This window comes from Flavobacterium helocola (genome assembly GCF_038289885.1).
Classification (GTDB): domain Bacteria; phylum Bacteroidota; class Bacteroidia; order Flavobacteriales; family Flavobacteriaceae; genus Flavobacterium; species Flavobacterium cheniae.
Window position 1 is genome coordinate 230,686 of sequence record NZ_JBBYHT010000002.1, and the last position, 55,280, is coordinate 285,965.

A 55,280-nucleotide genomic window follows, 5' to 3' on the forward strand; every position below is an offset into this window, starting at 1 on the left:
TGGGAAATGAGAGCTGATGTACAAGAAAGAATAGCTAAATTGTGGTTAGAATCTACAACAGAATCTTTAGTTGAATTAGGTGATTTAGCTGGATACAAACAAGATTTTTTAAATTTATTCGGATTTGGTTTTGATGGTGTAGATTATGAGGCAGATACTAACGAAATGGTAATGGTGTCAAGTATTAAATAATAACACATTCTACATAAAAAATGTTATAAAACCCTGACTTAGTTAGGGTTTTGTGTTTTTAATCGATTTTTTCTTGCTTTTCAACGATGTTTTTCATTAATTTTTTTTTAGGTATTTATTTTAACTTTTCGAGTATTATTAAATCATTAAATTTGTTAAAACATAACTTAAATAAACATACATGAAAAAAATTACTTTATGGTTATTTGTTCTTTTAACTTGTTGGCAAGTAAATGCACAAACGTGTAACCAAACTTTTACGGCAACAGGACAAGATGATGGCCCAACAGTTTTAACAATTAATGCAGCAGACATAACTTGTTATGGAGCTAATCCATTAACTAGTTTAAGATTAATAAATCCAGCAGGAAGTTTGTCTTCAGTTTTTTGTACTGCTAATGGTACAAGTTGGTTTGGCTTTGATTTATCTGTTGATGGAGGTCCTGTCATTACAGGTTGTGCAGCGGCTTTTAACAATTTAAATATCACAGGATTTACAACGCTAACCATTACTTCTCATGATGATGATGATTTCTCAGATGGAGTAACCATAACGATTGGTGTAGAAGCAACTTTTGTTCCTTTAACACCTCCATCTTGTGTGGCAGTTTCATCTCCTTTGAATGGAGCTTTTAATGTAAGTTCAAGTGTTGTTTCATGGCCTGCAGCAGCAGGTGGTGCAACAGGTTATAGACTAAGTGTTGGATCATCATCAGGTGCAACGGATGTTTTAAATAATTTTGATGTTGGTAATGTACTTTCTTATTCATTAACTGGCCTTGTAGGTGGTTCAACTTATTACGTTAGTGTTTTTCCTTATAATGTTAACGGAGCAGCAACAGGATGTGTTGAAAGCAACTTTACAACATGCGATGTTTTTACAGTTCCTTTCCTAGAAACTTTCGATTCGACTTCATCTTCAGAATCTTGTTGGTCTATTTTAAATGTCAATGGAGATGGTGATGCTTGGAATACAAGTTATGCAACGGCACCTATAACAGGTGATCAATCTGCAAATATTTATACAGACGGGAATAATGGCGCTAATAATGATTGGTTGATTTCTCCAAGAATTACTTTAACAGGTAATCAAAGATTAGTTTTCAAATATAAAGTTCAAAGTTCTTTTGAGCCTAATGATTTTAGAGTAATGTTGTCAACAACAGGAAATGCTCCAGCTAATTTCACTACCGAATTGGCATCTTTAGCAAGTTATTCTAACACTGCACCTGCAACTATGGCTTTAGATTTGACAGGAGTTTCTGGTGATGTTTATTTTGCTTGGCATGTTCCTTCTGGAGGTCTTGATGGATGGAGAATTTATATTGATGATGTTGTAGTTGAAGATACTCCTGCAGTTGCACCGAGTTGTGTTGCAATTACGTCACCTGCAAATAATGCTGTTAATGTAATGAATTCAAATGTAACATGGGCTAGTGATTTAAATGCCACAGGTTACAGAATAAGTGTAGGTATTTCATCTGGAACTACAGAGGTTTTAAACAATTTTGATGTGGGTAATGTTTTATCATATTCGTTCCCAACAGATGCTGGATCAACCTATTTTGTAACGGTTTTCCCATATAATGCATTTGGACAAGCTACAGGTTGTACGGAAATTAATTTTACTACTTGTGACGCTTTAACAGTTCCTCATTTGGAGCAATTTGATACTTTTTTACCAAGTTGTTGGCAAGCTGCTGATGGAGGTGGCTTAATTGCAGGACCAGCTACATTTGGAACTTCAAGTTGGGCAGCTGATGGTTTTGCAAATGCAGGTGGAACTGGAGCTGTTAAAATTAATATTGACTTTACAGGAGATAATGATTGGGTTATTTCTCCAGTTGTAAATATACCCGCTACTGGTTACGAATTAAAATTTGATGCTGCTGTTACTCAATGGAATGGTACTGTAGCTCCAACAACTCCATGGGAAGCTGATGATTTTGTTGAAGTATTAGTATCAACATCTAGTTTAAATAACTGGACAGTTTTATATAGATACAATAATACAAATGTACCTGCGCCTACTGGAGCGACTAATGTAATTAATCTTAATTCTTATGCTGGTGAAGATGTTCGTTTTGCTTTTAGAGGAGTAGAAGGCGCTGCTGATGGTGGAGCAGATGTAGATTTCTTTATTGATAATTTTGAAGTTAGGTTAACTCCAGCATTAGCACCAGTTTGTGCAACCAATGTTGTTGCAACACCAAATGCTACTTGTGGTAACTTTGCAAATGCTATTACTTGGGATGCCGTTGCAGGAGCAGATGGTTACAATATAACTATTGGTACAACTACAGGTGGAAATAACGTTGCAAATAATGTTAATTTAGGAAACGTATTGTCTTACTCTTTTACTGGTAATGCTAATACAACATATTATTTTACAATTTCTCCATATAATGGTGTTGGTCCAGCAATAGGCTGTTCTGAAGTATCATTTACAACAAGTTTAAATGGATGTTTTTGTATTCCTACCTATACAAATGGTGGAGGTGGAGATAATATTACTAATGTAGTTATTGGTACTTGGTCAAACGCTTCAACAGGAAATGTTTTACCTTATTATGAAGATTTTACTTCTCAACAACCTGCTTCAATAGCTATTCCAATAATGACAGCTGGATTAAATTCAACAGTTGCTGTAACTATGGGAACTGATGGAACTCAATTTAGTAGAGTTTGGATTGATTTTAATCAAAACTTAACTTTTGAGACTTCAGAGTCATTTTCTTTAGGAACAAGTGCAGGTGGCAGTGGGACTGCTAATATTATAGTTAATGTTCCTTCGGGAGCAACTTTAGGAGTTACAAGAATGAGAATTAGAGGAGGTGATGATGCTGCAATTCTTAACACGCAAGCATGTGGTGCTTCTTCAAGTACTTATGGTCAGACAGAAGATTATTTAGTTAATATTTTAGCTGCCCCAGCATGTTTGCCTCCAACAGGACTTACCGCTACAGTGGTTACTGCATCTTCAGCTAATTTAGGATGGACAGAAGCAGGTACAGCAACTTCTTGGGATGTAGAATGGGGAACTTTTGGATTCACTCCAACTGGTACACCAACGATTTCTAATGCAACTAATACTCAAGGAATTTCATCATTAAGTCCAAATACTACTTATAGTTTTTATGTAAGAGCTAATTGTGGTGCGGGTGGTTATAGTACTTGGTCTGGGCCATTTAGTTTTACAACTTCATGTGTTGCTGATAATGTGCCTTATAATCAAAACTTTGAATCAGCTACTGTACCAAATTTACCTTCTTGTACAACTCAACAAAATGTTGGTTCAGGTAATCTTTGGACAGTTCAAAACAATCCAGGTTACGGATTTACAACTAAAGCTTTACGTTATGCTTGGAATGGTTCAAACGCAGCTAATGTTTGGTTCTATACAAATGGAATTAATTTAGTAGGAGGAACTACTTATAGAATTACTTATGATTACGGAGGAACAGGAACATTTTTTCCTGAAAAACTAAAAGTCGCTTATGGTACTTCAGCTAATGCTGCAGCAATGACAAATTTATTAGCGGATCATCCAAATGTTATAAGTGATATTCCTGTTAATAACATTGTTGATTTTACACCAGCAACATCTGGAGTATACTATTTTGGATTTAATGCTTATTCAATAGCTAATCAATTCTATTTATTTGTTGATAACATTGTAGTTGATGTAGCTTTATCTAATAGTGATTTTGATAATTCAAATTTCTTAGCTTATCCAAACCCAGTTAGAGATATTTTAAATATTTCTTATACATCTGAAATCTCTTCTGTAAGAGTTATTAATATGTTAGGTCAGGAAGTAATTTCAAGAAATATTAATGCAACTTCAACTCAGGTTGATATGTCTGAATTAAGTGCTGGTACTTACATTGTAAATGTAACAATAGGTGACTCAGTTAAAACTTTAAAAGTAGTTAAGCAATAAATATTAAATTGAGTTAATGATTAAAGTCCCGATTTATTCGGGACTTTTCTTTTACTATCTTTTTTCATAAGTGTTATTTTGCCCAAGGAAGAAAGAGCCTACATAAATTTGACAACTACTATATAAAATCTTTAAAATTTATGTAGGTTTGTAAAAAAAATCAGATGTATTTTTCGTTTATAGTTCCGGTGTATAACCGACCAGATGAGATTGATGAATTGCTTGAAAGCTTAACTAAGTTTACATCTACTATTCCTTTTGAAGTAGTAATTGTAGAAGATGGTTCAACAATTCCTTGTCAGAATGTAATTGAAAAGTATACTGATAAATTAACTATTTCCTATTACTTCAAACCAAATTCAGGTCCTGGTGATTCTAGAAATTACGGAATGAAAGTTGCCAAAGGTGATTATTTTATCATTTTAGATTCAGACTGTATTATTCCTCAAGATTATTTAACGCAAGTTCAGCAAAGTTTAGAGTCAGAATATGTAGATTGTTTTGGTGGTCCTGATGCTGCTTTGGACTCGTTTTCAGACATACAAAAAGCAATTAATTTCACCATGACCTCTTTCTTAACTACCGGAGGAATTAGAGGCGGAAGCGAAAAAGTTGATAAATTTCAACCTCGAAGTTTTAATATGGGATTATCTAAAAAGGCATTTGAAGCTTCTAATGGTTTTGGAAATATCCACCCAGGTGAAGACCCTGATTTGTCTATCCGATTGTGGAATTTAGGTTTCAAAACCAAGTTAATCAAAAACGCATTTGTATATCATAAAAGAAGAATCAGTTGGGAAAAATTCCAAATTCAAGTCAATAAATTTGGAAAAGCACGACCTATTCTAAATTCATGGTATCCAGAACATACCAAAATCACATTTTGGTTTCCAAGTCTATTTTTATTAGGATTTCTATTTTCTATTTTATTCGCTATTTTTAATATTTACTTTTTTATTGGTGTTTATGGATTTTACTTTTTTCTATTATTTTTAACTTCATTATTCTCCAATAAAAGTATCAAAATAGCGTTATATTCAGTATGGGCTGCGGTAATTCAGTTTTATGGTTACGGAAAAGGATTTTTACTTTCGTTCTATAAAATTCAGATGTTAAAACAGGAGCCTCAAAAAGTATTTCCAGAGTTGTTTTTTAAGAAATAAGTTATGACAAAAATTATTGGTTTAACTGGTGGTATAGGAAGTGGAAAGTCTACTGTAGCAAATTACATTGCTTCAAAAGGAATTCCAGTTTACATTGCCGATGATGAAGCCAAGAAAATAATGGAAAGTGCAGATGTGAAACAAAGAATTCAAAATTTGTTTGATGAATCTGTTATTAATGCTGATAAAACGTTAAATCGAAAAAAAATAGGCGAACTCGTTTTTAATAATCCAAGTAAATTAAAAGAATTAAATGCCATTGTACATCCTGAAGTGCATGATCATTTCAAAAATTGGGTCAAAAAACATAAAAAATTTCCTTTTGTAATTAAAGAAGTTGCTATTTTATTTGAAACAGGAGGAAATAAAGAATGTGATAAAGTTATTTTAATCACTGCACCCGAAGAACTTAGGATTCAAAGAGCCATGAAACGCGATAATTTAACAAAAAAAGATATTTTAGTTAGAATTAACAATCAACTTCCCGAATCAAAAAAGAAAGAAATGAGCGATTTTGTTGTAGAAAATATTGATTTAAGTAATACTTTCTTAAAAATCGAAGAAATTCTTAAAATATTAGCAAAAATATAAAAAATTGTTCATATGTTAATCTTTGGTTAATGTATTTTAACAATAAATGTTAAAATGTTAAATTTGTTTCGATGAATAAATCAAGGTTTAGATTATTGGTCTTTTTAATGAGTTTGTCATTAATAGGAATCATTTTAGTTCAATTATATTGGATTTCTACTTCATTGGATAAAAATGAAGAGGAATTCAAGTATCACGTTCAGCAAGTTTTAGGAAATGTTTCCAATACGATTAAAGAAAAGGAGTTAGTTGCTTTCTATAATCACTACAATAAAATTATTGATAGTACAGGAAAAGTTCCACAAGAAGACGAATTAAAAGAAATTTATTTCTACGAACGCGATAAAAAAACAAATGAAACTATAATTTATACCAATACTTTAGTGGCAGAAAACTACGGTATAAACGGTTCGTTCTTTGATAAAAATGCTAATTCAGTCAATTTTGGAAACGTAGTTTCTAAGAGAAAAACAGAAATTTATAACGGGAACACATTAAATGATGGAAGTTTACAAATGCGTTCTTTTCCAGATGTTACTGTAAAAAAATCAGGTAGTGTTTCTAGTTTAGATAAAGCAAATTTTGAAGTAGCTTTTAAAGATGTCGTGTCTTTAAAACCCTTGCAAGAAAGAGTTTCAACTGAACAATTAGGAAAATATTTAAAAGCTGAACTCAATAAATATGGAGTAGAAACACCATTTGAGTTTGGAATTTATAGTAACGGTTTAGCAACAAAAGTACGTTCAGAAGATTTTAAATACGACATCAATACCACGTACGGAATTCCGGTTTTTCAAGACAATGAAGGACTTTCAAAGTATCAATTGTTAGTGAGTTTTCCTCATAAAAATAAATTCGTTTTTTCATCGTTGATTGGAATATCAAGTTTGTCTTTGTTGTTTACTTTGGTTATCGTTTTAACGTATTCAAGTGCTTTAAATCAGTTAATTAAACAAAAGCAAATTTCTGAAATCAAAACCGATTTCATTAATAACATGACACACGAGTTCAAAACGCCAATTGCTACAATTAATTTAGCTTTAGACGCGATAAAGAACCCAAAAATTATAGACGATAAGGAAAAGGTACAACGTTACCTTCAAATGATAAAAGAAGAAAATAAACGTATGCACGCTCAGGTGGAAAATGTGTTGCGAATTTCTAAATTAGAGAAAAATGAGTTAGACATTTCTAAAGAACCAAGAGATGTTACTGAAATAATAGAAGATGCAATTGAACACGTTAGTTTAATTGTAGAAGATAGAGAAGGTATAGTTCACCAGCATTTTAATGCACAACGAAATACGATCCTTTTAAACGAAGTTCATTTTACCAATGTTTTGGTAAATATATTAGATAATGCGATTAAATATTCGCCAGCAGCTCCAATCATTGATGTGTTTACAGAAAATATTAAAGATTTTATTGTAATAAAAATTCAAGATCAAGGAGCAGGAATGAGTAAAGTAGCTCAAAAAAGAGTTTTTGAGAAATTTTACAGAGAACATACTGGTGATTTGCATAACGTAAAAGGACATGGTTTAGGCTTGTCTTATGTAAAACAAATTGTAGAAGATCACAACGGACAAATTTTTGTTGAAAGTGAAAAAGGAAAGGGTAGTACCTTTATTATAAAATTGCCATTAATAAATTAAAAAAAACTTACACAAATACTATGGAAGCAAAGAAAATATTATTAGTTGAAGACGATCCCAATTTCGGCGCCGTACTTAAAGATTATTTAATGATAAATGATTTTGATGTTACGTTGGCTAAAAACGGAATGGAAGGATTTGAAAAATTTAAAAAAGATACTTTTGATTTATGCATCTTAGATGTTATGATGCCTTATAAAGATGGTTATACTTTAGCGAGAGAAATCCGTGAGAAAAACCAAGAAGTGCCAATCATCTTTTTAACTGCTAAAACGTTAAAAGAAGACGTTTTAAAAGGATATAAAGTAGGAGCAGACGATTATTTAAACAAACCGTTTGATTCGGAAGTACTTTTAATGAAAATTAAAGCTATTATCCAAAGAAAAGCATCAGAAGTAAAACCAGATACAACTAAATTTGAGTTCGAAATTGGTAAATTCCACTTAAATTCAAAATTACGTTTCTTAACTTTTCCAGGACAAGAACCAATTAAATTATCTCCAAAAGAGTGCGAATTATTAAAAATGTTAGCACTTCACGAAAATGATTTAATGCCAAGAGAATTAGCGTTAACCAAAATTTGGAGAGACGATAATTACTTCACTTCAAGAAGTATGGACGTTTACATCGCTAAATTGAGAAAATTCTTGAAACAAGATGAAAACGTAGAAATCTTAAACATTCACGGAGAAGGTTTTAGATTAGTAATCAAAAAATAACAAAAAAGTCCTGAGCAATCAGGACTTTTTTTATTCGTTTATTTCTAATGCGAAACAAATCTTATCTTCTTTAGAAATCGTATAGGTATTTTCGTTTTTTGAAATTATAACTTCGTCATTTAAATTCAATTCCTTTAGGAAATTCATTTCAAAACCTTTTATGTGCTGTTTTAAGACAAATTTTCTATCCATCGTATTCAGACACCATTCTAAGTATTTTACGTTGTTTGCATGATTTACAATATCTAAATCCGATAACTGAACTTTATAATCCAAAACTTTTTCAAAAGGAACATCTAAATTAATTCGTTGCACCGATTTTTCTGTTGCGCTGTGTTCTGGATATTTAATGAAATGTTCGTGTGGTAAAGCTAAATTTTCAGGTCTTCTGATTTGTGTATTTAAAACTGCCCAATACGTTTCACATCCTGCTAATTTTTCATCACCTCGATACAATTCCAAACAACGAGTTGAACGCGAATTTTCTAACGATTTTATCCAAGTTTTTACGGTTACTTTCTCTTTCCATTTCGGTAAACTGATAATTTCCAAACGCATTTTACTCATCACCCAAGCTTGGTGATGTTCTTGCATATCGCTAAAGCTTATTCCACCTAAATCGGCATGAATTCCGGCTGTGATTTGAAAAATATTGCATAAATCGGTATATTTCAACAAACCATTTGGATAGCATTGCAGAAAGTTGATTTCGTATTCTTGTTCTAAGATGGAAGTAAAGTTGGGTGAGATGGGCATTTTAATGTATTAAGATTCCTAATGAGATAATAAATTTATTTCCTTTGCCAAAGTAATCTTTATTTTCTGGACTTGCATTCAAATTTGAATTATAAAAATGAGAAAAATGTAATCCAGCATAACCGGCAAAAGTTTTATTTAAATTATAGTTTATATAACTACCCAATCTAATTTCTTCTAAATTTTGTTTTGCTAATATACTCCCTCCAGTATTTTCTTTATAATTGAATCGACACTGTCCATAACTTATTGTTGGATTAAGGTCAAATTTTGAATTTAATGGTATTTCATATTCTAAAATAAACTGGTAAGTATTTGAATTTATAAAATCAAAATTTCCAATTTTATCTGAATTTTCTACTCTTAATTTTTGAAATTCATAACCTAAACTTAGTCTGAAATTATAAATTTTGACTAATGATAACGATGAATGAAATCCAAATCCAGATCTTAAATCTTTTGAAAAATAGTTATTTCCAAATTGAATCGGTAATTGAAAACCAAATCTAAATGTGGGATTAAAATCTACAATTTTATTCTTTGCTTCCTTTTGACTAAAAGCCAAAGTACTCGATAACACAAATATGATAATGAATATTTTTCTCATAACTTAGTATGTTAATGTGTAATTTAATTCATCATTATTTATAGTTAATGGAATAGAAAAATATTCTATTTCTTCAGTTATTGTATTTTTAATTTGATAATTAAGTTCAAATGTTTGATTCTTTTTTACTTGATAAAATAATTGAGGTTCATCATAAATAAAATCTTCATTATACAAATTGATTTGTTCTTCATATTTTACAGCATCAACATCAATTTTATAAATAATTTTATTTGAGCTAATTTGATTAGAAATAATTGTAAATCCAATAATTTCTTCTAATTTGAATAAGTTTAATGTTCCTAAATCCCAATTTAAGCCTTCAAAATAATCATCGCTTAATCCGTTTATATAAACAGGTAAATATTCTATAGAATTTTCTAAGATTAGACTTGAGCTATTAGTTGGTTTAAACATATCAAATTCTATAAAACCTTGTTGATTAGAAGTTTTTTTATAAGTTGAAAAATCGTAACTATCATCATCATAACTTGTTCCAATAAATGCCTTTTCATTTGCCAATGGTTCGTTTTCTGAGTTAACTACTTTTAGTTTTATACTTACAATAGTTTCACCATCATATGGTATTCCGCAAGAGATATATGTAAATACCAGGAGTAATAGTAACTTTTTCATTTTTAAATTTTTTATAAAGATGATTTAATTTAGAATAAGTTGCGTTATTTTATTGTTAATTCAATCATTTTTATAATCTCTTTTCTATCGGTCAAATAATCAAACCAACTTACATTTTCGGTTCGTTTAAACCAGGTAATTTGGCGTTTAGCAAAACGTCTCGTATTCATTTTAATTTGTTCGATGGCGAAATCTAAGGTAGTTTTTTCATCAAAATAATCGAATAATTCTCTGTAACCAACGGTTTGTAAGGCATTCAATTGTTTATTTGGATAAAGTGATTGCGCTTCGGCTAAAAGTCCTTCATTTAGCATAATATCAACGCGTTGGTTAATTCTGTTGTACATCATTTCTCTGTCCGCTTCTAAACCAATAATGATTGGAGTGAAGTTTCTCACATTTTTTCGTTTTCCAATAAAACTTGAATACGGTTTTCTACTTCCAATACAAACTTCTACAAAGCGTTTCATACGTTGCGGATTTTGTAAGGTTTGAGGATTTTCTGTTGAAAGTTTTGTATAATATTCCGAGTCTAATTCTTGTAATTGTTGTTGTAGATATTCGATTCCTAAACTATCAAATTTTGCATTTATTTCATCTCTAACTGAGTTATCAATATCAGGAAAATCATCAAATCCTTTTAAAACCGCATCTACATATAATCCAGAACCACCCACCATAATTTGAATGTTGTTTTTCTGAAATAACTTTTCTAATTTAGTCAAAGCTTCTTGTTCAAAATCACCAACAGAATAGGATTCAAAAATCGATTTATTTTGGATAAAATGATGTGGTGCAGCAGCTAATTCTTCATCACTCGGAACAGCAGTACCAATTTTCATTTCCTTAAAAAACTGACGACTATCGCACGAAATAATATCGCAACCAAAATGTTGTGCCAAAGCAATACTTAGCGCCGTTTTTCCAATGGCTGTTGGCCCGATGATAGTGATTAGGTAATTCATTTTATAATTCGTGTCCGCAATCTTGACAAAACTTCGCGTTTACATAATGTTCGTGACTTCCACAATTTTGACACACTTTGGTTTCACTTTCTTTTACAGTTGGTTTGTTTTTAGCAAATTCTGCAGAGACAATTCCGGTAGGAACTGCGATAATTCCGTAACCCATTATCATTACAAACGATGCTAAAAATTGACCAAGTGGCGTAACGGGTGAAATATCTCCATAACCAACGGTTGTTAAAGTTACAATTGCCCAATAAATCCCCATTGGAATACTTGTAAATCCGCTTGCTTCTCCTTCAACAACATACATTACAGAACCAATAATTATGGTGCTAATTAACATAAAATACATGAAAATCAATATTTTGCCTCGACTAGCAATTAATGATTCTTTTAAATGTGTAGATTGATTATTGAATTGGGGATGATTTAAAATCTTGAATAATCGTAACAATCGTAATGCTCTAATTACTGCAAATACACTGGTTCCAGTAATGAAAAAGGATAAATACATAGGTAAAATAGCAATCAAATCGATGATTCCGTAGAAACTTAAAACGTAATTGATTGGTTTTTTGATGGTAATAATTCGTAAAATGTATTCTAAAGTAAAAAATACAGTAATTACCCATTCAAAAAATACTAAATAAGCGTGATATTTTGCATCAAATCCTTTTACGGTTTCTAGCATTACTAATACAACACTTAGTAAAATTAAGCCTAACAAAATTAAATCAAAAAGTCGACCAGCTACTGTATTAGTGCCGTAGATGATAATGTGTGCTTTTTGTTTGAAAATTTCGTATTTTGACTTAATTTCACTCATAGTAACAAAATTAAACAATTAAAACTTAATTACTTTGTAAACCTTGTTTTTGCGTAAATAGCTTTGAATAATCGTTTTAATATCGCGATTATGTTGCATTGGAATAATGATATTTTTCAAAATATCGATGTTGGTAATCTGATAATTTAATTCGTAAAAGCAATAGCCTTTGTAAACACCATTTTCAATTAATACGGCACTTCTTTCATCAAAAGTTCTACCGCGATCAATGATAATCATATTGTTGTTTTCAAAAGCGTTTTCCTCTATAAATTCGGTTACTCTTTCGTTATAACTTTCTGGTGTTTCTTCGCCAATACAAGCACCATTACATTCTTTTATCTTATGTTGAAAACAATCGTTTTTTGTGATGTACAAACCATTGATTTTCTGACACAAATTGTGTTTTTCTGTAATTTTAAATAAAGCATTTCTTCCTTCTTGTAAGGTTGTGAAAGATGTAATTTCTTTTTTACGACCATCTGCTTTTTCAACACTTAACGCTAAATAGCCTGCTTCATTTTTATGCATGTATAAGGCATATTGAAAAATGCTTTTACGTTGTGCTCTGTTGTAAATTGGCTTATTGATTTTAATTTCTTCACTTTCTTTCAAAAGAGCAATTAACTCGCTTCCGGTTTCTTCAACTGTGACAGCAAATACATCGCGTTGTATTTTTTTACTTTTACTTGAAGTTCCAGTGAAATGTTGGTTGACGCGTTTTTTGATGTTTTTACTTTTACCAATGTAAATCAAATCGCCTTTCTCATTGTGTATGTAGTAAATTCCTGTTTTTGAAGGTAAATTTTCGACAATATCCAATAGTTTTGGTGAAATTCCCGATTTGATTTCCGTCTTAATGAAACTTTTTACGATTTCTTTTTCAACGTCTTTTGCCATCAACATTTTGAACAACTTTACAGTTGCCATTGCATCACCACTAGCTCTGTGACGATCTGCCATAGGAATTCCTAACGCACGAACTAATTTTCCTAAACTATACGATTCTTGTTCCGGAATTAATTTTTTAGCTAATTCAACAGTACAAAGCGTTTGCTTTTTAAAATCGTAACCCAAACGTCTGAACTCGGTTTTTAAAATACGATAATCGAATGATGCATTGTGTGCTACGATTACACAACCTTCAGTAATTTCGATAATTCTTTTAGCAACTTCATAGAATTTTGGAGCACTTCGAAGCATGGCATTGTTAATCCCAGTCAATTTCACCACAAAAGGTTGAATTGGCTTTTCAGGATTGACCAAACTAATGAATTGGTCCACAACCTCATGACCATCAAATTTATAAATGGCGATTTCGGTAATTCCTTCTTCATTGAATTGGCCTCCAGTGGTTTCTATGTCGAGTATACAGTACATTTTAATGGCAATATCAAAAATCAATATCAAAAATCAAATTAAATATCAAAAAACAATATCTATTAATAAACTATTGAAATTTGAATTTTGCTATTGATATTGTTATTGAAAGATTATTTTTTGTTAATTATCATTTTTGATGCGATTGCTATTAATTCTTCAACTTCTTTTAAAAGCAAAAGTCTTATAGTTTCATCTCCTTCTTTTATATAGTTTAATATTTTCAACGAATTTCGTGATTCTTTTAATTCTTTTACTGATAAATCTACTTTAAAAACAAAATCTTTGTCAGAAATTGTTCCTTGCGCTTCACCAAAATTTAATGAAGAACTTCCCGAAGATCTTATTAATTGATTTTTGTAATACTCATTTTCGTAAGACTTACTCAAATTTCTAGTAAATAAAATACATTCTCCTGCAAATCGAACTAATCTGTCTTCAAAATTGAAAATTTTTTCACTAAAAATATCGTATTTATTTTCCATTTTTTATTGAATTTTGCAATTGACTTTTGATATTGCATTTTTTATCTGGATCCAAATATACTACTTCCTATTCGAACCATCGTACTTCCGCATGAAATTGCGAGTTGATAATCGCCCGACATGCCCATTGAAAGGGTTTCAAGTTTCAAGTTTGAAGTTTCAAGTTGGTTGTGTTTATCAAAAATCGTTTTCAGATGTTTGAATTCTTTTTCGATTTGGTTTTTATTTTCTGTGAAGGTTGCCATTCCCATTAAACCTTCGATTCTGATGTTTTTATAGTTTTCTTTGTCATTCTGAACTAGTTTCAGTAGCTCTTCCAATTCTTGTTCATCTAAACCAAATTTGCTTTCTTCTTCGGCAATGTAGACTTGTAACAAACAATCAATCACACGATTATTTTTTGCGGCTTGTTTGTTGATTTCTTGCAGTAATTTCAAACTATCAACACCATGAATCAAACTCACATAAGGCGCCATGTATTTGACTTTGTTGGTTTGCACGTGACCAATCATATGCCATTCGATGTCTTTTGGCATGACTTCCCATTTATCGGTCATTTCTTGGATTTTGTTTTCTCCAAAAATACGTTGGCCAGCATCATACGCTTCCATTAATTCTGCTACAGGTTTGGTTTTTGAAACCGCAACTAATGTAACGTGAGTTGGAAGTTGGGATTTTATGTTATTGAGGTTTTTTGAGATTGACATTGTATTCTATTTTATTACTGAGTAATCAAAATTAAAATTGTTTGACTTTAAAAAAATAGCTATTTCATTCAAAAAATCTTTAGCTTCTTTATTTGGTTTGTATTTTAATGCAACATTAATAACTATTTGTTTTCCTGTTGCCTCTGGATAAATTTCATAAATCTGATTACTCTCAACAACTTCTAAATAGGAATTAATTTTATTTTGAAGATGTAAAAAGTGATTCTCATCATCCCAATTTAAATGATCCGAAATTGTTAATTGAACTTCATTTTCGGGAGTTATGCTTATAAAATCTATTATTGATGGATTATCTACAGCCATTTTATTTTTTTTAATGCGATTTCTCCTTTGTCGAAATGACAAAATTGTTTTTAAACATGAAACATGAAACCAAACCTACAACTCATAAATCACCAAACCACTTCTAAACTTCGGTTCAATGTACGTTGATTTTGGAGGCATGATTAGATTGTTATCTGCTAACGCTTTAATTTCATTGATATCGGAAGGGTAAAGCATGAAGCCTACTTCAAATTCGCCTTCGTCTATTAAATCTTTTATTACCGAAATCGATTGTTTTCCTGGAATATAATCAATGCGTTCGTCGTTTCTTAAATCTTCGATGCCTAATATTGGGAACAATACTTTATCGTATAAAATTTGGGCATCTAAATCATCTAAAACAGTGGTTGCTATGTGGTTTTCGTGTTTGTAAAATAAAGCATAAAAACTACCATCTAAATACATTCCAAATTCAAACTTGTTTTGGGGTTTCCAAATTTCTTGGTCTTTTGCTTTGATGATAAAGTTTTCGGATAATTTTTTGATGAATTCTTCTTTATTTAAACCATTCAAATCGCGAATCAATCGGTTGAATTCGTAAATTTTGACATTACTTTCAGCAATTAAAAAACTCATGAAATAATTCAGATTTTCATTACCTAAATGCTTGTCTTGCTCGTACAACAATTCAGCTGAAGCCGAACGATGATGTCCATCGGCAATATATAAATTCGGAATTTTTTCGAAATGTTCTTGTAGCCAATCGATTTCTGATTGCGTATCAATTTTCCAAAGCGTGTGTTTTTCTTTATTGGTAGTCGAATATTCGTAAACAGGCTTACTCTTTTTTCGCAACGCAATAAACGTATTAATCTCCACACTATCTGGATAAGTGATCAAAACGGGTTCGGTGTTAAAATTCGTTTGATGTAAATAATCTTTGAACAATTCCACGCGATATTGCAAGGTGTCTTCGTGTTTTTTGATGACGTTATCTTGGTAATCTTTAACCGAAGTTCCGGCAATAATTCCAGTAAAAGTTTGTCCTTTTGACTGGATTTCGTACAGATAAAAAACAGGATGTTCTTCTTCAATCAGAATTTGGTCGTGTTTAAAATCTTGATATTTGTTAGCAACGGCTTTAAAACGCTTTTCCAATGACACTTTTTGTGCATTAGCATAAGCAGGATGAATCACATGCAAAAACGAATACGGATTAAAATCCAACCAAGCAGCAAGCTCAGCCGAACTATAATCGTCGTACGTTCTGCAAGTAACTAAGGCAACTTTATCTGCTACCGGACGAACTGCTTTAAAAGGTTTTATTTTGGCCATTTTTGAGTGATTAGTAATTAGTGATTAGTAACTAGCTATTCACTAATTACTAATCACTTTTCACTTTATTTAGAAAATTGTTTCGAAACTTTCTCTGCTTTTTTGCTTTCTGAGTAATCGTAGAAACCTTCTCCAGATTTAACTCCTAATTTTCCAGCCATTACCATATTTACTAATAACGGACATGGTGCATATTTTGGATTTTTGAATCCGTCGTACATTACGTTTAGGATAGATAAACAAACGTCTAATCCAATAAAGTCTGCTAATTGTAATGGTCCCATTGGGTGTGCCATTCCTAATTTCATTACCGTGTCAATTTCTTGTACTCCAGCAACTCCGTTGTATAACGTTTCAATCGATTCGTTAATCATTGGCATTAAGATTCTGTTGGCTACGAAACCTGGATAATCGTTTACTTCTGTTGGAGTTTTTCCTAATTTTACTGATAAATCCATGATGATTTTAGTCACTTCATCCGATGTAGAATATCCACGGATAATTTCAACTAATTTCATGATTGGCACCGGATTCATAAAGTGCATTCCGATAACTCGTTCAGGATGTACTACTTGTGCTGCAATTTGCGTGATAGAAATTGAAGAAGTGTTTGAAGCTAAAATTACGTTATGCTCACAAACTTCGCTCAATTGTTTGAAGATGTTCATTTTTAAAGTTACGTTTTCTGTAGCGGCTTCTACTACTAAATCACAACCTACAACACCATCTTTGATGTCTGTATACGTAATAATATTTCCTATGGTTTTGATTTTATCATCTTCCGTAATAGTTCCTTTAGTTACCATTCTGTCAAGGTTTGCAGCAATAGTTGCCATTCCTTTTTCTAATGATTTGTCTGAAATATCGATTAATTTTACGGTAAATCCGCTTTGCGCGAAAGTATGAGCAATTCCGTTACCCATAGTTCCTGCTCCAATTACAGCTATTGTGTTCATTTTTTGTATTTTATTTTTTTAATAATTTTTCCATTTTTGAAATAAAGGTCTATTTTTTTGGAACCATCAGAATTAAAGCTATTCCAAATTCCTTCCGGAATTCCATTTTTAATAGTATAATTACCTTTTAATTTTCCATTATCGTGATAATAATTTCCTGAACCATCAAATTTGTCTCCAATGTGACTTTCACAGCATCCTTTATAATATACTCCATTTTTTTCAATTATAAATTCTGCTAAAACTAACTCATCTTTGTCTTTAACTCTTTTTTCTGAACAGGAAAATAAAGTGAATATGATTGAGATTAATAATATTATTTGCTTCATTAACTATCTTTTCATACAATCAATAATCTGATACGCCACACGTAATGCTTCGGTTCCGTCTTCTAATGTTACGATGGGTGTGGTGTTGTTATTGATAGCATCTGCAAATGTTTCTAATTCGTCCAAAATGGCATTATTAGCTTGTACATTTGGATTGTCAAAATAGATTTGTTTTTTTACACCTTCTGCATTTTGTAAAATCATATCAAAATCACCTGGAACTTCTGGCGCATCTTGCATGCGAACTATTTCACAAACTTTGTCTAAATAGTCAACAGAAATATAAGCGTCTTTTTGGAAGAAACGCGATTTGCGCATGTTTTTCATGGAGATACGGCTCGAAGTAATATTTGCTACACAACCGTTTTCAAATTCAATTCGTGCATTGGTAATGTCTGGAGAATCTGAAATCACCGCAACACTACTCGCGTTAATAGATTTTACTTTTGATTTTACAACGCTTAAAATAGCATCAATATCGTGAATCATTAAATCCAAAACCACAGGAACATCTGTTCCACGAGGATTAAATTCTGCCAAACGATGCGTTTCAATAAACATCGGATTGTTGATTTTATCTTTTACTGCAGTAAACGCAGGGTTGAAACGTTCTACATGTCCAACCTGACCTTTTACATTGAATTTGTTAGCTAAAGCGATAATTTCTTCTGCTTCTGCTACAGTATTTGAAATTGGTTTTTCGATAAAAATATGCTTTCCGGCTTCGATAACTTGTTTTGCACAATCAAAATGTTGCATGGTTGGCGTTACAATATCTACCACATCTACTGCAGCGATTAATTCGGCAATAGAATCGAATTTTTTATAACCAAATTCGGCTGCTACTTTGTTGGCGTTTTCTTCAAAAGCATCGTAAAAGCCTACTAATTCATATTTCTCAGATTGATTTAATAATCTCAAATGTATTTTTCCAAGGTGACCAGCACCTAAAACTCCAACTTTAAGCATAAAAAAGTATTTTCAACAAAAATAGAAATTAATTGATAAATCTTAATTGATAATTGACAATTTGTTTTCTATTTTTACAAAATAAATTCGTACCCAAATTGAAAGATACTAATAAGCATCAAGGACTTAGAAATCAGCTCGTAAAACAGTTGGAAGACAAAGGAATTACCGATAAAAATGTATTGGCAGCCATTAGTAAAATTCCGCGCCATTTGTTTTTAAATTCTAGTTTTGAAGATTTTGCCTATCAAGACAAGGCATTTCCTATTGGAGCTGGTCAAACCATTTCCCAACCCTACACTGTGGCTTTTCAATCGCAATTATTGGAAGTAGAAAAAGATCATAAAATATTAGAAATTGGAACTGGAAGTGGTTACCAAACGGCTGTTTTATGTTTGATGGGTGCCAAAGTATATTCAGTTGAACGCCAAAATGAATTATTTAAAACCACTTCAATTCTGTTACCAAAGTTAAGCATTCGCCCAAAACACTTGTCTTTTGGTGATGGTTACAAAGGATTACCAAACTATGCTCCTTTTGATAGTATTATTGTAACGGCTGGAGCGCCATTTATTCCGCAACCTTTGATGGCACAATTGAAAATAGGAGGTAGGTTAGTAATTCCAGTAGGTGAAAAAGAACAAATCATGACGTTGTTGATTCGTAAAAACGAAACGCAATTCGAGAAGCATGAATTTGGTGATTTCCGATTTGTACCGCTTTTGGAAAACAAAAACTAACTAGCGAAGATTCGTTAATTTTTGTTTCAAAACTTCCAATTCGTCTAAGATGGAAGTAATTTCTTTTTCTTTAGATGAATTCCCAACTTCAATGCCTTTTTCTTGAAGAATTTCAGTAATAGCTTGAATGGCAAATGGATTTAAATCGAAATTATGGTCTAGCTTCACTTTGTACCAAGCTACTAATAAAGGCTTTATGTCGATTTCTAAAATTTGAGCTAGCGTTTGAATTTGTTTTTTTGTTGGAATGCGAAATCCGTTTTCAAACTTACTAATCAAAGCTTGGTCGATTTTTGCTTGTTCCGCTAACTTTCTAGTGGAAAGACCTTTTTCTATTCGGGCTTGTTTTAAAATTTCTTTCATAAAAGTATGATTAGAAACTTTTCTTAATTCGTGCTATATCACGTTTGGTGTCTTGTTCTTTCAACGATTCGCGTTTATCGTAATTCTTTTTACCACGACATAAGGCAATATCTAATTTAGCCAATCCTTTTTCATTGGTAAACAAACGAAGTGGCACGATCGTCAACCCTTTGTTATCAGAATCTTTGAATAATTTCTTTAATTCTTTCTTGTTTAAAAGCAGTTTACGCTCACTTTTCGTTTTATGATTGTAGTGTGTGCCGTATAAATATTCTTCGATGTGCGAGTTAATTACAAATAACTCACCATCATTAAATTCGCAAAAACTTTCAGTAATAGCAGCTTTCCCCAAACGAATCGATTTGATTTCGGTTCCGGTTAAAACGATTCCAGCGGTGTATTTGTCTAAAATTTCGTAATCGAATTTAGCACGTTTATTAAGTATGTTAACTGTCTTTTGCATAAGGACCACAAATGTAAATCAAAATTGTAGCATTTTAAAAAGATAATTACATATAAATATTTTTTAATCTATGATTTATATCAGTTTTTAGGTTTTTACATCTAAATATCTTTGACTCATAATTTTTAAACTAAATAAAAATGAGAAAAATAGTTTTTGCTTTAATGGCAATGTCTTTAATGACAGTAAATTTTGTAAATGCACAAGATAACGAAACAAAAGAAGAATCAAAATCAAATGAATTTAAAAGATGGCAAGTTCGTTTAAGAGCTGTTGGAGTTGCTCCAGACGAAAGTGCTAAAATTGGTATTATCGATGGTGATGTTGCTATTTCAAATGCTTTAATTCCTGAATTAGATTTCACATATTTCTTTACAGAACATTTTGCTGCCGAATTAATTTTAGGAACTGCAAAACATGATGTACAAGCAATTAATACACTTGCGGGTGATGTAAATTTAGGAAGCGTTTGGTTATTGCCTCCAACATTAACGGCTCAATACCATTTTTATACTTCAGACCAAAAAGTTTTCAAACCATATATTGGAGCTGGTGTAAATTATACATTGTTCTACAACGTAAAATCAGGTGATGTTGCAGGTGTAGACTATGATAATGCTTTAGGTTATGCTGCACAAGTAGGTTTTGACTTAATGTTAGATGATACTTTTTTCATAAATTTTGATGCTAAACGTTTGTTTTTAAGTACTGACGTAACTGTTGATGCTTCAAATTTAGCTCCAGGATTAAGTATTCCAGCAGAAGTTGATATCAATCCATGGTTAATTGGGGTAGGTGTTGGTATGAAGTTCTAAACTGTTAATTACATAGTTTTATTTGAAAAAGAGACTGCTGAAAAGTAGTCTCTTTTTTTTGCATGTATTTTGTTAATTGTTTGAAGTTATTTTTAGGTTTGAAATAAAAGAGAAAAAAAGTGACTTTATTTAGTTTTTTTTTTAATTTTATGAAACTAACCTAACTAATTAAACTATGAATACAGCATTTGAATTAATAGACAAAGAATTAATAGCATCTTTAAATTTTCCAAAATCGGAAGTATTAGAAGATAAAGAGGATATATCTGGACGTAAAAACGATTTAGACAGAGCGCTTTCCTTAGGTAATTTGGAGCATGTTAAAATTAAAATTTACTTTGAGGATGATATGTCAAAAAAAATGGTAGAAACTACTATTTGGGGTGTTACGGATAGTAGAGTAATACTTAAACAGGGAGTGGTGATACCTGTAAATAGAATTCACAAAATTGTATAACTATAAACAAAAACGAATGAAAAAAATCGCTCTTTTGGGTTTATCCCTATTATTTACATTAGGTTCTTTAGCACAAGAAACCAAAACAACTAAAGAAGTTAAAAAAGCTACAACAGAAAAAGCTGAGAAAGATAAAAAAGCAGCTGAAAAGAAAAAGAAAGCAGTTGATAAAAAAGTTGCTGATGCTAAAAAAGATCAAGATAAGAAAGTAAAAGAAGCAAAAGAAGAAATTTCGAAAGCAAAAAAAGAAACTGATGAAAAAGTTTCAAAAGCTAAGAAAGAAGTAAAATCAAATAGTGCTTCAGAAAAAGGTCAAGCTAAATCTACAACTGGAAAAGCGAAAGCAGAAGCTAACAAAGCAGAAGCAAAAGCTAAAAGTGAAACAAAAACTAAGGCTACAGAGACAAAAACAAAAGTTAAGAAAACTGAAGTTGAAGAAAAAGAAGACTTAAAAGAAACGGCAACATCTAAAGCAGCTGAGAAAAAAGTAAAAGACAAAGTTACTGGAGAGTACAAAGGTAAAAAAGTATTTACTGGACCAAGAGGCGGTAAATATTATATCAACAAAAACGGTAATAAAACGTATATTGACTAATCCAAAGATTTTATTGTAACGTAATAACGATAAGCAATAATTGCTTTTTGCCATTTTTTAGCTTTGATAGGATCTAAACCTTGTTTGGTAAAACTTGGTAAAAGTGCTTTATTAAGTTTGGCAAGTAATTTATACATCGTTTAATTTTTGGCAAATATAGTAAAATAAAAAATCCCGAGTGAATCGGGATTTTTTATTATTATTTGGTTTTTTTTATTTCTTTTTTCTTAATCTCAATTCTGTTTGGAGAACTATTTTTTCTAATATTAACAGATTCAATTTCATTAGTTTGTATTTTTTCAACTTCTTCTTTTGAAACTTTTTCTCCGTTGATGTAATATTCGGCTGATGATTTTTCAATTTCTTTCTCATAAACCTCCATTTCTTTTTCAAAGACCTTCATTTTTTGTTCAAAAATTTTCATTTCTTCTTCAAATTTTTTCATGTCAGGTTCTTTTCGTTTTATTTCCTTTTCATAAACTTCCATTTTTTTCTCAAATTCTTTCATTTTAGGCTCTATTGATTTCATCTTTTTCTCAAAAGAAACCATTGCTTTCTCATACTTTTCCATAGCCTTTTTATCATCCATATTTGAAGGAAAATCTGGAACTTCTGGAAAATCTGGCGGAGTTGGTGCGTCCATCAAATCTTCAAAAGGATGGGTTGGAGGTGTTGGTGGTGTAGGAAGTTCTGGAAAATCTACTTCATCAGTAACTTTAACCATTTTAACTTTTATTTCAGTTCCAAATTGTTTTGAAAGTTTTTCATCTACAACATAGTCCGAATAATCAGGTTCAGCGGTAAATCCGATTTTTCCTTCTTCAGAACTAAAATAAATTGGTTCAATTGGTTCTTCGCCTTTAATTTCTTTTACGCCTTTATTGCCTTTACCATCGTTAAATTCGATTTTTATGGCAATAATTTCACCTTTTTTGTTGCGTTTTATTTTTGAAAATTTATAATCAATTCCTTGACTTTTCAGTTGTTCGGCATCTGATTTCATTTCTGCATCAGTAGCGTTTTTATCCCAACTAAAACCAATGGCTTCAACTTTTACGGCATGAGCTTTTTGTGGATTTTCTTTTACTTGCGCCACTGTTTCAATTTGAAACAATAACATGAAACCTACTAATAGCGGAAGAATTGTAGCATACTTCCAAACATTTTTTTTGTGTGATTGATTTGTGTGTAACATAACGATTCGTTTTTTGATTAATGATTGATAAAATTGATTAGTAATACTTAAGTCGTGTTGATGAGTCACTACTTTTAATAAGGTTTTTTGATATAAATATTTGTTTTCGATTTGTTGAAAAGTTTCGTTATCAGCAATAAATTCAAGGTTTTGCAACATCGCTTTTCGGTAGAACCAAATGATTTGGTTTACCCAAAAGATAGCACAAAACACTTTTCCGATTAGCACATCAAATGAATGTTTTTGTTTTACATGAATGCTCTCGTGCGTTAAAATATGCTGTAATTCTTCTTCAGTAAACATTTCTTTATTAATTACGATGTAACTAAAAAATGAAAAAGGATTTTCAGCTGAATTTGAATCTACCAACGTATAATCACTTTCTTTTTGCTTGTTTTGTTTTTGAATCCTTCTGAAAAATGAAACTAATTCCATTCCAATCTTCAAAATAATTAAAATAGAAATTACGATGTAAGCTGACATTAAAATCAAAGACCAATCTAATGGAGCTTGTGTAGGAGTTTCGATGGTGTTGTATGTAATTGGAATTGCTTCTTCATAATATTCAGGAATTGGTGTTGGTTCAACCCAAACGGTTTTGGTAAAAGTGATTAAAGGTAAAACCAATGACAGTAATAACCCAGTCAAAAAATACCAACGATTTGAGGTGAAAAAGGTTTCTTTTCGTAGGAAAACAACGTACATCAAATAAAATAAAATGATAAGTCCGTTTACTTTGGCAAAATACATCAGTAGATTTTCCATACTATTTCTTTTTTTCGATTAAAGCTAAAATCTCACGAAGTTCGTCTGCCGAAATTTTATCTTCTTCGGCAAAATAGGAAACCAAATTTTTATACGAACTATTGAAATAGTTATCAATAGCTGTATTCATAAACGTTTTTCGGTAATCTTCAATGGCAACAATCGGGAAGTACTGATGTGTTTTTCCGTAGGCATTATACCCAACATAACCTTTCTCTTCAAGATTACGAACAATGGTAGAAAGTGTATTGTAATGGGGTTTATCTTCGGTGATTTCTTCCATGATATCTTTTACAAAAGCTTTTTTAAGCTTCCATAAAATGTGCATGATTTCTTCTTCTTTGTTGGTTAGTTTTTGCATGACTTTCAATTTGATAAGTCAAACTTATAACTATATTTTTAGTTTTACAACTATTTTTATAGTTATTTAACTAAATTTTTAGTTTATATATTTCTTGGCGGTTCATATTTAACCAATTTCATGGTCCAAATAAAGAGTAAAACACCAATGATACCAAGTGTTCCCATGAAGAACCAATTGTTTTGATAGCTAAACAAACGAATCATATCCATACCAGCTTCGGCGCTTAAAATATGTGCTGTGCTGTAACTCATGGTAAAAATTGCCATATAGCGACCTTCATGGCCTTTAGGTGCGCGACTTATAGCAAATGAATTAGAGAAAGGAAATACAAACATTTCACCAAATGTCATAAACAACATCATAATGATTAAAATGCCTGCCCATTGGTTGACTAAAAGTAAATACATACTTATTGCCATTGCCAAACAGCCTAATGTAATGACTTTTAGCTTGTTAATTTTATGGCGTTCGATATAACTTACAATTGGCATTTCTAAAAAGAAGATTAAAACACCATTTAGAGTTAACAATAATCCTGTTTGTAATTCGGATAAATTAAATTGCTCTTTATGATACAACGGAATAGTAGTGAACAATTGGAAAAATAATATTCCAGTAATTAAAGTAGCACCAAGAAATATCCAAAAAGGTCTGTCTTTGAAAACAGAATTGGTTAGGATTTCGCCAGGATGTTCTTTATCGGTATATTTTGATTTTTTCTTTTCTTTTACTTTAATCCAAAATATTAAAATGGCTAAAATACATGTGGCACCATCCACCCAAAATAAACCTTTGTATCCCACAGTCATAATTAATAATCCTCCAAGTGCTGGTCCAGCAGCGAAGCCTAAATTAATAGCTAATCTAACTAAGGTTAAGGCTCGAGTTCTGTTTTCTGGTTTTGCATAAGCTCCCAAGGATACAAACATGGCTGGACGAAACATATCGGCAACTACCATTATGAAGAACATAGCGACAAGTAACCCTTCAAAACTAGTGACAAATTGTAATCCAAAAAAAGCAATTCCACTGGTCATTAAACTGAAAATCATGATTTTATAAAAACCAATTTTATCAGATAATTTCCCTCCTAACCAAGAACCTACAATGGAACCCAATCCAAAACTTATCAATATCCACTTCACCTGATTGTATGAAAAGTCTAAATCTTCTCTTAAATATTTAGACAAGAAAGGAAGTACCATGGTTCCAGCACGATTGATGAAAGTAATAAGTGTAAGTATCCAAATTTCGCGAGAAAAACCTCTGAAATTGTCGATATATTTGTTAAAAGCGCGCTGTAACATACCTAAAGTTGAATCGCAAATTTACGAAAGCTAACACGATTAAAATGTTATAGAAATTATATATTTTTGTAAAAAATGAATCCAATGAAAAAACTTTTGATTTTCTTATTATTTTCAACAATGACATTTGCTCAAAAAGACTTGTCTTCGGCTGAAAAATTTCAATCTGATTTGAATAAAAGTTATGCAGATTCATTGAAAAGTCCTTTGACTAAAGAGGATTTAAAGCAATTTAAAGGTTTGGATTTCTTTTCGATAAATGAAAAATATATTGTTGAAGCAACTTTTATTAGAACCAAAAAGGAAAAGCCTTTTGGTATGAAAACGACAACTTCGAGAACTCCATTGTACAAAAAATATGGTGAATTACACTTCAAAATTGATGATAAAGCATTTAAACTAAATGTGTATCAGAATATAGATTTGAATAAAAAGCCGGGTTATGAAGATTATTTATTCCTACCATTTTCTGATTTAACTTGCGGAAAAGAAAGCTACATCGGTGGAAGATATGTTGACATGAAAATTCAAAAAGGCAAAACTTGGACAATTGATTTCAATAAAGCTTATAATCCGTATTGTGCTTATAATTACGAATATTCGTGCCCGATTGTACCTTTAGAAAATGATTTAGATATCGAAATCTTAGCAGGAGTAAAGAAATTTCATGACTAAGTATATCAACTTACACACGCACAAATTTTCAAATCTTTCGGATGTGATTGAAGTGGTTAATCAATATCCGTGGGAATTTGAAGCTTCAATTCCTAATTACTCTATTGGAATTCATCCTTGGTATATTGATGAGAATCGTTTAGAATCGGATTTAGAAATCATTAAAGAAAAATTACAATTGTCTGAATGTTTAGCATTTGGGGAATGTGGTTTAGATAAACGAATCGAAATTTCATTAGAATTACAAATATCGGTTTTCAAGAAGCAATTAGAAATTGTAAAGCAAACAAATAAACCTATCATTTTGCATTGTGTTGCGGCTTATGATGAAGTAATTGCCATCAAGAGAGAAATGAAAATAGAAAATCCAATGATTATTCACGGATTTTCAAAAAACGAACAAGTGGCGAAATCACTTTTGAATAACGGTTTTTATCTTTCGTTTGGAAAATACTTACTTCGTAATCCAGATTTAGAAAAAGTATTTACCTTTGCACCCGAAAATCAAGTTTTATTAGAAACCGATACGATTAAAGAATCCATTTATCAAGTGTATGAAAAAGCAGCTTCGATAAAAGGAATTTCGGTAGAGGAAATGAAAACTATCGTTTTTACTAATTTTTCAAGGATTTTCAGCTAAACAATTAATCAATTTAACGATTCAACACTATTATGGCAAAGTGGAAAGAACGCGCAGTTTTATTATTTAAAGAAGAAGGTATTCAAAAACTTGAAAACGCTAATGTTTTGGTTGTTGGATTAGGTGGAGTAGGGAGTTTTGCTGCCGAATTTTTAGCTCGTGCTGGTGTTGGTTCGATGACTATTGTGGATGGTGATGTGGTTGATATAACCAATATTAATCGTCAATTGCCAGCTTTGCATAGTACGGTTGGTGAACCAAAAGTAAAAATTGTTGGTGACAGATTAATGGATATTAATCCAGAGTTGAAATTAACACGCATTGAAGAATTTTTGTCTCCAGAACGCGCCTATGAATTGGTTTCACCTGAATTTGACTACGTTTTAGATTGTATTGATAGCGTAACGCCAAAAATCAATTTGATTGTGGCTTGTAAGCGTAAGAAAGTGAAAGTAATCAGTAACATGGGAGCAGGAGGTAAGTTTGAAGCTGAAAAAGTTCAAGTACGCGATATCAGCAAAACAGAATATTGTCCGTTAGCGAAGAATGTACGCAAGCGTTTAAAAATGGAAGGAATTTCAAAAGGAGTAAAAGTGGTATATTCTTACGAACGACCAGATTATTCTAGTGTTAAAACCACTGATGGAACAAATTTCAAGAAATCTTTTTACGGAACGAACAGTTGGATGCCTGCTTTGTTTGGTTTACATGCCGCTGAAACTGTTGTAAAGCATTTGATAGGAAAGAATAAAGAATAAAAAAAGGACATTTTAAATGTCCTTTTTTTATTTTATCTTGAAGTTCTTTGCGTAATGTCTTCGTTATATTTATCGTAAAAAGTTTGTAATTTTTCAGGATTTAAATTTCCTTTTGAATCTAATACTTTTTCTTTTATCAACCATTTTACTAGTTTTTGCATGTTCTTTTTAGAATTCATACCTAATCCTGAAATAACATGCTCCACACTTGTAGTTTCTACTTTTACTTTAGCAGTTAAAAAATTTAAAATAATATAATCATCTTCATTATATTGACTCGTTTCATTGTCATGCCATTTGAAAAGTAAAATTTCGTCATCGCTTTCTATTGAATAAAACGAATGTTGTAAAATGTTTATTTTTTCATATTTTAAGATTGGTGTTCCATCTAAAAGAACTTTATCGTCTTTAATTTCAACTTCTTGTGCATTTATAAAAGATCCAATTAGTATAAAAACAATTGATAAAAAAAGTTTATTCATTAGTATAAAATTTAAAATAATTATTGATTTGTATTAGTTGTCGTTCCTTCTACAGGTGTAGTGATTTCTACTTCAGTTTCAACTGGTTTTGGTTTTGGAATGTAAACTCGTTTTTTTATTGGTACAAAAATTTCGGTTACCCATTTTGAAGGTTTACGTTCTTTTGGCAAGCTAACTTTATAGACTTCAATGTTAGTTCCTTCTAAATCCTCAATTAGTTTTTTCTTTTTAATATAAGCTAAAGTTTTGTCCCAAGCTTCTTGATTGTGAGAATAATCGCCAGTTAAAGTTGTTTTTACAGCTAAAAATTCATCAAAATGACCTCCTGAAATTTCGCTTCCTGGAGTTGTTAAAATTTCTTCCTCAACCGGAACACACATTGAAAAAATGGTTGTTTTGTTTTGTTTATCCCAAGTATCATAAGTAATAAAAGGTAAGCCTGTAATGATAATATCGTTTTTCTCCACAAAAGCCATCATATTTTGCAACATTGTTTTAGAAACTTTTTGAAAATCGGCAAATGAACAAGTATCTATTTGTTGGATATAATTGGTAGCATGTTTGGTTACCAATCCGTGAATTTTGATATTATAAGTAGTCAAATCCTTAACTAAATAAGTGTCAATGTTGTTTAATCCGTCTTCTAATTTATCTCCTAATACATTATCAACGCCACCTTGTAAAACACTCAATAATTTTAATTCAAAATCTAATTTTCCTTTTAATTCCCAAGTAACTAAAGCTCCTTTTTTTGTTTTTTGAAAACGCATAAAGGAATCGTTTTTCTCACCTGAAACCGTAATGGTTTGCATAATTGTATCACCTGGAACTGATTTTAGATTTTTAAAAACCGCATTGTCTTTATCCCAAGGATTCCAATCAACTAAAGAAGTGCTATCGGAAACAAAATTATAAACAATATCCTTTGAAGCTTTTATTTCTTTAGAGCGAACCACTCTATAGTCGCTTTGCTGAGTAGCAACAAAGACAACAAAGGCCACACTAAATAGAAGCAATAAAAGAAGTATGTATTTTAAAATTCTCATCAGGGCATGAATTTGTTTTTCAAAAGTAAGAAAATTAATCTTTCATTAGTACTTTAATTAAAAAGAGTAACCCAATGAAGCCTAAAAATCCAATAAATACCCAATAGGTTCCTTTATAGAACGGTTTCATTTGTCTTAAATCTTTACGGTATACCAATATCATTGTGGTTACAAACGCAATTATAAAGAAAATAGCAAAGTAGATTTGTCCTGTTGAAAACATATTGAAAATTTTTACAAAAATAAGAATTTAATACTATCTAATTTTTTAATTTAGAGAAATTTATAAGGTCAATTATGCAAAAACAATTAAAAGCAGTAAGAATTTTTCATGAAACCTATGGTTTAGGAGTGAGTGAAGAAATGAAAGCCGATTTAGGTGCTTTAAAAAATGAACTTCGTTTTAACCTAATGAAAGAGGAAAATGAAGAATATTTAGAAGCCGTTCAAAACAATGATATCGTTGAAATTGCCGATGCTCTAGGCGATATGTTATACATTTTATGTGGTACCATTTTAGAACACGGATTGCAACATAAGATTGAAGAAGTGTTTGATGAAATTCAACGTTCTAACATGAGTAAACTTGGAGAAGACGGAAAACCTATTTATAGAGAAGACGGAAAAGTAATGAAAGGTCCAAATTACTTTAAACCTAATTTTGAGGAAATTTTAAAATAAAAAAAAGGCGATTTCAATTTTGAAATCGCCTTTTTACTTATATGTTTTTCAATTTTGAACACTGAACACTGAACACTGAACACTGAACACTATATCTTAACAGTCCAACCAAAAGTGTCTTCTGCTAATTTATATTGAATGTTAGTTAGCTTTTCTTTAATTTCTAAAGCCACCGAGTTTTCTAATTTTGGTAATTCATAGTATTCACCTAAATAAGAAAAACCTACGATTGGATTAATCACGGCCGCAGTTCCTGCACCAAAGATCTCTTTTAATGAACCATCTTTTGCAGCAGTTACTAATTCGTCAACTAAAACCGAACGTACTTCTACTTTAATATTTTCTCTTTGCGCTAATTCGATAACACTTTTACGAGTAACACCATCTAGGATTCTTTCACTTGTTGGTGCTGTGTAAATTGTATCATTAATTCTAAAGAAAACATTCATGGTTCCAGCTTCTTCCAGTTTTGTATGCGTAGCATCATCTGTCCAAATGATTTGTTGGAAACCTTGCTCGTTTGCTAATTTTGTTGGGTAAAACTGTGCAGAGTAATTTCCTGCAGCTTTAGCCGCACCAATTCCTCCGTTAGCCGCTCTACTGAAATGTTCTGCAATAAGTACTCTAACTTCACCAGAATAATAAGCACGAGCTGGTGATAATATAATCATAAAACGGTATTCTTGAGAAGGAGCCGCAATTACACCATGTCCGGTTGCAATCATAAAAGGACGGATATACAAAGTATTTCCTTTTCCTTTTTTAACCCATTCTTTTTCAATTTCTAATAAACGGTGTAAACCTCCTAAGAAAACATCTTCAGGAACTTCTGGCATTGCCATTCTGGTAGCACTTTTATTAAAACGGTGATAATTTTCATCGGGTCTAAACAACCAAACGTCATCTTGCTCATCTTTGTAAGCTTTCATTCCTTCAAAAATAGCTTGTCCGTAGTGGAATACTTTTGCAGAAGGATCAATCATGAAAGGTGCATATGGTTCTATAACAGGTTTTTGCCATGCTCCATCTACATAATCACATACTAACATATGGTCTGTAAAGACATTACCAAAGGTTAGGTTTTCAAAATCAACCTCGCTGATTTTTGAATGAGGAGCCGAAATAATTTCAATTTCGTTTAAAGTTTTTAATTCCATTAGGGTCAAACTGTTATAATTTATAGTTTTGTAAAATCAACAAAAAAAAGGTAGATTTTTACGTATTCGTTGCAAATTTACTAAAAAAAAGAAGTTTTATTTTTACTTACCAAAAAATAATTATCAACAACTGACAAAATTTTATCTTGATAAAAACTTTAAATTGATTTTAAATCACCTAAATAAATAAGAAATCTTAGTGTCGTTAACTTCTTTTACAAGAGATGAAATTTTCTTTTTTGATGCTCCGAAAATATAAAAAATATCGTTATTTTTGTTGAAATTATTCACAATTAAAATGAAAAAAATACTTACTCTATCACTTCTAACTATTGCATTTGTTAGCTGTGAACAAAAAAAAGAAACTACTCCAGAAATTGCTAAAGTAGATTATGCTGTTTTTGGCGACTCTATTTCATCTGAAGGCGCTTTATCGAATGCTGAAATGATGGAAAAATTCAAATCTTTAAAAGAAGGCGATACTTTAGAAGTAAAATTCAAATCAGGAATCAACGAAGTTTGTCAAAAGAAAGGTTGTTGGATGACATTAGATTTAGCAGATGATAAAGAAGCTTTTGTAAAATTTAAAGACTATGGTTTCTTCGTTCCAAAAAATGCACAAGATAAAGAAGTTATTGTGAACGGAAAAGCATTTGTAAGTGTTGAAAGTGTTGATGTTTTAAAACATTATGCAAAAGATGCTGGAAAATCACAAGCAGCAATTGACAGTATTGTAGAGCCAAAAGTAACATACTCGTTTATGGCAAATGGTGTTTTAATTGCTAAATAATGAAACAGTTAATTCTACTAGTATCTTTTGCTATTTTGTCGATTTCTTGTGATAAGAAACTGGATGAAAAAGTTACAGATAAAGAAGCTTGTGAAACCGATTCAAAAGTAAATAAAGACGGTTTTGAAATGTACGAAATGTCAGAAATGGCAGCTCTTATGGAACAAATGTATGTTGATAATGAACGTTTGAAAGAACGCATCATGAAAGGCGATACCATTGGTAAATTTCCGCAACATTTTATTCGTATTCATAAAGCAGTAATGACGGATGAAACCGATAAAGATGCTTTTTTCGATGAACAAGCAGCTAAATTTATCAAAGCTCAGGAATTGATTTATCAAGATCCAAAAAATGCTAAAGAACATTTTAATAACGGAATTGATGCTTGTATCAAATGCCACGAAGTTAAATGTGGCGGACCGATTCCGAAAATTAAGAAATTGTATATTGAGTAATTTACTCATTAAAATAAAAAAGGTTTAAGAGCTAGATTTCGAATTCTTAAACCTTTTCTTTTTGAATTTATTATGAAAAGAGAAATTATTATCACAGATGACGGTTCCACCACTATTCGAATTCCTGATTGGGACGAGAACTATCATTCTACTCATGGTGCTATTCAGGAAGCGAAACATGTTTTTATCAAGAACGGATTGGATTTATTTCAAAATCAGGATACGATTTCTATTTTAGAAATTGGTTTCGGAACGGGTTTGAATGCTTTCATTACGTTTTTGGAAACTATAAATAAAGAAAAAGTTAATTACGTTGGAGTAGAAGCATATCCCATTTCTCAGGAAGAAATTGCGCAAATGAATTATGTTTCTGAATTAGATTCCGAAATGTATCAGGAGATTTTTGATAAAATGCATTCTTGTGATTGGGAAAAACAAGAAACGATTACTGAAAATTTTCATTTAACTAAGAGAAAACAGTTTTTTCAAGATATCGAAGACAAAAACCAATTCGATTTGATATATTTTGATGCTTTCGGTTTTCCATTACAACCCGAATTATGGAGTGAAGTTATTTTTAAGAAAATGTACGATGCACTTTTACCAAAAGGAACTCTAGTTACTTATGCTTGTCGTTCATCTATTAAGAACGCGATGCTAAGTGTCGGATTTTCAATTGAAAAACTGCCTGGAGCTCCAGGAAAACGCGAAATGTTACGAGCTACAAAAAATGTATGATTTTTACTGTAAAGTAAGAATTTAATAAAATTTTAGCATTTTTTTTATTAACTATAACGTTTTCGAAAGATTTTTTTATTTATCTTTACAACAAGTTCTTACCCCCAGTCTAACCTTTTATTTAGAAAAAGTATGCCCAGACCGATGTTTTCTTACACCAAGTCAATTTTGGAGAGAGTGAGTTTTGATGCGAAACTATTTTGTAAAGAATTAGAGAAAGCAGTGAGAATATTGCTTCCTTATGAAATAGATCAATTGAGAGAGTGGCTTTTACAGTTTACCGAAGAAAAGCCAGAATTGAGACAATGTTTAATTTATATCAACTAAAAATATAAAGTCCCGATAATCTCGGGACTTTTTTTATGGTATATATTGAAATCTATTTTGTTTTTGGACTTATAATTTCAACATCACTAAATGCGATAGCTCCACGGACAACGCCAGATATTGTATCTCGTAAGGCGTTAATAATGTGTATTTTTAATTCGTTTTTAGGATAAATCAAACTCACTTCTCTAGCCGGTTTTGGATCTTTAAACGGTTTTAGTTTTTCTTTGTTCTTGTCATTCAAATCTAAAGTATGTAAATAAGGAAGCAGCGTAGTTCCTAAACCTTCATCTGCTAGTTTGATAAGCGTTTCAAAACTGCCGCTTTCCAATTGAAAATGACTATCAGCTATATATTTATTGTTTTTACACAAGTTAAGAATTCCATTTCTGAAACAATGTCCGTCTTGTAAAAGTAAAATCTTGTCCAAGTCTAAATCAGAAATTTCAATTTCTTTTTTATCAATCGATGGATGATTTGAAGGCACATAAGCAACAAAAGGCTCGTAATATAAAACGATTTCCTTTAAATTTTCTTCTTCTAATGGAGTAGCGGCAATAGCACAATCTAAATGACCATTTTTTAATTTCTTGATTATATCTTCAGTGGTTTGTTCTTCAATAATCAAATTGACTTTTGGATATTTTTTAATGAAATTATTCAAAAACATAGGAAGTAATGTTGGCATTACTGTTGGAATTATCCCCACTTTAAATTCGCCACCAATGTAGCCTTTTTGTTGGTCAACAATATCTTTAATTCTTCCTGCTTCGTTTACGATATTTTTTGCTTGGTTAACGATTTTTTCACCAACCTCTGTTAACAATATTGGTTTTTTGCTTCTATCAAAAATCAAAATATCTAATTCATCTTCTAATTTTTGAATTTGCATACTCAATGTAGGTTGTGTTACAAAGCATTTTTCAGCAGCTAACGTAAAGTTTTTATATTCGGCTACAGCCAAAACGTAGTATAATTGAGTAATTGTCATAACATTGATAAATTTGATGCAAATATAAAAACTATCAATTAAATTTATAGGGAATGGGAGTGGAATTTTGTAAATTTGAGAAAATAAATACTAAATTATGAAACTTAATAGCTTAGGATTACCAGTTGAACAATCTGAAGAATTAGTAAATGAATTGAACGGATTGTTATCTAACTTTCAAATATATTATCAAAATTTAAGAGGTTTACATTGGAATATTAGAGGAAAAAGATTTTTTGATTTGCACTTAAAATTTGAAGAATTATACAACGATAGTCAGTTAAAAATTGATTTAATTGCAGAGCGTGTACTTACATTAGGAGGAACTCCTTTACATACATTTTCAGATTATATTGCAAATAGCAAATTAAAAGTAGGAAAAGATATTTCAAAAGATGTAGAAGCTATTCAGCTGATTTTAGAATCGTTAAGTGTTTTGCTACAAGTTGAAAGAGTAATTTTAGCTAAAGCATCAGAAATAAATGATGAAGGAACTAATTCTATGATGAGTGATTTTATTGCCGAGCAAGAAAAAACCAATTGGATGCTCAAAGCCTGGATGGAAGAAGAAATTTAATATGTTAAAAAAAAATAGTGCTGTAAATTTTACAGCATTATTTTTTTACTAATAGTTGAATTACTATAAAATATTTTTATATTTGTTATATGAAGTTTTTATCAACTGTTTTTTTATTCTTATTTATTGCTTTCTTAGCTACTCCAACATTAATTGCTATGGTGGATAAAAAAGCAGATACCTCTTGTTTTTACACGATGTGTGAAGAAGAGGAAAACCATTCGCCATTTAATGAAATTAAAACGGTACAAACTACTAATTATTCGGTAATCCATTTTTCATTCGGAGAGTTAGCAAAGCTTAATGTTCTAATAGAACACGATTTATTAAGTTTTGACAATTTGGCTCACCAAATTTTTTCTCCACCTCCTAATTTAGCATAATACATTTCGTTTTTCTTTATTAACACTCTTTTAATTTTTGAGTGTACTATTAATGTATTATACAAAAAATTCATGAATAATCATTCTATTTTTTCCAATGTAAGAGGAGATCTTGCATCTGGTCTTGTTGTATTTTTAGTGGCTTTGCCATTGTGTTTAGGAATTGCATTAGCATCTGGAGCACCATTGTTTTCAGGTATTGTTTCGGGTGTAATTGGCGGTGTAGTTGTTGGTTTTTTAAGTAATTCAGCATTGAGTGTTACTGGACCTGCAGCGGGGTTAACAGCTATCGTTCTTGCAGCAATTACTGATTTGGGAGGATTTGATATTTTCTTAGTTGCGGTAATTTTAGCAGGATTAATTCAAATCGCTTTAGGCTTTTTGAGAGCGGGAAGCTTTTCTAATTATTTTCCCACAAGTGTAATTGAGGGAATGTTAGCTGCTATCGGTATTATTATTATATTAAAACAAATTCCTCATGCTTTTGGTCATGATGTAGATAATGAGGGCGATTTTTTCTATATTGAAAAATCAGGTCATACAACTTTTGATACTTTATTTGAGTCTATCAATTACATTCATACAGGAGCATTAATCATTGCGCTATTGTCATTAGCCATTTTAATTACTTGGGAAAAAGTTCCTGCTTTAAAAAAAATAAAAGTTGTTCCTGGAGCATTAGTAGTCGTTGTAGTAAGTATTTTATTGAATGAATTTTTTATTCAATCAGGTTCAAGTTTAGCTATTGTTACTCAAAACCATTTGGTGAGTTTGCCTTCTTTTACTGAAATTAGTAATGGATTTGCTTTACCAAATTTCGCGTCCTTAACAAACGAAAAAGTGTGGATTGTAGCGATAACCATTGCTGTTGTTGCATCCATTGAAACCTTATTATGTATTGAGGCGACAGATAAATTAGATCCTTACAAACGATTTACAGACACAAATCGTGAGTTGAAGGCTCAAGGTATTGGAAACATTGTTAGTGGTTTATTAGGTGGCTTGCCAATGACATCTGTTGTTGTTCGTTCGTCTGCCAATATAAATTCTGGTGGTAGAACTAAATTCTCAACTATTTTTCATGGATTGTTGTTATTCACTTTTGCATTATCCATTCCGTTTATCTTAAATAAAATTCCATTAGCCGCTTTGGCTGCTGTTTTATTAATGGTAGGCTATAAATTAGCGAAACCAAGCGTTTTTGTTCACTTGTGGAATAATGGATATTCTCAATTTATTCCTTTTGTAGTTACAGTTATTGCGGTAGTTCGCATTGACTTATTGAAAGGAGTTGGAATTGGTTTAGCAGTTAGCATCATTTTTATTTTATATCAAAATTTAAAAATTGCCTATTCATTCAAAAAAGAATCATTTCACGATGGTGATATAATTACTATCAAACTAGCACAAGAAGTTTCGTTTTTAAACAAAGCAGCGATTAAAAGTACATTAGCTAGCATTCCAAATGGTTCAAAATTAATTATTGATGCTTCAAATACGAAATATATTGACTTTGATGTAGTAGAATTGATTAAAGATTTCAGAAATGTTAAGGCAGAAGATAAAGAAATAGACTTAACTTTAAAAGGTTTCAAAGACCAATATGATCTAGATAATACAGAATTTAAACACGTAAAAATTAAAGATTCGAAAGAAGAAACAAAATAATATAACTTAACATGAAAGCACATAATAAAGAAACACAAGCACAAATGACGCCTCGTAAAGCATTACAGTTTTTACAAGAGGGAAATGATCGTTTTATTAATAACTTAAAAGCTAACAGAAACTTATTAGAACAAGCCAACGAAACTCGTGATGGACAATGGCCATTTGCTACGATTTTAAGTTGTATTGATAGTAGAACTTCTGCCGAATTAATTTTTGACCAAGGTTTAGGCGATGTTTTTTCAGTACGAATTGCTGGAAATATCGTAAATACCGATATTTTAGGAAGTATGGAATTTGCTTGTAAAGTAGCTGGTTCTAAATTAATCGTTGTTTTAGGTCATTCAAAATGTGGCGCTGTAAAAGGAGCTTGTGACCATGTTGAAATGGGTAATTTAACGGAACTATTATCAAAAATTCAACCTGCAGTTTACCAAGAAAAAGAAACGACTGATAATCGAACTTCAAAAAATAGCGAATTCGTTGAGAACGTTGCAGAAATTAATGTGAAACGAAGCGTAAAAAACATTATCGAAAGAAGTTTTGTTTTGGAACAAATGTTAGAAGACGGTCAAATTGGAATTGTTGGAGCCATGCACGATATCGAATCGGGTAAAGTAATTTTCTATGATGATGTTATGTACATTAAAGATAATTCTAATCCTGAATTTACTGTTTCAGACCTAAGACACTAAAGATAATTTTAAATATATTTTCAAAAAGCTATCACTTCACCAAATTTTAATACGGAATTGATAGCTTTTTTATTTTATATTTGATACCACATACACAATGATAATGACTGATTTTTACAAAAAGATATTAGACAATAACAAAAAATGGGTGGAGAACAAATTAGCCATTAGCCCAAACTATTTCAAAAATTTAGCCGACGGACAAAGTCCACCACTTTTATGGATTGGTTGTTCGGATAGTCGTGTTCCTGCAAATGAAATTATTGGGGCTGAACCTGGTGAAGTTTTTGTACATCGAAATATTGCTAATATGGTTGTACATTCTGATATGAACATGTTAAGCGTTTTAGATTATGCTGTAAATGCTTTAAAAGTCAAACACGTAATTGTTTGTGGACATTATGGTTGTGGTGGAGTTAAAGCTGCAATGGGAAATACTTCTATTGGAATTATTGATAATTGGATTCGTCATATTAAAGATGTGTATCGTTTTCATCATGAAGAATTAGATGCCATTACCGATGAAAAAGAACGCTTCAATAAATTCGTAGAAATCAATGTAAAAGAACAAGTTATGGATTTAGCCAAAACATCCATTGTTCAAAACGCATGGAAAAACGGACAAGAGTTATCGTTACATGGTTGGGTTTATGGTCTTAACGATGGTTATGTAACCGATTTAGGTGTGAATTTTAGTTGTGATAAAGACTTGGATGATGTGTATCAGTTGAAGTTTTAATCATCTAAATTCTCATTAAAAGCAGAAGGCAATAATTGCGGAATAAATTTTATCAAAATAGGCAATAATAAGCCACCACCAGGAAGTAAAAATATAGTTAACGACGGAACTGTTTTACACACATCTAGTAACTGTTTTTTTACTTTCTTTTTTTCGTCTTTGCTCAAATCTTTAGTGGTTGATTTGGCTAAAAGTTGCATCAATTCACCACTTTCTTTGATTTCTTTTGTTAATCGGTCTTTGTTTCGAATGATTAGTTTGGTTACATTTTTATTGGCTTGATCGTAAAAATGTTTGATAGGATTGGAATAATTAAAGAACGGAATTTCCGATTTGTATTTTTCTATAAAATCATTGATTACTTTTTTACTTTTTTCAAGTAAGTCTGATTCTAATTCTAAATCTGAACTCAATTGTTTTAAGAAATTTTCTTCGTTGTGTTCTAATTTTTCATCGCTCCAAAGAGCCATTTGAGCAATATCCAAAAGATACAATTTTTCTAGTAACGAGGAATGTCGCATTAACTTGATTTCAGATAATTCGATATTTTCGATGGAATTGAATTTGGTATAACGAATTGAATTTTCAAATAATTTCACTAATAATTCGTCGTATTTTGACTTACTTTCTTTTATTTTTAAAGCCAAAGAAACAATTTTAATACAATCCGATTCCATATTTTTCAAATAATCGGAAGGTAGAGTTTCATTTTTTAAATAATGTTCAAAAGCTAAAACATCAATAAACAAAAGTGCATTTGTAATAATATGTGAAAAATTCTTGCTAATCGTATTGTTATTGGTTTGAATTCGGTCATCAATCACTTTTTCTAAACGGGAACTATACGAGCCTTCTGGTAGTAGTTTTTTAATGAAATTCAGGTTTTCGGGCTGAATAATTTTATAAAATTCATAAACCGAATTGATGAAATCTTCTTTAGTTCCGTTTGATTTTTCAATGCAATACAAGGAAAAAAGTGTGTTTAAGAACCCAACTTTCGTCACTTCATCATATGACCATTTTACGGTATTGATTTGATTTTTAAGTTGGTAACGTACCACATAACCATATATAAACCCTGTTGCTCTACAATCTTCATAAAAAGTCAAAGTATTGCCTTGAAAATCAACAAAATTAGCTTGATTTTCAGCAAAAAACTTATCAATCCATCCGTTTGCAGAAGGGTTTATCATTAGTTTAGTTTTTCTTTTAAATATTTTCCAGTAATCGAATTCTTGTTTTTAGCCACTTCTTCTGGTGTACCAAAAGCCATTAATTTTCCACCGTTTTCACCACCTTCCGGACCAATGTCCAAAATATAATCGGCACATTTAATTAAATCTAAATTGTGTTCAATTACGATAATCGAATGTCCTTTGTCTAACAAAGCGTCAAAAGAAGCTAATAATTTTTTAATATCGTGAAAATGCAATCCTGTTGTAGGTTCATCAAAAACAAACAATGCTTTATCTTTAATAGTTCCTTTAACTAAGAATGAAGCCAATTTAATACGTTGCGCCTCGCCACCAGAAAGGGTAGAAGAGGATTGTCCTAATTGTACATAACCCAATCCAACATCTTGCAAAGGTTGCAATTTCTGTGTGATTTTAGTTTGACTGTGTGCTCCAAAAAACGCCAATGCATCATCAATAGTCAAAGTTAAAATATCATTGATGTTTTTGCCTTCGAATGTAACTTCTAATACTTCTTTTTTGAAACGTTTCCCGTTACAAGCTTCACATTCTAAATGAACATCAGCCATAAATTGCATTTCGATAGTAACTTCACCGTCACCTTTACAAACTTCACATCTTCCGCCTTCTACATTGAAAGAGAAATGTTTTGCTTGATAGTTTCTTAGTTTTGAAACGTTTTGCTTTGCAAATAGTTCACGAATGTCATCGTAAGCTTTAATGTAAGTAACTGGATTTGAACGCGAACTTCTTCCAATCGGATTTTGGTCTACGTATTCGATATGTTTGATGTGTGAAAAACTTCCGGCTAATTCGGTAAATTGTCCTGCTTTTTCCCCAACACCTTCTAATTTCTTTTGAATGGCTGGAAACAAAATTTTCTTCACCAATGTACTTTTTCCACTTCCCGAAACACCTGTAATCACAGTCAAACATTCTAATGGGAAAGTGAAGTTTTCATTTTTTAAGTTATTTTCTCTCGCGCCAATAACTTCGATATGATTTTTGAATTTTCTTCTTGTTTTTGGCACCGAAATTTCTTCTTTACCATTTAAGTATTTTGCCGTTAGCGAATCAAATTTCAGGATTTCTTCATAGGTTCCTTGTGCTACTAATTCGCCACCATGTGTTCCAGCTTCTGGACCAATATCGATAATCATATCGGCTGCTTTCATGATATCTTCGTCGTGTTCTACAACGATAACGGTGTTACCTAAATCGCGAAGTTCTTTCAATACCTCGATTAATCTTTCGGTATCTTTTGGATGTAGACCAATACTTGGTTCGTCTAAAATGTACATGGAACCTACCAAACTACTTCCTAACGAAGTGGCCAAGTTAATACGTTGCGATTCACCTCCAGAAAGCGAATTAGAGTTACGATTTAAGGTTAAATAACTTAATCCCACATTGAATAAGAAGTCTAAACGATTGTTGATTTCGATTAACAAACGTTTGGCTACTTTGGTATCGTATTCGTTTAATTCTAATTTTTTGAAGAAATCAATCAAATTTACGATTGGTAAATCAACCAAATCAGAAACCGTTTTACCACCAACGGTAATGTAATTAGCTTCGGGACGTAATCGTTTGCCTTTACACGTATGACATTTTGTTTTACCTCTATATCTAGAAAGTAAAACGCGGTTTTGAATTTTATAATTTTTCTCTTCTAATTCCGAAAAGAAATCGTTTAATCCAGTGAAATATTTATTTCCGTCCCAAATCAATTGCTTTTGTTCGTCTGAAAGTTCGAAAAATGGTTTATGTATAGGAAAATCGAATTTATAAGCGTTGTTTACCAATTGATCTCGGTACCAACTCATACTATCGCCACGCCAAGGAAAGACAGCATTTTCGTAAACAGATAAAGCTGTATTTGGAATTACTAAATCGGTATCAATTCCGATAACACTTCCGTAGCCTTCACATGTTGGACAGGCTCCGTAAGGATTATTGAAACTGAACAAGTGAATATTAGGTTCTAAAAACGTGATACCATCCAATTCAAAATTAGCGCTGTATTCCAAACGTTTTTTAGTATCCACTTCTTGCAAATAACAAACACCTTTTCCTTCATAAAAAGCAGTTTGTACCGCATCAGCTAAACGATTGAAGAATTCTTCTTCAGTTTTAACCACAATTCGGTCAATAATTAGCAGAATATCTTTATTGTCCAATTGGTGTTGGTCTAACGTATCCAAACGCACCATCTCGTTATCAACTAAAATACGTGCAAAACCTTGTTGTAAAAGTACTTTTAGTTTGTCTTCTAAAGCTCTTCCTTCTTCTAAATGAATAGGAGAAAGCAATAACCATTTACTATCTATTGGAAATTCTTTAATGTCATTAATAACATCAGAAACGGTATCTTTTTTAACTTCTTTTCCCGAAATAGGTGAGTAGGTTTTTCCAATTCGGGCAAACAGTAGTTTTAAATAATCATAAATTTCGGTAGAAGTTCCTACTGTAGAACGTGCATTACTAGTATTTACCTTTTGTTCAATAGCAATTGCAGGAGCAATTCCTTTTATGTATTCTACTTTTGGTTTGTCTAATCTTCCAAGGAATTGTCGTGCATATGAAGACAAACTTTCAACATATCTACGTTGCCCTTCGGCATATAAAGTATCAAAAGCTAAACTTGATTTTCCTGAACCTGAAAGACCAGTAATTACTACTAATTTATTTCGTGGAATAGCAACATCTAAATTTTTAAGGTTGTGCAATTGAGCGCCTTTAATTAAGATATTTTTTTTTGGTTCTAAGGTTGAAAAATCGGGTTGTATCATTGTTGATTTTAATAGAATTGCAAAGATAACAATTGTTAGAACAAAATAGTAGTAACCTTATGTTTTCCTGTTAAATACTAAAAATACAGACCTTAAATAATATATAAATAAAGGTTAAAACGTGATAATTGTTTAAAAAAATCGGTAATGTGTTACATTATTGTCAATTAAAATTTAATTTATTTGCATAAAAATTTGGAAGTTCAAGAAAAAATGTATTAAATTTGAACATTAATCTTTAAACAAAATTTGCCTATTACAAACAATTACTTTTTAGACCCCGAACTTTAATTAACTAAAAGGTATTGTTATGGCTAATCTTGTACTTCCAGATGCGGTGTTGGTAAAGAATTATATAAGCGGAGATGAATCTGCTTTAGCTTCATTAATCAACAGACATCAATCTAAAATCTACGGATTTATTTACTCCAAAATTGGTGATAGAGATTTATCAGATGATATTTTTCAGGATACTTTTATTAAGGTCATTAAAACTTTGAAGACAAGTTCGTATAACGAAGAAGGGAAATTCTTGCCTTGGGTAATGCGTATTGCTCACAACTTGGTAGTAGACCATTTCAGAAAAGCAAAGAAAATGCCTTTTCAACGTGAAACGGAAGAATATTCTATCTTCAACTATATGACCGATAACAGTTTGAATATTGAAGGACAAATTATTACAGCTCAAGTAGAATCGGATTTAGCTAAACTCTTAGAAGAACTTCCAGCGGATCAAAAAGAAGTTTTAGTTATGCGTATGTATCAAGACTTAAGTTTTAAAGAAATAGCTGATTTAACGGGTGTTAGTATTAATACTGCATTAGGGAGAATGCGTTATGCATTATTAAACTTGAGAAAAATTATCGAAAAAAATCAAATTATTTTGACTAACTAATACTAAAAGTAAAATAATGTCGTTATAGATTTATAAACCAAATCATAATAAATGGCAAAACTTTACTCTAAGAAAAAATTAGCAACTCAAAAAATGTTACCTAAAAAAGAAACGATTTCGTTTTTACTCAACTATTCAAAAGCTTTGAGTATACATAAGGTGGGCAAATCAACTTTTGAAATTATTGCTAATTAAGGAAAATGCCTCAAAGAGATTTGAGGCATTTTTTTATTGTCTTAAGATTTTCTCCATCGTTTTTCCTTTGGCTAATTCGTCAATTAATTTATCCAAATAACGTACTTTTTTCATCAACGGGTCTTCAATTTCTTCTATGCGATAACCGCAAATTACGCCTGTAATTTTTGAAACGTTTTCGTTTAATTGAGGTGCTTGCTCAAAAAAAGTTTCAAAGTCAACTTTACTATCAATTTGCTTTTGTAAACTTTCAAGAGTATATCCTGTTAACCAACAAATAATTTCGTCAACTTCGGCTTTAGTTCGATTTTTTTTCTCTACTTTGGTTATATAATGAGGATAAACACCAGCAAAGATCATGTGATTGATACTTCTTGATGCCATTTATTTCTTAATTTCATTAATAACACTCTTTCTCCCAATCGTCTTCGTGATAATATCTTTCTCTAAATTCCAACCACGAGCCGGAGAGTATTCGCGTCCGTACCAAATAATTTGCAAGTGTAAATCGTTCCAGCAGGATTCTGGGAAAATACGTTTGGCATCTTTCTCTGTTTGTTGTACGTTTTTGCCATTGGTTAATCCCCAGCGGTACATTAATCTGTGAATGTGTGTATCTACTGGAAAAGCAGGAACTCCAAATGCTTGACTCATTACCACACTTGCTGTTTTGTGTCCCACAGCAGGCAAGGATTCTAAAGCTTCAAAACTTTGCGGGACTTCTCCATTATATTTGTCAATTAAAATTTCTGATAGACCGTGAATACCTTTCGATTTCATTGGCGATAATCCACACGGACGAATGATTTCTTTAATTTCTTCAACTGTCATTTTTACCATATCATAAGGATTGTCTGCTTTGGCAAATAGGAGTGGAGTAATTTGATTCACGCGAACATCCGTACATTGTGCGGAAAGCAATACTGCAATCAATAAAGTATATGGGTCTTTATGGTCTAACGGAATTGGAATTTCAGGATATAATTCATTTAACGTATTTATAACAAATGTTACCTTCTCGCTTTTGGTCATTTTTAACTAAATTTGAAAGTAAAAATAAGATAAATTAACTTCAAACGCAAAAGAGAAAAGATCAAGATTTTAAATACATAGGCACATAGAATTTCTTTATGAATTGTTTTAGTCGTTTCACTTAAGATAGAAAGCATAGAAACCGAACTAATATGAACTTATCAAGACAAAGAAATCTTACATTTGCTTATATGACTTATATGTTTTAAAAATAAATAGTAAACAATAAAAATATGACAACATTAAAAACTGGAGATAAAGCTCCTAATTTTTCAGGTTTAGACCAAAATGGAGCTTCTCACACATTAGCTGATTATAAAGGAAAGAAATTAGTAGTTTTCTTTTATCCGAAAGCAAGTACGCCAGGATGTACAGCAGAAGCATGTGATTTAAGAGACAATTACGCTCGTTTTCAAGCGAATAATTATGCTTTGTTAGGTGTAAGTGCCGACAGTGCTAAAGCGCAAGCGAAGTTTATTGAAAAATATGATTTGCCTTTTCCTTTGTTAGCTGACGAAGATAAATCGGTGATTCAGGCATTTGGTGTTTGGGGACTAAAGAAATTCATGGGTAAAGAGTACGATGGTATTCACCGAACTACTTTTGTGATTGACGAAAACGGAATTATTGAAGAGGTAATTTCGGATGTAAAAACGAAAGCACACGCTGCTCAGATTTTAAAATAAATAAAAAAAGCTCGAAGGATAACTTCGAGCTTTTTTACTTTATATTCTAAAAATTCCTCCAATGGTTAGAATTTTTTGTAGAAACCAAAAATTTTGTTCGGCTGAATCTGCTTTGTCTTGGGTCGTTCTTATATTGTTCATTTCGATATATCCTCCTTTTAATTCGGTTTGAATAAAGAAATATTTAAAGAAAGTTACGTTTAATCCCACTTTTGCAGATACTCCATATCCTGCAATGTTAAACTCATCGTATCTATCTTTTCCCAATAGTGTTGTATTTGTTTTTGGATATAAAAATCCACCACCAATACCTTCTGTAACATTTACTTGAATTTTATCGGTATTGTTTATTTTGAAAAGTTTTGAAATATCATCTACACGAGAAATTTCAGTGTTTACATAGTTTAAACCATCCGTATGTTCAAATAACAAGAAATCTTCATCCAATGTTAATTCTCCGTTAGCTGGATTTTCATTATAAGTTCCAGGATTTGGATAATAACCAGAGTAACTTACTCTTCTGTCATTATACATTACATATTTCATGTGGTCAAATCCAATCGAAATATTGTAATGATCAGAAATAAAATACCCAATTCGTAAGTTGGTTTGTGGAATAGTCATTCGAGCCGGGTTGAAATAATCAATATGAAAACCTTTTGGCTTGTCGTGAGCGGATACATTATGAAGTGTAAAATCATAATCGGCACCTTTAAATCGGATATCAGATTTTGAAAATGATTCGCGGTTTCCACCCCAAAAAATATAGAATTTACCTTTGTTATGCGCTGTGTATTTTTCAGGATTTTCGACTGTTTCTTGTGAAAAGGTGTACTGTGAAAACACACAAAAAGTTAGTACAACCATTAAAAATGGATGTTTCATTAAAAGTTTAAAAATAAAAAAATTAGAATTGATTAATTGTTTTTCTGATGGAAACAAGTTTTGTCATTAAACCTTCAAAATAGTCTAAATGTAACATGTTAGCACCATCACTTTTAGCATTAGCTGGATCAAAATGAGTTTCGATGAAAATTCCATCAACACCTACAACAATTCCTGCTTTAGCGATAGTTTCAATCATATCTGGACGACCACCTGTAACTCCTGTCATCTGATTAGGTTGTTGTAACGAATGCGTCACATCTAAAACCGTAGTGGCATATTGTTGCATAGTTGGAATACCTCTGAAATCTACAATCATATCTTGGTAACCAAACATCGTTCCTCTATCGGTAACCATAACGTTTTGGTTATTGCTGTCTAATACTTTTTGAACCGCATGTTTCATGCTTTCTGGACTCATGAATTGTCCTTTTTTCAAGTTTACAGTCTTACCAGTATTAGCTGCCGCCACCACTAAATCCGTTTGACGAACTAAAAATGCTGGAATTTGCAATATATCCACATATTCTGCTGCCATTACAGCATCTTCGTTTGTGTGAATATCGGTAACTGTTGGTACACCAAATTCTTTAGATACTTTTTGAAGAATTTTCAAGGCTTTTTCATCTCCAATTCCAGTAAAACTATCTACTCTAGAACGGTTAGCTTTTTTGAAAGAACCTTTAAAAACGTAAGGAATTTGTAATTTATCGGTAACTGAAACAATTTTCTCTGCAATACGCATTGCCATTTCTTCACCTTCAATGGCACAAGGTCCTGCTAATAAGAAAAAGTTCCCGCTATCAGTATGCTTTATTTGTGGAATGTTTTGTAAATTCATTTGTGTTGGTTTTGAAGTGGCAAAGATAAAAAGAAAAACCTTTCAAACAGCGGTTCAAAAGGTTACAAATGTTACTAATAACTAAAAAATTTTTATTTATTGCTTGAAACTGGTTTTTTGATAACGAATCCTTTTGGACAAAGAATTTTTCCTTTTTCAAAAATATTAAAATACAACATTACTTTTTTGTTACTACCTTCAAACGTTACTTCGTATATTCCTACAGTTCCAGCGCCCATTAGACTGTTTTTTGAAGGAAACGGACAACAAGTATCTACTTTTTTATAACTTATTTTTTCACCATTCGGACCTTCTAATCCGTTAAAATAGTATTGAATGTTAATGTCTTCTTGCTTTTCATGAATGAAACCGATATTAATTGGATAATCTTGATCATAGCCATATTTGCTATCGGTAGCATATTCGGTAATTGCATAAGCTAGGTCTTTAATGGCTGGACGAACAGCATTATTATCAACGTTTTTTAAAGTGGATTGTGTGCTTACACAACTTGTTAATAAAAGCGCTGTAATTATTGAAAATAAGTATTTCATTTTATTTCGTTTTAATCGTTGTATCGGGTGTTTTTGTTTTTAAGATATAAGCAACAATCGCGCCAATCACCACTCCAAATGATAATCCACCTGAAATACTTTGCCAAATGTAGGCCGTCAAATTAAAATAACTTTGAGCTTCCTCTAAGGTTAGTCTTTTACTTTCTACCGAAAGTGCAATTAATTTATCGAAATAGTTAGGTGTAATAAATTCGTGTGTGATAAATTGGGTAATTGGACTAAAAATCACAATAATAAAAGAAATCACAACACCTGAAATAAATCCTTGTTTCCAACTCATTTCGCCATTGTAGTAATTTTTCTTTTTATCTCTTAAAGCTAAATAATACAGTAGAAAGTTTGGAAAAATAATTAGCATTGTAAAAAACATTTGCCATTTTATTTTTTCGTCATGAAAGCCTAATTGTTTTTCTAAAGTCATCCAAGCTAAGAAAATAATAATTGAGATAATGGCCCATTTGATTTCGATTGCAAATTTCTTCATGAAAATTAAATTTAATTGGTACTCCAAATGTACTATATTTTGTAATAAATGCTACAAAACCCAATCTGAATTTCTATTTTTGTCAAAAATTACATTAGGTATGGAAATTGTTTTTGGCACTTGGCATTGGGCTGTATCCGGTTTTTTAATTGGTATGGTCATGTTACTTTTAATTTACTTTGGAAAATTTTTCGGAATGTCATCTAATCTACGTACCATGTGTACTATGGCTGGAGCAGGAAAATTCAGTGATTTTTTTAAGTTTGACTGGCGCGAACAAAAGTGGAGTTTAGCTGTTATATTAGGTGCTTTTGTTGGAGGTTTTATCGCCTTTTACTTTTTATCGAATGGAACAGGTGTAAATATTAATCCTGATACAGTTTCACAACTACAAACTTTAGGAATAGAAGCTCCAAATGGTAAACTTATGCCTGATGCTATTTTTAGCGTGGAAACACTTCAAACTCCAAAAGGATTCGCTATTTTATTAATTGGCGGATTGTTAATTGGTTTTGGAACGCGATATGCGGGTGGTTGTACTTCAGGTCACGCTATTTCTGGATTAAGTAATTTTCAATTACCTTCTTTAGTGGCAGTAATCGGATTTTTTATTGGAGGATTATTAATGGCACATTATATTTTACCTATAATTTTTAAAACAGCATAAGCATATGAAATTAGCTAGATTTTTTCTGACAGGAATTGTATTCGGAATTGTTTTGACTAAGGCAGAAGCTGTTTCTTGGTATCGCATTTACGAAATGTTTCATTTTCAATCGTTTCATATGTTTGGAATTATTGGAATGGCTCTATTTACTGGAGTTTTAGGCATTCAATTAATTAAAAGATTTAAAATAAAAGACTTTAACGGTTTTCCTATTCAAATTATTGAAAAAGAAAAAGGTTTTTGGCGTTATATTATTGGTGGAACACTATTTGGACTAGGTTGGGCATTAGTGGGAAGTTGTCCAGGACCTATTTTTATTTTACTGGGAACAGGAACCTACGCCATTGCTGTAGTTTTAATTGGTGCTTTGTTAGGAACTTATATTTATGGACTTCTAAAAGATAAATTACCTCATTAAAGTTAAGTTAAAGTAATAAAAGTTACCGTGTTTGGCTTCTAGATGTTGTAAATTTGTTATTCATAAAAATACAATATCATGAAAACTACACTATATATTCAAAATTTAAAATGTGGCGGTTGTGCCAATACTATTACAAAGAATGTTTCTTCAATTGATGCTGTTACTGAAGTGTCTGTTAATGTTGAAGAAAATTCCGTTTCTTTTGATTATCCAACAGAAGAAAAGTTAATTGAAGTTAAGGAAAAACTGAAAGTATTAGGATATCCCGAAGATGGCGAAGCAAATAGTTTAGGCTCAAAAGCTAAATCGTATGTAAGTTGTGCCATTGGAAAAATGAGTTAAATGAAAGTCCCGATTTATTCGGGATTTTTTATTTCTAATTGTAGTATAAGTAATATTTATCGTTTTCTAAATCTCATATTGCCTTATTTTCGTACTTTTGAAAGTATAAGTTTAATATCTTAAAAACGCTATGAAAATTGTAGTATCACCTGCCAAATCCTTAAATTTTGAATCACCACTTCCAATTCAAAACTATACTGAAAGTTTATTTTTAAAAGATGCGGAAACCATTCAAAAAACTTTAAAAAAGAAAAAGCCAAAGCAATTGATGGAGTTAATGGACATTTCGGAAAAGTTAGCCGATTTGAATTGGGAACGCAATCAAAATTGGTCGTTGCCTTTTTCGCCTGAAAACGCTCGTCCTGCAGTTTTTGCTTTCGATGGCGATGTTTATACAGGTTTAGATGCTTATACTATCCCAATCGATAAATTTCCTATTCTAGAAGATAAATTACGCATTCTTTCGGGTTTATATGGTGTTTTAAAGCCGCTTGATTTAATGCAACCATATCGATTAGAAATGGGGACTTCTTTGCCTATTGGTACAAAAAAGAACTTGTATGAGTTCTGGAAAAAAAAGGTAACGGCATCTTTGAATAGTGAATTACAAGAAAACGAACTTTTCATCAACTTAGCGAGTAACGAATACTTTTCTGCAGTAGATACTAAAACATTGAAAGTTCCTGTTATTACTCCAGAATTTAAAGATTACAAAGACGGAAAACTAAAAATGATTAGCTTCTTTGCTAAAAAAGCAAGAGGTTTAATGGTACGCTATATTATTGATACCAATGCAGAAACAATAGAAGATTTGAAGCAATTCAATTATGATGGATATGCTTTTGATGCTAACTTGTCTAAAGGAACTACCTTAGTTTTTACCCGATAATAAATGAAATTACACCTCAACGATACTTTCAATCAGCAATTGCCAGCCGATTCAAATGTTTCAAATACACGACGACAAGTATTTGAAGCGGCTTTTTCATTTGTGTCGCCACGAGTTCCATCACATCCTAATTTGCTTCATGTTGCCGATGAGGTGGCTGAATTATTAGGGATTTCTCAAGCAGAAACACAATCTCTTGATTTTTTAAATTTGGTTTCAGGAAGTAGTGTTTATCCAGATTCAAAACCTTATGCCATGGCGTATGCCGGACATCAATTTGGGAATTGGGCTGGACAATTAGGTGACGGAAGAGCGATTAATTTGTTTGAAGTATTGCACAACAATCAACGTTGGGCATTGCAATTAAAAGGAGCAGGGGAAACGCCATATTCTCGTAATGCGGATGGTTTGGCGGTTTTACGTTCTTCTATTCGGGAGCATTTGTGTAGTGAGGCGATGTTTCATTTGGGTGTGCCTACAACGCGTTCGTTATCTTTGGTAAGTACAGGTGATAAGGTGTTGCGCGATATTTTATACAACGGAAATCCTGCTTATGAAGATGGTGCAGTGGTGTGTAGAGTGGCGCCTTCGTTTATTCGTTTTGGAAATTTTGAATTGTTAGCAGCTCGAAAAGATATTGTAAATTTACAAGCTTTAGCCGATTATACAATTCAGTATTTTTATCCTGAAATCCAACAAACAGGTAAAGAGAAGTATTTGGCTCTTTATCAAGAGGTGGTGAATCGAACGGTGGATATGATTGTGGAATGGCAACGTGTAGGTTTTGTTCATGGTGTGATGAATACCGATAATATGTCGATTTTAGGATTAACTATTGATTATGGTCCATATGGTTGGTTAGAAGATTATAATCCTGATTGGACTCCCAATACAACCGATGCAGAAGGTAGAAGATACCGTTTTAGAAACCAACCTGATATTGCATTGTGGAATTTGATTCAGTTAGGAAATGCATTGTATCCTTTGATTGAAGATGTTCCAGCAATGGAGGCTATTTTGAATAGTTATAGCCATCGTTTTGATGTGAAGTTTCCTGTAATGATGCAAGAGAAATTGGGCTTAACATCAGAATATGAATCTGATTTTCAGGATGAATTGATAACTTTGTTAACCGCTTCAGAAACGGATATGACGATTTTCTATCGTAATTTAGCCAACGTATTAAAATCGGATACTCCTGAGATTGCTTTATCGAAAATAGAATATGCGTTTTACCAACCTGATGCTTTGGTAGCTACATTGAAAACGAGTTGGATTAATTGGATGGAACTTTATTTGCAAAAGTTAAATGATGAATCGCTTTCGGATACTAATAGAAAAGCTAAAATGAATCAAGTGAATCCAAAATATGTTTTACGCAATTACATGGCACAATTGGCTATTGAAGCCGCAGATAAAGAAGATTATTCTTTGATAAACGAACTTCATGAGTTACTGAAACATCCTTACGATGAGCAACCAGAAAATGAGAAATGGTTTGCAAAGCGACCTGATTGGGCGCGACATAAAGTTGGCTGTTCTATGTTGTCGTGTAGTTCTTAGTTTTGGTTACACTAAGTTGCGCAAAGTAGGCACAAAGTCACACAAAGGGTTATTTTAAACATATAAGTCATATAAGTGAAAATAAGTCAAACGATACGTTGATGAAAGTTCATAATAGATTTTAAAGATTACTCTAATTTTTATAATCTGTGTTCCAAAAACTTGAAACTTGAAACCTGAAACAAAAAATTAACTATGAAAAACTGGAATCCCATTACAACTGAAGAACAAGTAAGAGAAATTGTTGAAAAATCAAATGAAAAACCTCAAATTATCTTTAAGGATAGTGTGACTTGTGGTATTAGTGCTTATGCTAAAGAGCGCTTGGTTAGTGGAAATGATGTATTGATTGCTAAAGCCGATTTCAATTATTTGGATTTGCTTTCGTATAGAAGTGTTTCTAATTTTATTGCTGAGGAACTGAGCGTGATTCATCAATCGCCACAGATTATTGTTTTAAAGAATGGGGAAGTGGTGTATCGAGTATCGCATCATAGTATTCAGGCGGAAGACATTGCGAAGTATTTGTAGTTTTGGGTTTAGGAATTTTCTAAAATAGCAACCGATTTTTATATCTGTAATATCTGTAATTTTTTCTAAAAATAGTATAACACTTTAGTCAATTGAAGTGTATAATTTTAATGTTGTAAATAATTACTAACATTATACTATTATGAAAAAAACAACTCTTTACTTATTGATGCTAATTATGTCGATAAGTTTCTTTCCAAACACCATGACAGCTGCGGGTAATCCATCAAAGTCACCTGCTACTGCGCCTATTGAAGTTCCAGCGCATGTACAAGTACAGTTAGATCGTTTGAATGAAATAAAAGCAATGGACAAGTCGGATATGACTTCAACAGAAAAAAAAGCACTTCGTAAAGAAGTGAAAGTTATAAAATCATCATTGCGAGATAGTAATAGCGGTATTTATTTATCGGTTGGAGCTATTATCATTATCGTTCTTTTGTTGATTTTATTATTATAATTTTTTATTTTTCAAGGGAATTACTAAACGCAATCTTTTTTGGATTGCGTTTTTTATTTGAATCAATAACGGTGGCGTATTATCAACTGCCGTTTTACTAAAATGGATGTCAATACATTCTTTGCATAGTGAAATCGTATAATCAGAAGATTTTGTTTCTGCAATTACTTCTTCAATTTTTGTAAAATCTCCAAGATTTGCAAATTGACTTGAGTTATTTAAACAAGAACATCCTGCTACATGTAAGCAATAATTACCTTTTGCATCAGGTTCGGTATGTAAATAGTAGTTAGGCATGAATTAGCGTTGTTTTGTACAAAGCTAACCTCAAGAAAATTTAATTCCGTACGGAAATCCGTAAATGAATAAAAAGATTTAGATAATACCTAAATCTTTTGAAAGGGATATGAGATGAATAGTAGTTTTTGCTTTAAAGATGTCTTTAAGTTTGCTAACTCTTTTTTCGATATAACTTTTACTATTAGGTTTAATATCTTTCAATTTAAAAAGTTGCTCCATTTCTTCAATAGTTACTCCTTTTGCCAAATGAGATAGAATTTCAACATCATAATCTTCTATTTCATTAAATGATTTTTCTTTTAAGGCGTGTGCTAGATTCTGAGAGATGAAAGTACCTCCAAACAATATGGTTTCCATAGCTGTTTTTAATTGACTGATGCTATTTCTTCCTTTATGTACAAAGGCGTTTACTTTTAAATCTTCCACTAATGATTTGATTACAAAAGATTTGTCTTCTACTGTGTACACCAAAACAGGTATTTCAGGTTGTATTTTTCTGATGGCTGCAATGAGTTCTTCTCCACTTTTTAAGGAAACGGTTCTGTAGTCGGTTTCAAAGGATAAATCGCTGATTAATAAATCAAATGGAGCTTTGACTTGTATTGCTTTTTTAGCTTTTAGTAAGGCATCATCGCAATATTTAGCGTGTTCAATTTCTTTCACCCCCATACTTTCTAGGGTTTGAATTAAGGCGATATTGATACTATCAAAATCTTCGGCTATTAGTACTTTGGTAAACATACTTATTTCGGAATTGTAATTTTTACTTTAAAACCTTTATTAGGTTCAGTATCAAAAGTAATGTTTCCGTTGATAGAAAAAATGCGGTTTTCCACATTTTGCAAACCATTTTTTATTTGTAATTGATTATCGGTCCCTTTTCCGTTGTCTGAATAGTTAATTTCTAATGCAGAATTAGTCTCTTTAAAGCTTATCATTACTAAAGAACATTCACTATGCTTTTTCATATTTACCATGAGTTCTTGTAATACACGATATAAAGCAATTTTAACTTCTGAATTTAAAGGTACTTCCTGTAATGCGCTCGTGTTTAAAATTACATTGATGGTATCGCTTGAATACGCATTAATCATGTGTTTTAGTTGTTCTAAATAGTTTTTACCAGTATTAATTTCCTTATTTTCATTGGAAATGTTTCGCGCGCGTTGGTAAATGGTGTCTAAATTTTCCAGCAGTGTTTCTTTGTTTTGCTCGTTTTCTAAATTCTGTGTTTCGGCAAAGGCAATGGTGTTGTGAACGTCATTGGCTAATTCATCATGTAAACGTTTGGCAATTTTAGTTTCGGTGGTGTATTGGGTTTCTAAAATTTTACTTTTGTTTTTTTGAATGGTCAAACGATAAAGCAAAATGAAAACGGCTACACTTAGTATTAATAATACTATAAAACCATACATTTTATATTGATATGCTGTTTTTTCTGTTTCCGCTTTTTCGGAATCGTATTTGATTTTAGCAAATTGGTTTTTAGCTTGTTGTCTGGCTTGTTGCAAGCTGTCATTAATGTGAATATAAGTATCGTGATATTGGTTTTTTAGGTCATTGTTAGTAGTGGTGGTAAAGAGAAGGTTTAACGCCTCTAATCGATCATCGGGAATAAATGCTTTTGTAGCTGAATGGTATGCTTTCTGAGTCCATTCTTTTGCGGTTGCGGGCTCTTGGTTTTTATAATATTCGGCTAAATGCATATAAGACGATACGATTTGGGAATCGTCTTTATTGGCTTCTCTAATTGTTTTTGCTTTTTCTAGATAGGATAATGCCAATTTATCATTTAAGTGAAACAACGCAATTCCTTTGTTATCTAATATGCGAGCATAATCTAAAGGTGATTCTTGAAGGATTTTTTCGTTTTCTATTTCGGATAATAGACGGACCGCTTTTTGATATTCTTTTTGTTTGATATATAAATACCCAATGTTGTTTTTTGAAATATAAACGGTTAATGAATCATCGGTTATTTGAATTACTTTTTCAAACATTGATTTGGCATCTTCATAATTCGCAAGATGCATATAATTTAATCCTAACGAGATATAGGCATTGGTTTGATAAGGTATCGGAATAGTTTTGTCAAAAAGCTTTATGGCTTGTGTAGTTGTGGCTTCACTTCCTATATAATCGCACTCTAAATTTTCGA

At 31.6% G+C, this 55,280-nt stretch carries 68 protein-coding genes (2 of these 68 only partly in view); 33 read left to right on the forward strand and 35 right to left on the reverse strand.

Going from position 1 to position 55,280, the window contains the following annotated elements:
- The 6 genes from fabV to AAEO58_RS06050 all read left to right on the forward strand — a co-directional run.
- Positions 1-192, forward strand: partial view of an enoyl-ACP reductase FabV gene (fabV, locus tag AAEO58_RS06025; RefSeq protein WP_341682647.1) — the 3' end only. Its footprint begins 999 nt before the window's first position; the window shows 192 of its 1,191 coding nt (coding positions 1,000-1,191); its start codon lies beyond the left edge, outside the window; the stop codon is at positions 190-192.
- A gap of 181 nt (positions 193-373) precedes the next feature.
- On the forward strand, positions 374-4,135 hold the full coding sequence (locus tag AAEO58_RS06030; RefSeq protein WP_341682648.1) for a T9SS-dependent choice-of-anchor J family protein: 3,762 nt from the start codon (positions 374-376) through the stop codon (positions 4,133-4,135).
- 164 nt (positions 4,136-4,299) lie between these two features.
- On the forward strand, positions 4,300-5,298 hold the full coding sequence (locus tag AAEO58_RS06035) for a glycosyltransferase family 2 protein (RefSeq protein WP_341682649.1): 999 nt from the start codon (positions 4,300-4,302) through the stop codon (positions 5,296-5,298).
- Positions 5,299-5,301: 3 nt separating this feature from the next.
- Positions 5,302-5,889, forward strand: coding sequence for a dephospho-CoA kinase (gene coaE / locus AAEO58_RS06040; RefSeq protein ID WP_341682650.1), 588 nt, complete (start codon positions 5,302-5,304; stop codon positions 5,887-5,889).
- A 71-nt stretch (positions 5,890-5,960) separates the two neighbouring features.
- Positions 5,961-7,544 (forward strand): sensor histidine kinase, encoded by a 1,584-nt coding sequence (locus tag AAEO58_RS06045; RefSeq protein ID WP_341682651.1) that lies wholly within the window; start codon positions 5,961-5,963, stop codon positions 7,542-7,544.
- Positions 7,545-7,564: 20 nt separating this feature from the next.
- Positions 7,565-8,263: a response regulator transcription factor gene (locus AAEO58_RS06050; RefSeq protein WP_133607538.1), complete on the forward strand. Its 699-nt coding sequence runs from the start codon at positions 7,565-7,567 to the stop codon at positions 8,261-8,263.
- 30 nt (positions 8,264-8,293) lie between these two features.
- On the opposite strand, the gene AAEO58_RS06055 is transcribed toward AAEO58_RS06050, so the two are convergent.
- The 13 genes from AAEO58_RS06055 to AAEO58_RS06115 form a co-directional block, all read right to left on the reverse strand.
- Positions 8,294-9,019: an acyl-[acyl-carrier-protein] thioesterase gene (locus tag AAEO58_RS06055; protein ID WP_341682652.1), complete on the reverse strand. Its 726-nt coding sequence runs from the start codon at positions 9,017-9,019 to the stop codon at positions 8,294-8,296.
- A 1-nt stretch (position 9,020) separates the two neighbouring features.
- Positions 9,021-9,626: a hypothetical protein gene (locus tag AAEO58_RS06060; RefSeq protein ID WP_341682653.1), complete on the reverse strand. Its 606-nt coding sequence runs from the start codon at positions 9,624-9,626 to the stop codon at positions 9,021-9,023.
- Between the two features lie 3 nt (positions 9,627-9,629).
- Positions 9,630-10,262, reverse strand: coding sequence for a hypothetical protein (locus tag AAEO58_RS06065; protein WP_341682654.1), 633 nt, complete (start codon positions 10,260-10,262; stop codon positions 9,630-9,632).
- A 44-nt stretch (positions 10,263-10,306) separates the two neighbouring features.
- A complete protein-coding gene (miaA, locus tag AAEO58_RS06070) occupies positions 10,307-11,227 on the reverse strand; it encodes a tRNA (adenosine(37)-N6)-dimethylallyltransferase MiaA (RefSeq protein WP_341682655.1) in 921 nt (306 codons plus the stop codon).
- 1 nt (position 11,228) lies between these two features.
- A complete protein-coding gene (locus AAEO58_RS06075) occupies positions 11,229-12,056 on the reverse strand; it encodes an ion transporter (protein ID WP_341682656.1) in 828 nt (275 codons plus the stop codon).
- Between the two features lie 18 nt (positions 12,057-12,074).
- Positions 12,075-13,436, reverse strand: coding sequence for an exonuclease domain-containing protein (locus AAEO58_RS06080; protein ID WP_341682657.1), 1,362 nt, complete (start codon positions 13,434-13,436; stop codon positions 12,075-12,077).
- 113 nt (positions 13,437-13,549) lie between these two features.
- Positions 13,550-13,921: a four helix bundle protein gene (locus AAEO58_RS06085; RefSeq protein ID WP_341682658.1), complete on the reverse strand. Its 372-nt coding sequence runs from the start codon at positions 13,919-13,921 to the stop codon at positions 13,550-13,552.
- Positions 13,922-13,962: 41 nt separating this feature from the next.
- Positions 13,963-14,628: a YggS family pyridoxal phosphate-dependent enzyme gene (locus AAEO58_RS06090; RefSeq protein WP_341682659.1), complete on the reverse strand. Its 666-nt coding sequence runs from the start codon at positions 14,626-14,628 to the stop codon at positions 13,963-13,965.
- 6 nt (positions 14,629-14,634) lie between these two features.
- The gene (locus tag AAEO58_RS06095) at positions 14,635-14,952 is read right to left on the reverse strand and encodes a DUF6572 domain-containing protein (RefSeq protein ID WP_341682660.1); all 318 of its coding nucleotides are present in this window, start codon (positions 14,950-14,952) and stop codon (positions 14,635-14,637) included.
- A gap of 75 nt (positions 14,953-15,027) precedes the next feature.
- Positions 15,028-16,248, reverse strand: a complete 1,221-nt coding sequence (locus tag AAEO58_RS06100; RefSeq protein WP_341682661.1) for a DUF1015 domain-containing protein — start codon at positions 16,246-16,248, stop codon at positions 15,028-15,030.
- Between the two features lie 65 nt (positions 16,249-16,313).
- Entirely contained in the window at positions 16,314-17,204 is an 891-nt protein-coding gene (locus AAEO58_RS06105; RefSeq protein WP_341682662.1) for a 3-hydroxyacyl-CoA dehydrogenase family protein, read from the reverse strand.
- On the reverse strand, positions 17,201-17,533 hold the full coding sequence (locus AAEO58_RS06110; protein ID WP_341682663.1) for a toxin-antitoxin system YwqK family antitoxin: 333 nt from the start codon (positions 17,531-17,533) through the stop codon (positions 17,201-17,203). Before AAEO58_RS06110 ends, AAEO58_RS06105 begins: the two co-directional genes overlap by 4 nt.
- A gap of 3 nt (positions 17,534-17,536) precedes the next feature.
- Complete coding sequence (locus AAEO58_RS06115; RefSeq protein ID WP_341682664.1) at positions 17,537-18,502, reverse strand: Gfo/Idh/MocA family protein; 966 nt, start codon at positions 18,500-18,502, stop codon at positions 17,537-17,539.
- A gap of 98 nt (positions 18,503-18,600) precedes the next feature.
- On the opposite strand from AAEO58_RS06115, the gene AAEO58_RS06120 reads away from it, so the two are divergent.
- A complete protein-coding gene (locus AAEO58_RS06120) occupies positions 18,601-19,242 on the forward strand; it encodes a protein-L-isoaspartate(D-aspartate) O-methyltransferase (RefSeq protein WP_341682665.1) in 642 nt (213 codons plus the stop codon).
- Here AAEO58_RS06120 and AAEO58_RS06125 read toward each other — a convergent pair whose 3' ends face one another.
- Together AAEO58_RS06125 and smpB are read right to left on the reverse strand one after the other, a co-directional pair.
- On the reverse strand, positions 19,243-19,605 hold the full coding sequence (locus AAEO58_RS06125) for a helix-turn-helix domain-containing protein (protein ID WP_133607516.1): 363 nt from the start codon (positions 19,603-19,605) through the stop codon (positions 19,243-19,245). It abuts the gene before it with no gap.
- Between the two features lie 10 nt (positions 19,606-19,615).
- Positions 19,616-20,068, reverse strand: a complete 453-nt coding sequence (gene smpB, locus AAEO58_RS06130; RefSeq protein ID WP_133607514.1) for an SsrA-binding protein SmpB — start codon at positions 20,066-20,068, stop codon at positions 19,616-19,618.
- 140 nt (positions 20,069-20,208) lie between these two features.
- Between smpB and AAEO58_RS06135 the strand changes: the two genes are divergently transcribed.
- From AAEO58_RS06135 to AAEO58_RS06145, 3 genes are all read left to right on the forward strand, one after another.
- Positions 20,209-20,883 (forward strand): OmpW/AlkL family protein, encoded by a 675-nt coding sequence (locus AAEO58_RS06135; protein ID WP_133607512.1) that lies wholly within the window; start codon positions 20,209-20,211, stop codon positions 20,881-20,883.
- A 175-nt stretch (positions 20,884-21,058) separates the two neighbouring features.
- The gene (locus tag AAEO58_RS06140) at positions 21,059-21,340 is read left to right on the forward strand and encodes a hypothetical protein (protein WP_341682666.1); all 282 of its coding nucleotides are present in this window, start codon (positions 21,059-21,061) and stop codon (positions 21,338-21,340) included.
- A 16-nt stretch (positions 21,341-21,356) separates the two neighbouring features.
- Positions 21,357-21,935, forward strand: a complete 579-nt coding sequence (locus AAEO58_RS06145) for a hypothetical protein (protein ID WP_341682667.1) — start codon at positions 21,357-21,359, stop codon at positions 21,933-21,935.
- Here the strand turns inward: AAEO58_RS06145 and AAEO58_RS06150 are convergent.
- The 4 genes from AAEO58_RS06150 to AAEO58_RS06165 all read right to left on the reverse strand — a co-directional run bounded on the left by AAEO58_RS06150 (position 21,932) and on the right by AAEO58_RS06165 (position 25,566).
- Positions 21,932-22,072: an SsrA-binding protein gene (locus tag AAEO58_RS06150; RefSeq protein ID WP_133607505.1), complete on the reverse strand. Its 141-nt coding sequence runs from the start codon at positions 22,070-22,072 to the stop codon at positions 21,932-21,934. The genes AAEO58_RS06145 and AAEO58_RS06150 overlap by 4 nt on opposite strands.
- Positions 22,073-22,134: 62 nt before the next feature.
- On the reverse strand, positions 22,135-23,895 hold the full coding sequence (locus AAEO58_RS06155) for a M56 family metallopeptidase (RefSeq protein ID WP_341682668.1): 1,761 nt from the start codon (positions 23,893-23,895) through the stop codon (positions 22,135-22,137).
- 1 nt (position 23,896) lies between these two features.
- Positions 23,897-24,256 (reverse strand): BlaI/MecI/CopY family transcriptional regulator, encoded by a 360-nt coding sequence (locus AAEO58_RS06160; protein ID WP_341682669.1) that lies wholly within the window; start codon positions 24,254-24,256, stop codon positions 23,897-23,899.
- Positions 24,257-24,339: 83 nt separating this feature from the next.
- The gene (locus AAEO58_RS06165) at positions 24,340-25,566 is read right to left on the reverse strand and encodes an MDR family MFS transporter (protein ID WP_133607500.1); all 1,227 of its coding nucleotides are present in this window, start codon (positions 25,564-25,566) and stop codon (positions 24,340-24,342) included.
- Between the two features lie 84 nt (positions 25,567-25,650).
- Between AAEO58_RS06165 and AAEO58_RS06170 the strand changes: the two genes are divergently transcribed.
- The 3 genes from AAEO58_RS06170 to AAEO58_RS06180 are packed head-to-tail and all read left to right on the forward strand — an operon-like array spanning position 25,651 to position 27,639.
- Positions 25,651-26,241 carry a DUF1684 domain-containing protein gene (locus tag AAEO58_RS06170; RefSeq protein WP_341682670.1) on the forward strand — a complete coding sequence of 197 codons (591 nt, stop codon included), beginning with the start codon at positions 25,651-25,653 and terminating at the stop codon, positions 26,239-26,241.
- Entirely contained in the window at positions 26,234-26,881 is a 648-nt protein-coding gene (locus AAEO58_RS06175; RefSeq protein ID WP_341682671.1) for a TatD family hydrolase, read from the forward strand. The genes AAEO58_RS06170 and AAEO58_RS06175 overlap by 8 nt, the downstream gene beginning before the upstream one ends.
- 32 nt (positions 26,882-26,913) lie before the next feature.
- Entirely contained in the window at positions 26,914-27,639 is a 726-nt protein-coding gene (locus AAEO58_RS06180; RefSeq protein WP_341682672.1) for a tRNA threonylcarbamoyladenosine dehydratase, read from the forward strand.
- Between the two features lie 32 nt (positions 27,640-27,671).
- Here the strand turns inward: AAEO58_RS06180 and AAEO58_RS06185 are convergent, their stop codons facing one another.
- From AAEO58_RS06185 to AAEO58_RS06195, 3 genes are read right to left on the reverse strand one after another with little or no spacing between them, the layout of a single operon-like run.
- Entirely contained in the window at positions 27,672-28,121 is a 450-nt protein-coding gene (locus AAEO58_RS06185) for a hypothetical protein (protein WP_341682673.1), read from the reverse strand.
- 20 nt (positions 28,122-28,141) lie between these two features.
- Positions 28,142-29,167 (reverse strand): GyrI-like domain-containing protein, encoded by a 1,026-nt coding sequence (locus AAEO58_RS06190; RefSeq protein WP_341682674.1) that lies wholly within the window; start codon positions 29,165-29,167, stop codon positions 28,142-28,144.
- A 34-nt stretch (positions 29,168-29,201) separates the two neighbouring features.
- Entirely contained in the window at positions 29,202-29,390 is a 189-nt protein-coding gene (locus tag AAEO58_RS06195) for a hypothetical protein (protein ID WP_133607488.1), read from the reverse strand.
- Positions 29,391-29,464: 74 nt separating this feature from the next.
- On the opposite strand from AAEO58_RS06195, the gene AAEO58_RS06200 reads away from it, so the two are divergent.
- Entirely contained in the window at positions 29,465-29,848 is a 384-nt protein-coding gene (locus AAEO58_RS06200; protein ID WP_133607486.1) for a pyrophosphohydrolase domain-containing protein, read from the forward strand.
- Positions 29,849-29,937: 89 nt separating this feature from the next.
- On the opposite strand, the gene AAEO58_RS06205 is transcribed toward AAEO58_RS06200, so the two are convergent.
- The gene (locus AAEO58_RS06205; RefSeq protein ID WP_341682675.1) at positions 29,938-31,005 is read right to left on the reverse strand and encodes a branched-chain amino acid aminotransferase; all 1,068 of its coding nucleotides are present in this window, start codon (positions 31,003-31,005) and stop codon (positions 29,938-29,940) included.
- Between the two features lie 298 nt (positions 31,006-31,303).
- Here AAEO58_RS06205 and AAEO58_RS06210 point away from each other — a divergent pair, with 298 nt between their 5' ends.
- The 4 genes from AAEO58_RS06210 (at position 31,304) to AAEO58_RS06225 (ending at position 33,318) form a co-directional block, all read left to right on the forward strand.
- Complete coding sequence (locus tag AAEO58_RS06210) at positions 31,304-31,795, forward strand: DUF4920 domain-containing protein (protein WP_341682676.1); 492 nt, start codon at positions 31,304-31,306, stop codon at positions 31,793-31,795.
- Positions 31,795-32,253 carry a hypothetical protein gene (locus tag AAEO58_RS06215; protein ID WP_264369640.1) on the forward strand — a complete coding sequence of 153 codons (459 nt, stop codon included), beginning with the start codon at positions 31,795-31,797 and terminating at the stop codon, positions 32,251-32,253. Before AAEO58_RS06210 ends, AAEO58_RS06215 begins: the two co-directional genes overlap by 1 nt.
- Positions 32,254-32,325: 72 nt before the next feature.
- Positions 32,326-32,991, forward strand: coding sequence for a tRNA (5-methylaminomethyl-2-thiouridine)(34)-methyltransferase MnmC2 (gene mnmC2 / locus AAEO58_RS06220; protein ID WP_341682677.1), 666 nt, complete (start codon positions 32,326-32,328; stop codon positions 32,989-32,991).
- 132 nt (positions 32,992-33,123) lie between these two features.
- Complete coding sequence (locus AAEO58_RS06225; RefSeq protein WP_111565666.1) at positions 33,124-33,318, forward strand: hypothetical protein; 195 nt, start codon at positions 33,124-33,126, stop codon at positions 33,316-33,318.
- 52 nt (positions 33,319-33,370) lie between these two features.
- Here AAEO58_RS06225 and AAEO58_RS06230 read toward each other — a convergent pair whose 3' ends face one another.
- Complete coding sequence (locus tag AAEO58_RS06230) at positions 33,371-34,309, reverse strand: LysR substrate-binding domain-containing protein (protein ID WP_341682678.1); 939 nt, start codon at positions 34,307-34,309, stop codon at positions 33,371-33,373.
- 97 nt (positions 34,310-34,406) lie between these two features.
- Between AAEO58_RS06230 and AAEO58_RS06235 the strand changes: the two genes are divergently transcribed.
- From AAEO58_RS06235 to can, 5 genes are all read left to right on the forward strand, one after another.
- Positions 34,407-34,886 (forward strand): Dps family protein, encoded by a 480-nt coding sequence (locus tag AAEO58_RS06235; protein WP_341682679.1) that lies wholly within the window; start codon positions 34,407-34,409, stop codon positions 34,884-34,886.
- An 89-nt stretch (positions 34,887-34,975) separates the two neighbouring features.
- A complete protein-coding gene (locus AAEO58_RS06240) occupies positions 34,976-35,269 on the forward strand; it encodes a hypothetical protein (RefSeq protein ID WP_341682680.1) in 294 nt (97 codons plus the stop codon).
- A 72-nt stretch (positions 35,270-35,341) separates the two neighbouring features.
- On the forward strand, positions 35,342-36,937 hold the full coding sequence (locus tag AAEO58_RS06245; protein WP_341682681.1) for a SulP family inorganic anion transporter: 1,596 nt from the start codon (positions 35,342-35,344) through the stop codon (positions 36,935-36,937).
- Between the two features lie 11 nt (positions 36,938-36,948).
- Complete coding sequence (locus AAEO58_RS06250) at positions 36,949-37,632, forward strand: carbonic anhydrase family protein (RefSeq protein ID WP_341682682.1); 684 nt, start codon at positions 36,949-36,951, stop codon at positions 37,630-37,632.
- A gap of 103 nt (positions 37,633-37,735) precedes the next feature.
- On the forward strand, positions 37,736-38,371 hold the full coding sequence (gene can / locus AAEO58_RS06255; protein ID WP_133607466.1) for a carbonate dehydratase: 636 nt from the start codon (positions 37,736-37,738) through the stop codon (positions 38,369-38,371).
- Here can and AAEO58_RS06260 read toward each other — a convergent pair.
- Both AAEO58_RS06260 and uvrA read right to left on the reverse strand, forming a co-directional pair.
- Positions 38,368-39,564 carry an LETM1-related biofilm-associated protein gene (locus AAEO58_RS06260; RefSeq protein ID WP_341682683.1) on the reverse strand — a complete coding sequence of 399 codons (1,197 nt, stop codon included), beginning with the start codon at positions 39,562-39,564 and terminating at the stop codon, positions 38,368-38,370. The two genes, can and AAEO58_RS06260, sit on opposite strands and share 4 nt — an antisense overlap.
- Entirely contained in the window at positions 39,564-42,356 is a 2,793-nt protein-coding gene (gene uvrA, locus AAEO58_RS06265) for an excinuclease ABC subunit UvrA (RefSeq protein WP_341682684.1), read from the reverse strand. Before uvrA ends, AAEO58_RS06260 begins: the two co-directional genes overlap by 1 nt.
- A 310-nt stretch (positions 42,357-42,666) precedes the next feature.
- Between uvrA and AAEO58_RS06270 the strand changes: the two genes are divergently transcribed.
- Both AAEO58_RS06270 and AAEO58_RS06275 read left to right on the forward strand, forming a co-directional pair.
- The gene (locus AAEO58_RS06270; RefSeq protein WP_341682685.1) at positions 42,667-43,251 is read left to right on the forward strand and encodes an RNA polymerase sigma factor; all 585 of its coding nucleotides are present in this window, start codon (positions 42,667-42,669) and stop codon (positions 43,249-43,251) included.
- Positions 43,252-43,302: 51 nt separating this feature from the next.
- Entirely contained in the window at positions 43,303-43,446 is a 144-nt protein-coding gene (locus tag AAEO58_RS06275) for a hypothetical protein (RefSeq protein ID WP_162845029.1), read from the forward strand.
- Between the two features lie 33 nt (positions 43,447-43,479).
- Here the strand turns inward: AAEO58_RS06275 and AAEO58_RS06280 are convergent, their stop codons facing one another.
- Entirely contained in the window at positions 43,480-43,830 is a 351-nt protein-coding gene (locus tag AAEO58_RS06280) for a DUF2200 domain-containing protein (RefSeq protein ID WP_341682686.1), read from the reverse strand.
- The gene (locus AAEO58_RS06285; RefSeq protein ID WP_341682687.1) at positions 43,831-44,478 is read right to left on the reverse strand and encodes an endonuclease III domain-containing protein; all 648 of its coding nucleotides are present in this window, start codon (positions 44,476-44,478) and stop codon (positions 43,831-43,833) included.
- Positions 44,479-44,711: 233 nt separating this feature from the next.
- Between AAEO58_RS06285 and bcp the strand changes: the two genes are divergently transcribed.
- Entirely contained in the window at positions 44,712-45,164 is a 453-nt protein-coding gene (bcp, locus tag AAEO58_RS06290; protein WP_341682688.1) for a thioredoxin-dependent thiol peroxidase, read from the forward strand.
- A 39-nt stretch (positions 45,165-45,203) separates the two neighbouring features.
- Here bcp and AAEO58_RS06295 read toward each other — a convergent pair whose 3' ends face one another.
- The 4 genes from AAEO58_RS06295 to AAEO58_RS06310 form a co-directional block, all read right to left on the reverse strand.
- On the reverse strand, positions 45,204-46,049 hold the full coding sequence (locus AAEO58_RS06295; RefSeq protein ID WP_341682689.1) for a hypothetical protein: 846 nt from the start codon (positions 46,047-46,049) through the stop codon (positions 45,204-45,206).
- A gap of 22 nt (positions 46,050-46,071) precedes the next feature.
- Complete coding sequence (kdsA, locus tag AAEO58_RS06300) at positions 46,072-46,890, reverse strand: 3-deoxy-8-phosphooctulonate synthase (RefSeq protein WP_341682690.1); 819 nt, start codon at positions 46,888-46,890, stop codon at positions 46,072-46,074.
- A 92-nt stretch (positions 46,891-46,982) separates the two neighbouring features.
- Positions 46,983-47,444, reverse strand: a complete 462-nt coding sequence (locus tag AAEO58_RS06305) for a 2-dehydro-3-deoxyphosphooctonate aldolase (protein WP_341682691.1) — start codon at positions 47,442-47,444, stop codon at positions 46,983-46,985.
- A gap of 1 nt (position 47,445) precedes the next feature.
- Positions 47,446-47,949, reverse strand: coding sequence for a DUF4199 domain-containing protein (locus tag AAEO58_RS06310; protein ID WP_341682692.1), 504 nt, complete (start codon positions 47,947-47,949; stop codon positions 47,446-47,448).
- Between the two features lie 100 nt (positions 47,950-48,049).
- On the opposite strand from AAEO58_RS06310, the gene AAEO58_RS06315 reads away from it, so the two are divergent.
- The 7 genes from AAEO58_RS06315 (at position 48,050) to AAEO58_RS06345 (ending at position 52,822) form a co-directional block, all read left to right on the forward strand.
- Positions 48,050-48,616, forward strand: a complete 567-nt coding sequence (locus AAEO58_RS06315) for a YeeE/YedE family protein (protein ID WP_341682693.1) — start codon at positions 48,050-48,052, stop codon at positions 48,614-48,616.
- A 4-nt stretch (positions 48,617-48,620) separates the two neighbouring features.
- Positions 48,621-49,034, forward strand: coding sequence for a DUF6691 family protein (locus AAEO58_RS06320; protein ID WP_291135137.1), 414 nt, complete (start codon positions 48,621-48,623; stop codon positions 49,032-49,034).
- Between the two features lie 78 nt (positions 49,035-49,112).
- On the forward strand, positions 49,113-49,379 hold the full coding sequence (locus AAEO58_RS06325; protein WP_291251955.1) for a heavy-metal-associated domain-containing protein: 267 nt from the start codon (positions 49,113-49,115) through the stop codon (positions 49,377-49,379).
- Positions 49,380-49,509: 130 nt separating this feature from the next.
- On the forward strand, positions 49,510-50,268 hold the full coding sequence (gene yaaA, locus AAEO58_RS06330; protein ID WP_341682694.1) for a peroxide stress protein YaaA: 759 nt from the start codon (positions 49,510-49,512) through the stop codon (positions 50,266-50,268).
- Between the two features lie 3 nt (positions 50,269-50,271).
- Positions 50,272-51,831, forward strand: coding sequence for a protein adenylyltransferase SelO (locus tag AAEO58_RS06335; RefSeq protein ID WP_341682695.1), 1,560 nt, complete (start codon positions 50,272-50,274; stop codon positions 51,829-51,831).
- A 195-nt stretch (positions 51,832-52,026) separates the two neighbouring features.
- Entirely contained in the window at positions 52,027-52,362 is a 336-nt protein-coding gene (gene ytxJ, locus AAEO58_RS06340; RefSeq protein WP_133607410.1) for a bacillithiol system redox-active protein YtxJ, read from the forward strand.
- A gap of 142 nt (positions 52,363-52,504) precedes the next feature.
- A complete protein-coding gene (locus tag AAEO58_RS06345) occupies positions 52,505-52,822 on the forward strand; it encodes a hypothetical protein (protein WP_341682696.1) in 318 nt (105 codons plus the stop codon).
- Here AAEO58_RS06345 and AAEO58_RS06350 read toward each other — a convergent pair.
- The 3 genes from AAEO58_RS06350 to AAEO58_RS06360 form a co-directional block, all read right to left on the reverse strand.
- A complete protein-coding gene (locus AAEO58_RS06350; RefSeq protein WP_341682697.1) occupies positions 52,817-53,119 on the reverse strand; it encodes a hypothetical protein in 303 nt (100 codons plus the stop codon). The genes AAEO58_RS06345 and AAEO58_RS06350 overlap by 6 nt on opposite strands.
- A gap of 78 nt (positions 53,120-53,197) precedes the next feature.
- Complete coding sequence (locus tag AAEO58_RS06355) at positions 53,198-53,863, reverse strand: response regulator (protein ID WP_341682698.1); 666 nt, start codon at positions 53,861-53,863, stop codon at positions 53,198-53,200.
- Positions 53,864-53,865: 2 nt separating this feature from the next.
- Positions 53,866-55,280, reverse strand: the 3' portion of a protein-coding gene (locus tag AAEO58_RS06360; protein WP_341682699.1) for a tetratricopeptide repeat-containing sensor histidine kinase. 226 nt of this gene lie beyond the right edge of the window; the window shows 1,415 of its 1,641 coding nt (coding positions 227-1,641); its start codon lies off the right edge, out of view; it ends in the stop codon at positions 53,866-53,868.

Excerpts from the sequence above, each read along its gene's own strand:
- AAEO58_RS06030 (WP_341682648.1), top strand. The coding sequence starts at position 374 with ATGAAAAAAATTACTTTATGGTTATTTGTTCTTTTAACTTGTTGGCAA.
- AAEO58_RS06035 (WP_341682649.1), top strand. The coding sequence starts at position 4,300 with ATGTATTTTTCGTTTATAGTTCCGGTGTATAACCGACCAGATGAGATT.
- coaE (WP_341682650.1), top strand. The coding sequence starts at position 5,302 with ATGACAAAAATTATTGGTTTAACTGGTGGTATAGGAAGTGGAAAGTCT.
- AAEO58_RS06045 (WP_341682651.1), top strand. The coding sequence starts at position 5,961 with ATGAATAAATCAAGGTTTAGATTATTGGTCTTTTTAATGAGTTTGTCA.
- AAEO58_RS06050 (WP_133607538.1), top strand. The coding sequence starts at position 7,565 with ATGGAAGCAAAGAAAATATTATTAGTTGAAGACGATCCCAATTTCGGC.
- AAEO58_RS06055 (WP_341682652.1), bottom strand. The coding sequence starts at position 9,019 with ATGCCCATCTCACCCAACTTTACTTCCATCTTAGAACAAGAATACGAA.
- AAEO58_RS06060 (WP_341682653.1), bottom strand. The coding sequence starts at position 9,626 with ATGAGAAAAATATTCATTATCATATTTGTGTTATCGAGTACTTTGGCT.
- AAEO58_RS06065 (WP_341682654.1), bottom strand. The coding sequence starts at position 10,262 with ATGAAAAAGTTACTATTACTCCTGGTATTTACATATATCTCTTGCGGA.
- miaA (WP_341682655.1), bottom strand. The coding sequence starts at position 11,227 with ATGAATTACCTAATCACTATCATCGGGCCAACAGCCATTGGAAAAACG.
- AAEO58_RS06075 (WP_341682656.1), bottom strand. The coding sequence starts at position 12,056 with ATGAGTGAAATTAAGTCAAAATACGAAATTTTCAAACAAAAAGCACAC.
- AAEO58_RS06080 (WP_341682657.1), bottom strand. The coding sequence starts at position 13,436 with ATGTACTGTATACTCGACATAGAAACCACTGGAGGCCAATTCAATGAA.
- AAEO58_RS06085 (WP_341682658.1), bottom strand. The coding sequence starts at position 13,921 with ATGGAAAATAAATACGATATTTTTAGTGAAAAAATTTTCAATTTTGAA.
- AAEO58_RS06090 (WP_341682659.1), bottom strand. The coding sequence starts at position 14,628 with ATGTCAATCTCAAAAAACCTCAATAACATAAAATCCCAACTTCCAACT.
- AAEO58_RS06095 (WP_341682660.1), bottom strand. The coding sequence starts at position 14,952 with ATGGCTGTAGATAATCCATCAATAATAGATTTTATAAGCATAACTCCC.
- AAEO58_RS06100 (WP_341682661.1), bottom strand. The coding sequence starts at position 16,248 with ATGGCCAAAATAAAACCTTTTAAAGCAGTTCGTCCGGTAGCAGATAAA.
- AAEO58_RS06105 (WP_341682662.1), bottom strand. The coding sequence starts at position 17,204 with ATGAACACAATAGCTGTAATTGGAGCAGGAACTATGGGTAACGGAATT.
- AAEO58_RS06110 (WP_341682663.1), bottom strand. The coding sequence starts at position 17,533 with ATGAAGCAAATAATATTATTAATCTCAATCATATTCACTTTATTTTCC.
- AAEO58_RS06115 (WP_341682664.1), bottom strand. The coding sequence starts at position 18,502 with ATGCTTAAAGTTGGAGTTTTAGGTGCTGGTCACCTTGGAAAAATACAT.
- AAEO58_RS06125 (WP_133607516.1), bottom strand. The coding sequence starts at position 19,605 with ATGAAAGAAATTTTAAAACAAGCCCGAATAGAAAAAGGTCTTTCCACT.
- smpB (WP_133607514.1), bottom strand. The coding sequence starts at position 20,068 with ATGCAAAAGACAGTTAACATACTTAATAAACGTGCTAAATTCGATTAC.
- AAEO58_RS06135 (WP_133607512.1), top strand. The coding sequence starts at position 20,209 with ATGAGAAAAATAGTTTTTGCTTTAATGGCAATGTCTTTAATGACAGTA.
- AAEO58_RS06140 (WP_341682666.1), top strand. The coding sequence starts at position 21,059 with ATGAATACAGCATTTGAATTAATAGACAAAGAATTAATAGCATCTTTA.
- AAEO58_RS06145 (WP_341682667.1), top strand. The coding sequence starts at position 21,357 with ATGAAAAAAATCGCTCTTTTGGGTTTATCCCTATTATTTACATTAGGT.
- AAEO58_RS06150 (WP_133607505.1), bottom strand. The coding sequence starts at position 22,072 with ATGTATAAATTACTTGCCAAACTTAATAAAGCACTTTTACCAAGTTTT.
- AAEO58_RS06155 (WP_341682668.1), bottom strand. The coding sequence starts at position 23,895 with ATGGAAAATCTACTGATGTATTTTGCCAAAGTAAACGGACTTATCATT.
- AAEO58_RS06160 (WP_341682669.1), bottom strand. The coding sequence starts at position 24,256 with ATGCAAAAACTAACCAACAAAGAAGAAGAAATCATGCACATTTTATGG.
- AAEO58_RS06165 (WP_133607500.1), bottom strand. The coding sequence starts at position 25,566 with ATGTTACAGCGCGCTTTTAACAAATATATCGACAATTTCAGAGGTTTT.
- AAEO58_RS06170 (WP_341682670.1), top strand. The coding sequence starts at position 25,651 with ATGAAAAAACTTTTGATTTTCTTATTATTTTCAACAATGACATTTGCT.
- AAEO58_RS06175 (WP_341682671.1), top strand. The coding sequence starts at position 26,234 with ATGACTAAGTATATCAACTTACACACGCACAAATTTTCAAATCTTTCG.
- AAEO58_RS06180 (WP_341682672.1), top strand. The coding sequence starts at position 26,914 with ATGGCAAAGTGGAAAGAACGCGCAGTTTTATTATTTAAAGAAGAAGGT.
- AAEO58_RS06185 (WP_341682673.1), bottom strand. The coding sequence starts at position 28,121 with ATGAATAAACTTTTTTTATCAATTGTTTTTATACTAATTGGATCTTTT.
- AAEO58_RS06190 (WP_341682674.1), bottom strand. The coding sequence starts at position 29,167 with ATGAGAATTTTAAAATACATACTTCTTTTATTGCTTCTATTTAGTGTG.
- AAEO58_RS06195 (WP_133607488.1), bottom strand. The coding sequence starts at position 29,390 with ATGTTTTCAACAGGACAAATCTACTTTGCTATTTTCTTTATAATTGCG.
- AAEO58_RS06200 (WP_133607486.1), top strand. The coding sequence starts at position 29,465 with ATGCAAAAACAATTAAAAGCAGTAAGAATTTTTCATGAAACCTATGGT.
- AAEO58_RS06205 (WP_341682675.1), bottom strand. The coding sequence starts at position 31,005 with ATGGAATTAAAAACTTTAAACGAAATTGAAATTATTTCGGCTCCTCAT.
- AAEO58_RS06210 (WP_341682676.1), top strand. The coding sequence starts at position 31,304 with ATGAAAAAAATACTTACTCTATCACTTCTAACTATTGCATTTGTTAGC.
- AAEO58_RS06215 (WP_264369640.1), top strand. The coding sequence starts at position 31,795 with ATGAAACAGTTAATTCTACTAGTATCTTTTGCTATTTTGTCGATTTCT.
- mnmC2 (WP_341682677.1), top strand. The coding sequence starts at position 32,326 with ATGAAAAGAGAAATTATTATCACAGATGACGGTTCCACCACTATTCGA.
- AAEO58_RS06225 (WP_111565666.1), top strand. The coding sequence starts at position 33,124 with ATGCCCAGACCGATGTTTTCTTACACCAAGTCAATTTTGGAGAGAGTG.
- AAEO58_RS06230 (WP_341682678.1), bottom strand. The coding sequence starts at position 34,309 with ATGACAATTACTCAATTATACTACGTTTTGGCTGTAGCCGAATATAAA.
- AAEO58_RS06235 (WP_341682679.1), top strand. The coding sequence starts at position 34,407 with ATGAAACTTAATAGCTTAGGATTACCAGTTGAACAATCTGAAGAATTA.
- AAEO58_RS06240 (WP_341682680.1), top strand. The coding sequence starts at position 34,976 with ATGAAGTTTTTATCAACTGTTTTTTTATTCTTATTTATTGCTTTCTTA.
- AAEO58_RS06245 (WP_341682681.1), top strand. The coding sequence starts at position 35,342 with ATGAATAATCATTCTATTTTTTCCAATGTAAGAGGAGATCTTGCATCT.
- AAEO58_RS06250 (WP_341682682.1), top strand. The coding sequence starts at position 36,949 with ATGAAAGCACATAATAAAGAAACACAAGCACAAATGACGCCTCGTAAA.
- can (WP_133607466.1), top strand. The coding sequence starts at position 37,736 with ATGACTGATTTTTACAAAAAGATATTAGACAATAACAAAAAATGGGTG.
- AAEO58_RS06260 (WP_341682683.1), bottom strand. The coding sequence starts at position 39,564 with ATGATAAACCCTTCTGCAAACGGATGGATTGATAAGTTTTTTGCTGAA.
- uvrA (WP_341682684.1), bottom strand. The coding sequence starts at position 42,356 with ATGATACAACCCGATTTTTCAACCTTAGAACCAAAAAAAAATATCTTA.
- AAEO58_RS06270 (WP_341682685.1), top strand. The coding sequence starts at position 42,667 with ATGGCTAATCTTGTACTTCCAGATGCGGTGTTGGTAAAGAATTATATA.
- AAEO58_RS06275 (WP_162845029.1), top strand. The coding sequence starts at position 43,303 with ATGGCAAAACTTTACTCTAAGAAAAAATTAGCAACTCAAAAAATGTTA.
- AAEO58_RS06280 (WP_341682686.1), bottom strand. The coding sequence starts at position 43,830 with ATGGCATCAAGAAGTATCAATCACATGATCTTTGCTGGTGTTTATCCT.
- AAEO58_RS06285 (WP_341682687.1), bottom strand. The coding sequence starts at position 44,478 with ATGACCAAAAGCGAGAAGGTAACATTTGTTATAAATACGTTAAATGAA.
- bcp (WP_341682688.1), top strand. The coding sequence starts at position 44,712 with ATGACAACATTAAAAACTGGAGATAAAGCTCCTAATTTTTCAGGTTTA.
- AAEO58_RS06295 (WP_341682689.1), bottom strand. The coding sequence starts at position 46,049 with ATGAAACATCCATTTTTAATGGTTGTACTAACTTTTTGTGTGTTTTCA.
- kdsA (WP_341682690.1), bottom strand. The coding sequence starts at position 46,890 with ATGAATTTACAAAACATTCCACAAATAAAGCATACTGATAGCGGGAAC.
- AAEO58_RS06305 (WP_341682691.1), bottom strand. The coding sequence starts at position 47,444 with ATGAAATACTTATTTTCAATAATTACAGCGCTTTTATTAACAAGTTGT.
- AAEO58_RS06310 (WP_341682692.1), bottom strand. The coding sequence starts at position 47,949 with ATGAAGAAATTTGCAATCGAAATCAAATGGGCCATTATCTCAATTATT.
- AAEO58_RS06315 (WP_341682693.1), top strand. The coding sequence starts at position 48,050 with ATGGAAATTGTTTTTGGCACTTGGCATTGGGCTGTATCCGGTTTTTTA.
- AAEO58_RS06320 (WP_291135137.1), top strand. The coding sequence starts at position 48,621 with ATGAAATTAGCTAGATTTTTTCTGACAGGAATTGTATTCGGAATTGTT.
- AAEO58_RS06325 (WP_291251955.1), top strand. The coding sequence starts at position 49,113 with ATGAAAACTACACTATATATTCAAAATTTAAAATGTGGCGGTTGTGCC.
- yaaA (WP_341682694.1), top strand. The coding sequence starts at position 49,510 with ATGAAAATTGTAGTATCACCTGCCAAATCCTTAAATTTTGAATCACCA.
- AAEO58_RS06335 (WP_341682695.1), top strand. The coding sequence starts at position 50,272 with ATGAAATTACACCTCAACGATACTTTCAATCAGCAATTGCCAGCCGAT.
- ytxJ (WP_133607410.1), top strand. The coding sequence starts at position 52,027 with ATGAAAAACTGGAATCCCATTACAACTGAAGAACAAGTAAGAGAAATT.
- AAEO58_RS06345 (WP_341682696.1), top strand. The coding sequence starts at position 52,505 with ATGAAAAAAACAACTCTTTACTTATTGATGCTAATTATGTCGATAAGT.
- AAEO58_RS06350 (WP_341682697.1), bottom strand. The coding sequence starts at position 53,119 with ATGCCTAACTACTATTTACATACCGAACCTGATGCAAAAGGTAATTAT.
- AAEO58_RS06355 (WP_341682698.1), bottom strand. The coding sequence starts at position 53,863 with ATGTTTACCAAAGTACTAATAGCCGAAGATTTTGATAGTATCAATATC.